General features: G+C 37.4%; 56 protein-coding genes (2 of these 56 only partly in view). 31 read left to right on the top strand and 25 right to left on the bottom strand.

Going from position 1 to position 57,671, the window contains the following annotated elements; genetic code table 11:
- Together RMA95_RS13665 and RMA95_RS13660 are read left to right on the top strand one after the other, a co-directional pair.
- On the top strand, positions 1 to 1,107 hold the 3' portion of the coding sequence (locus RMA95_RS13665; protein ID WP_311071300.1) for an ABC transporter ATP-binding protein. Its footprint begins 624 nt before the window's first position; 1,107 of the gene's 1,731 nt are visible here — the last part of the coding sequence; its start codon lies beyond the left edge, outside the window; it ends in the stop codon at positions 1,105 to 1,107.
- Positions 1,108 to 1,214: 107 nt separating this feature from the next.
- Positions 1,215 to 1,874 (top strand): SOS response-associated peptidase family protein, encoded by a 660-nt coding sequence (locus tag RMA95_RS13660; protein WP_311072281.1) that lies wholly within the window; start codon positions 1,215 to 1,217, stop codon positions 1,872 to 1,874.
- 53 nt (positions 1,875 to 1,927) lie between these two features.
- Here RMA95_RS13660 and RMA95_RS13655 read toward each other — a convergent pair whose 3' ends face one another.
- A complete protein-coding gene (locus tag RMA95_RS13655) occupies positions 1,928 to 2,296 on the bottom strand; it encodes a hypothetical protein (RefSeq protein ID WP_039251368.1) in 369 nt (122 codons plus the stop codon).
- A 305-nt stretch (positions 2,297 to 2,601) separates the two neighbouring features.
- On the opposite strand from RMA95_RS13655, the gene RMA95_RS13650 reads away from it, so the two are divergent.
- Both RMA95_RS13650 and RMA95_RS13645 read left to right on the top strand, forming a co-directional pair.
- A complete protein-coding gene (locus RMA95_RS13650) occupies positions 2,602 to 3,459 on the top strand; it encodes a 3'(2'),5'-bisphosphate nucleotidase CysQ (protein ID WP_107973248.1) in 858 nt (285 codons plus the stop codon).
- Between the two features lie 57 nt (positions 3,460 to 3,516).
- Complete coding sequence (locus RMA95_RS13645; RefSeq protein ID WP_311071295.1) at positions 3,517 to 4,251, top strand: phosphoglycerate mutase family protein; 735 nt, start codon at positions 3,517 to 3,519, stop codon at positions 4,249 to 4,251.
- 57 nt (positions 4,252 to 4,308) lie between these two features.
- Here the strand turns inward: RMA95_RS13645 and rpsT are convergent, their stop codons facing one another.
- Entirely contained in the window at positions 4,309 to 4,575 is a 267-nt protein-coding gene (rpsT, locus tag RMA95_RS13640) for a 30S ribosomal protein S20 (RefSeq protein ID WP_002117906.1), read from the bottom strand.
- A 212-nt stretch (positions 4,576 to 4,787) separates the two neighbouring features.
- Between rpsT and RMA95_RS13635 the strand changes: the two genes are divergently transcribed.
- The 8 genes from RMA95_RS13635 (at position 4,788) to RMA95_RS13600 (ending at position 14,045) form a co-directional block, all read left to right on the top strand.
- Entirely contained in the window at positions 4,788 to 5,453 is a 666-nt protein-coding gene (locus tag RMA95_RS13635) for an NAD(P)H-binding protein (RefSeq protein ID WP_311071292.1), read from the top strand.
- Positions 5,454 to 5,465: 12 nt separating this feature from the next.
- Positions 5,466 to 5,972, top strand: a complete 507-nt coding sequence (rraA, locus tag RMA95_RS13630) for a ribonuclease E activity regulator RraA (RefSeq protein WP_311071290.1) — start codon at positions 5,466 to 5,468, stop codon at positions 5,970 to 5,972.
- 24 nt (positions 5,973 to 5,996) lie between these two features.
- The gene (locus tag RMA95_RS13625; RefSeq protein ID WP_311071289.1) at positions 5,997 to 6,776 is read left to right on the top strand and encodes a glutathione S-transferase N-terminal domain-containing protein; all 780 of its coding nucleotides are present in this window, start codon (positions 5,997 to 5,999) and stop codon (positions 6,774 to 6,776) included.
- Between the two features lie 143 nt (positions 6,777 to 6,919).
- Positions 6,920 to 7,852 (top strand): Dyp-type peroxidase, encoded by a 933-nt coding sequence (locus RMA95_RS13620; protein ID WP_311071287.1) that lies wholly within the window; start codon positions 6,920 to 6,922, stop codon positions 7,850 to 7,852.
- An 82-nt stretch (positions 7,853 to 7,934) separates the two neighbouring features.
- Positions 7,935 to 8,291, top strand: coding sequence for a hypothetical protein (locus tag RMA95_RS13615; RefSeq protein WP_311071285.1), 357 nt, complete (start codon positions 7,935 to 7,937; stop codon positions 8,289 to 8,291).
- Between the two features lie 134 nt (positions 8,292 to 8,425).
- Positions 8,426 to 11,887 (top strand): transcription-repair coupling factor, encoded by a 3,462-nt coding sequence (gene mfd / locus RMA95_RS13610; protein WP_311071282.1) that lies wholly within the window; start codon positions 8,426 to 8,428, stop codon positions 11,885 to 11,887.
- Positions 11,888 to 12,088: 201 nt separating this feature from the next.
- Positions 12,089 to 12,523, top strand: coding sequence for an HIT domain-containing protein (locus RMA95_RS13605; protein WP_004701924.1), 435 nt, complete (start codon positions 12,089 to 12,091; stop codon positions 12,521 to 12,523).
- Between the two features lie 52 nt (positions 12,524 to 12,575).
- Positions 12,576 to 14,045 carry an adenylate/guanylate cyclase domain-containing protein gene (locus RMA95_RS13600; RefSeq protein WP_263613619.1) on the top strand — a complete coding sequence of 490 codons (1,470 nt, stop codon included), beginning with the start codon at positions 12,576 to 12,578 and terminating at the stop codon, positions 14,043 to 14,045.
- Positions 14,046 to 14,096: 51 nt separating this feature from the next.
- Here the strand turns inward: RMA95_RS13600 and fdx are convergent, their stop codons facing one another.
- The 8 genes from fdx to RMA95_RS13560 form a co-directional block, all read right to left on the bottom strand.
- On the bottom strand, positions 14,097 to 14,435 hold the full coding sequence (gene fdx / locus RMA95_RS13595; protein WP_002049779.1) for an ISC system 2Fe-2S type ferredoxin: 339 nt from the start codon (positions 14,433 to 14,435) through the stop codon (positions 14,097 to 14,099).
- A gap of 18 nt (positions 14,436 to 14,453) precedes the next feature.
- Complete coding sequence (hscA, locus tag RMA95_RS13590; RefSeq protein WP_263613620.1) at positions 14,454 to 16,313, bottom strand: Fe-S protein assembly chaperone HscA; 1,860 nt, start codon at positions 16,311 to 16,313, stop codon at positions 14,454 to 14,456.
- A gap of 38 nt (positions 16,314 to 16,351) precedes the next feature.
- Positions 16,352 to 16,870 (bottom strand): Fe-S protein assembly co-chaperone HscB, encoded by a 519-nt coding sequence (gene hscB / locus RMA95_RS13585; protein ID WP_218666342.1) that lies wholly within the window; start codon positions 16,868 to 16,870, stop codon positions 16,352 to 16,354.
- Between the two features lie 85 nt (positions 16,871 to 16,955).
- Positions 16,956 to 17,276, bottom strand: a complete 321-nt coding sequence (iscA, locus tag RMA95_RS13580; protein WP_002050042.1) for an iron-sulfur cluster assembly protein IscA — start codon at positions 17,274 to 17,276, stop codon at positions 16,956 to 16,958.
- A gap of 30 nt (positions 17,277 to 17,306) precedes the next feature.
- The gene (gene iscU / locus RMA95_RS13575) at positions 17,307 to 17,693 is read right to left on the bottom strand and encodes a Fe-S cluster assembly scaffold IscU (RefSeq protein WP_002049835.1); all 387 of its coding nucleotides are present in this window, start codon (positions 17,691 to 17,693) and stop codon (positions 17,307 to 17,309) included.
- Positions 17,694 to 17,759: 66 nt separating this feature from the next.
- Entirely contained in the window at positions 17,760 to 18,977 is a 1,218-nt protein-coding gene (locus RMA95_RS13570; RefSeq protein WP_002050229.1) for an IscS subfamily cysteine desulfurase, read from the bottom strand.
- A 1-nt stretch (position 18,978) separates the two neighbouring features.
- Positions 18,979 to 19,452, bottom strand: a complete 474-nt coding sequence (locus tag RMA95_RS13565; RefSeq protein WP_004701912.1) for an Rrf2 family transcriptional regulator — start codon at positions 19,450 to 19,452, stop codon at positions 18,979 to 18,981.
- 110 nt (positions 19,453 to 19,562) lie between these two features.
- A complete protein-coding gene (locus RMA95_RS13560) occupies positions 19,563 to 20,210 on the bottom strand; it encodes a hypothetical protein (RefSeq protein WP_263613621.1) in 648 nt (215 codons plus the stop codon).
- Positions 20,211 to 20,420: 210 nt separating this feature from the next.
- Here RMA95_RS13560 and RMA95_RS13555 point away from each other — a divergent pair, with 210 nt between their 5' ends.
- From RMA95_RS13555 to RMA95_RS13545, 3 genes are all read left to right on the top strand, one after another.
- Positions 20,421 to 20,876 (top strand): phasin family protein, encoded by a 456-nt coding sequence (locus tag RMA95_RS13555; protein ID WP_263613622.1) that lies wholly within the window; start codon positions 20,421 to 20,423, stop codon positions 20,874 to 20,876.
- A gap of 169 nt (positions 20,877 to 21,045) precedes the next feature.
- Positions 21,046 to 21,318 (top strand): HU family DNA-binding protein, encoded by a 273-nt coding sequence (locus RMA95_RS13550; RefSeq protein WP_001043034.1) that lies wholly within the window; start codon positions 21,046 to 21,048, stop codon positions 21,316 to 21,318.
- 131 nt (positions 21,319 to 21,449) lie between these two features.
- Positions 21,450 to 23,315: a SurA N-terminal domain-containing protein gene (locus tag RMA95_RS13545; RefSeq protein ID WP_263613623.1), complete on the top strand. Its 1,866-nt coding sequence runs from the start codon at positions 21,450 to 21,452 to the stop codon at positions 23,313 to 23,315.
- Positions 23,316 to 23,354: 39 nt separating this feature from the next.
- Here the strand turns inward: RMA95_RS13545 and RMA95_RS13540 are convergent, their stop codons facing one another.
- Positions 23,355 to 24,320 (bottom strand): AraC family transcriptional regulator, encoded by a 966-nt coding sequence (locus RMA95_RS13540; RefSeq protein ID WP_263613624.1) that lies wholly within the window; start codon positions 24,318 to 24,320, stop codon positions 23,355 to 23,357.
- 171 nt (positions 24,321 to 24,491) lie between these two features.
- On the opposite strand from RMA95_RS13540, the gene RMA95_RS13535 reads away from it, so the two are divergent.
- Positions 24,492 to 25,715: an alkane 1-monooxygenase gene (locus tag RMA95_RS13535; protein WP_151761450.1), complete on the top strand. Its 1,224-nt coding sequence runs from the start codon at positions 24,492 to 24,494 to the stop codon at positions 25,713 to 25,715.
- A gap of 115 nt (positions 25,716 to 25,830) precedes the next feature.
- Here RMA95_RS13535 and RMA95_RS13530 read toward each other — a convergent pair whose 3' ends face one another.
- The 4 genes from RMA95_RS13530 to RMA95_RS13515 all read right to left on the bottom strand — a co-directional run bounded on the left by RMA95_RS13530 (position 25,831) and on the right by RMA95_RS13515 (position 30,480).
- A complete protein-coding gene (locus RMA95_RS13530) occupies positions 25,831 to 27,036 on the bottom strand; it encodes an acyl-CoA dehydrogenase family protein (protein WP_311071269.1) in 1,206 nt (401 codons plus the stop codon).
- Positions 27,037 to 27,057: 21 nt separating this feature from the next.
- Positions 27,058 to 28,341, bottom strand: coding sequence for an acyl-CoA dehydrogenase family protein (locus RMA95_RS13525; protein WP_199999918.1), 1,284 nt, complete (start codon positions 28,339 to 28,341; stop codon positions 27,058 to 27,060).
- Between the two features lie 229 nt (positions 28,342 to 28,570).
- Positions 28,571 to 29,944: an AarF/ABC1/UbiB kinase family protein gene (locus RMA95_RS13520; protein ID WP_174736296.1), complete on the bottom strand. Its 1,374-nt coding sequence runs from the start codon at positions 29,942 to 29,944 to the stop codon at positions 28,571 to 28,573.
- Between the two features lie 233 nt (positions 29,945 to 30,177).
- Positions 30,178 to 30,480, bottom strand: a complete 303-nt coding sequence (locus RMA95_RS13515; RefSeq protein WP_004701894.1) for a hypothetical protein — start codon at positions 30,478 to 30,480, stop codon at positions 30,178 to 30,180.
- Positions 30,481 to 30,671: 191 nt separating this feature from the next.
- Here RMA95_RS13515 and ybaK point away from each other — a divergent pair, with 191 nt between their 5' ends.
- The 8 genes from ybaK to RMA95_RS13475 all read left to right on the top strand — a co-directional run bounded on the left by ybaK (position 30,672) and on the right by RMA95_RS13475 (position 39,148).
- On the top strand, positions 30,672 to 31,136 hold the full coding sequence (gene ybaK / locus RMA95_RS13510; RefSeq protein ID WP_004701891.1) for a Cys-tRNA(Pro) deacylase: 465 nt from the start codon (positions 30,672 to 30,674) through the stop codon (positions 31,134 to 31,136).
- Between the two features lie 431 nt (positions 31,137 to 31,567).
- On the top strand, positions 31,568 to 33,715 hold the full coding sequence (gene mtlD, locus RMA95_RS13505; protein ID WP_311071266.1) for a bifunctional mannitol-1-phosphate dehydrogenase/phosphatase: 2,148 nt from the start codon (positions 31,568 to 31,570) through the stop codon (positions 33,713 to 33,715).
- A 105-nt stretch (positions 33,716 to 33,820) separates the two neighbouring features.
- On the top strand, positions 33,821 to 34,447 hold the full coding sequence (locus tag RMA95_RS13500; protein WP_311071265.1) for a 2'-5' RNA ligase family protein: 627 nt from the start codon (positions 33,821 to 33,823) through the stop codon (positions 34,445 to 34,447).
- Positions 34,435 to 34,953 (top strand): bifunctional adenosylcobinamide kinase/adenosylcobinamide-phosphate guanylyltransferase, encoded by a 519-nt coding sequence (gene cobU / locus RMA95_RS13495; RefSeq protein WP_311071263.1) that lies wholly within the window; start codon positions 34,435 to 34,437, stop codon positions 34,951 to 34,953. The genes RMA95_RS13500 and cobU overlap by 13 nt, the downstream gene beginning before the upstream one ends.
- Positions 34,954 to 34,955: 2 nt before the next feature.
- A complete protein-coding gene (gene cobT, locus RMA95_RS13490; protein ID WP_311071261.1) occupies positions 34,956 to 36,011 on the top strand; it encodes a nicotinate-nucleotide--dimethylbenzimidazole phosphoribosyltransferase in 1,056 nt (351 codons plus the stop codon).
- Positions 36,004 to 36,603 carry a histidine phosphatase family protein gene (locus RMA95_RS13485; RefSeq protein WP_106466096.1) on the top strand — a complete coding sequence of 200 codons (600 nt, stop codon included), beginning with the start codon at positions 36,004 to 36,006 and terminating at the stop codon, positions 36,601 to 36,603. The genes cobT and RMA95_RS13485 overlap by 8 nt, the downstream gene beginning before the upstream one ends.
- Positions 36,604 to 36,730: 127 nt before the next feature.
- Complete coding sequence (locus RMA95_RS13480) at positions 36,731 to 38,299, top strand: histidine-type phosphatase (protein ID WP_311071257.1); 1,569 nt, start codon at positions 36,731 to 36,733, stop codon at positions 38,297 to 38,299.
- A gap of 108 nt (positions 38,300 to 38,407) precedes the next feature.
- Positions 38,408 to 39,148, top strand: coding sequence for an adenosylcobinamide-GDP ribazoletransferase (locus RMA95_RS13475; RefSeq protein ID WP_311071255.1), 741 nt, complete (start codon positions 38,408 to 38,410; stop codon positions 39,146 to 39,148).
- 47 nt (positions 39,149 to 39,195) lie between these two features.
- On the opposite strand, the gene RMA95_RS13470 is transcribed toward RMA95_RS13475, so the two are convergent.
- From RMA95_RS13470 to RMA95_RS13435, 8 genes are all read right to left on the bottom strand, one after another.
- Positions 39,196 to 41,316, bottom strand: coding sequence for a TonB-dependent receptor (locus tag RMA95_RS13470; RefSeq protein WP_311071253.1), 2,121 nt, complete (start codon positions 41,314 to 41,316; stop codon positions 39,196 to 39,198).
- Between the two features lie 66 nt (positions 41,317 to 41,382).
- On the bottom strand, positions 41,383 to 41,874 hold the full coding sequence (locus tag RMA95_RS13465; RefSeq protein WP_311071251.1) for a hypothetical protein: 492 nt from the start codon (positions 41,872 to 41,874) through the stop codon (positions 41,383 to 41,385).
- A gap of 137 nt (positions 41,875 to 42,011) precedes the next feature.
- Positions 42,012 to 43,121 carry a 3-deoxy-7-phosphoheptulonate synthase gene (locus RMA95_RS13460; protein WP_009504867.1) on the bottom strand — a complete coding sequence of 370 codons (1,110 nt, stop codon included), beginning with the start codon at positions 43,119 to 43,121 and terminating at the stop codon, positions 42,012 to 42,014.
- A 96-nt stretch (positions 43,122 to 43,217) separates the two neighbouring features.
- Positions 43,218 to 44,102: a sulfite exporter TauE/SafE family protein gene (locus RMA95_RS13455; RefSeq protein ID WP_311071249.1), complete on the bottom strand. Its 885-nt coding sequence runs from the start codon at positions 44,100 to 44,102 to the stop codon at positions 43,218 to 43,220.
- Positions 44,103 to 44,240: 138 nt separating this feature from the next.
- A complete protein-coding gene (locus RMA95_RS13450; RefSeq protein ID WP_311071248.1) occupies positions 44,241 to 44,537 on the bottom strand; it encodes a DUF3325 family protein in 297 nt (98 codons plus the stop codon).
- Positions 44,534 to 46,090, bottom strand: a complete 1,557-nt coding sequence (locus RMA95_RS13445; protein ID WP_311071247.1) for a PepSY-associated TM helix domain-containing protein — start codon at positions 46,088 to 46,090, stop codon at positions 44,534 to 44,536. The genes RMA95_RS13450 and RMA95_RS13445 overlap by 4 nt, the downstream gene beginning before the upstream one ends.
- The gene (locus tag RMA95_RS13440; protein ID WP_004709000.1) at positions 46,083 to 46,382 is read right to left on the bottom strand and encodes a hypothetical protein; all 300 of its coding nucleotides are present in this window, start codon (positions 46,380 to 46,382) and stop codon (positions 46,083 to 46,085) included. Before RMA95_RS13440 ends, RMA95_RS13445 begins: the two co-directional genes overlap by 8 nt.
- 60 nt (positions 46,383 to 46,442) lie before the next feature.
- Positions 46,443 to 48,578, bottom strand: coding sequence for a TonB-dependent siderophore receptor (locus RMA95_RS13435; RefSeq protein WP_304456477.1), 2,136 nt, complete (start codon positions 48,576 to 48,578; stop codon positions 46,443 to 46,445).
- A gap of 220 nt (positions 48,579 to 48,798) precedes the next feature.
- Here RMA95_RS13435 and lpxB point away from each other — a divergent pair, with 220 nt between their 5' ends.
- The gene (gene lpxB, locus RMA95_RS13430; protein WP_311071245.1) at positions 48,799 to 49,974 is read left to right on the top strand and encodes a lipid-A-disaccharide synthase; all 1,176 of its coding nucleotides are present in this window, start codon (positions 48,799 to 48,801) and stop codon (positions 49,972 to 49,974) included.
- Here lpxB and RMA95_RS13425 read toward each other — a convergent pair.
- Entirely contained in the window at positions 49,971 to 50,618 is a 648-nt protein-coding gene (locus RMA95_RS13425) for a CerR family C-terminal domain-containing protein (RefSeq protein ID WP_311071243.1), read from the bottom strand. The genes lpxB and RMA95_RS13425 overlap by 4 nt on opposite strands.
- Before the next feature lie 118 nt (positions 50,619 to 50,736).
- Between RMA95_RS13425 and RMA95_RS13420 the strand changes: the two genes are divergently transcribed.
- From RMA95_RS13420 to RMA95_RS13405, 4 genes are read left to right on the top strand one after another with little or no spacing between them, the layout of a single operon-like run.
- Positions 50,737 to 51,756: an HlyD family efflux transporter periplasmic adaptor subunit gene (locus tag RMA95_RS13420; RefSeq protein ID WP_311071242.1), complete on the top strand. Its 1,020-nt coding sequence runs from the start codon at positions 50,737 to 50,739 to the stop codon at positions 51,754 to 51,756.
- The gene (locus RMA95_RS13415) at positions 51,749 to 53,512 is read left to right on the top strand and encodes an ATP-binding cassette domain-containing protein (protein WP_311071240.1); all 1,764 of its coding nucleotides are present in this window, start codon (positions 51,749 to 51,751) and stop codon (positions 53,510 to 53,512) included. The genes RMA95_RS13420 and RMA95_RS13415 overlap by 8 nt, the downstream gene beginning before the upstream one ends.
- A gap of 10 nt (positions 53,513 to 53,522) precedes the next feature.
- Positions 53,523 to 54,647 (top strand): ABC transporter permease, encoded by a 1,125-nt coding sequence (locus tag RMA95_RS13410; RefSeq protein WP_311071238.1) that lies wholly within the window; start codon positions 53,523 to 53,525, stop codon positions 54,645 to 54,647.
- A gap of 4 nt (positions 54,648 to 54,651) precedes the next feature.
- Positions 54,652 to 55,770, top strand: coding sequence for an ABC transporter permease (locus RMA95_RS13405; RefSeq protein ID WP_311071236.1), 1,119 nt, complete (start codon positions 54,652 to 54,654; stop codon positions 55,768 to 55,770).
- A 35-nt stretch (positions 55,771 to 55,805) separates the two neighbouring features.
- Here the strand turns inward: RMA95_RS13405 and RMA95_RS13400 are convergent, their stop codons facing one another.
- On the bottom strand, positions 55,806 to 56,675 hold the full coding sequence (locus tag RMA95_RS13400; RefSeq protein WP_311071234.1) for a DUF2797 domain-containing protein: 870 nt from the start codon (positions 56,673 to 56,675) through the stop codon (positions 55,806 to 55,808).
- A 39-nt stretch (positions 56,676 to 56,714) separates the two neighbouring features.
- Here RMA95_RS13400 and RMA95_RS13395 point away from each other — a divergent pair, with 39 nt between their 5' ends.
- Positions 56,715 to 57,176: a DUF6231 family protein gene (locus tag RMA95_RS13395; RefSeq protein WP_005304907.1), complete on the top strand. Its 462-nt coding sequence runs from the start codon at positions 56,715 to 56,717 to the stop codon at positions 57,174 to 57,176.
- 99 nt (positions 57,177 to 57,275) lie between these two features.
- A protein-coding gene (locus RMA95_RS13390; RefSeq protein ID WP_311071231.1) for a YidB family protein crosses the window boundary here: on the top strand, positions 57,276 to 57,671 show its 5' portion. The gene runs 195 nt beyond the window's last position; only the first 396 of its 591 coding nucleotides appear in the window; its start codon is at positions 57,276 to 57,278; the stop codon falls past the right edge of the window.

Genomic DNA, 57,671 nt, shown 5'->3' with positions numbered 1-57,671 from the left:
TTGCGCCAGCGTCGTCAAATGTCGATGCTCTTTATTACGCATGATTTGGCTTTAGTGGGTGAAATTGCAGATCAAGTCATTGTGATGCGTCATGGTGAAATTAGAGAGCAGGGACTTACAGAACAAGTTCTAGAGCAACCTGAAGATGTATATACCCGAGCGTTGCTTTACTGTCGTCCTCAAATGTCCCAGCGACCTTATCGTTTGCCTGTGACCAGCGATTTTATGCGTCAAGAAGACAATGTATTAGTCGAGCAAAGCTTTGATGTTTCAGAAATTCCACAGCGTAAACGCGGTTTAAATGGCGATGAGCAAATTATTTTAGAAGTAAAAGATCTGAAAAAAAGCTTTTATAGCCGTAAAGGGTTATTTGGCAAGGAAGAGTTTCAAGCAGTAAAAGGTGTTTCTTTCAAACTGGCAAAAGGTAAAACACTTGGTCTGGTGGGAGAGTCAGGCTCAGGTAAAACTACTGTGGGACTTTTGCTCATGCGTTTACATGAAGCAACAGGTGGTGAAGCTTTCATTGAGGGTAAAGATATTCTTTCATTAACTGAAAAAGAGTTTGCTAAATATCAGCGGAAGATTCAGATCATCTTTCAGAACCCATATGCTTCGCTTAACCCACGCTTTACCATCGGGCAGATTTTATTAGAGCCTATGCAAATTCATAACATTGGTAAAGATGATGCGGAGCGTAAACAAATTGCACTTGGGTTACTTGAACGAGTGAATTTACCTGAACAAGCTTACTATCGTTATCCACATGAGTTCTCGGGTGGGCAACGCCAACGTATTGCTATTGCACGCTGTTTAACGCTAAAGCCTGAAATTTTAATTTGTGATGAGTCTGTTTCGGCACTCGATGTTTCAGTTCAGGCACAAGTACTTAACTTATTACAGGACTTACAAGATGAGTTTGGACTAAGTTATATCTTTATTTCACATGACTTATCGGTTGTGAAATATATCTCGGATCAAGTCATGGTCATGAATCATGGTGAGGTTGTTGAAATTGCCAATTCGGATGAGCTCTACGCGCATCCTCAACATGACTACACTAAGCGACTATTGCAGGCGATTCCACAAGGTATTCAACACGTTTCATAAGCGTAAAGTTATGTCGTTAAGGGCACTTTCGAGTGCCTTTTCATTTGGTTTATGTGGTAAATGCTTATAAAATGAGAGAAGTAAAAGTACAGTGTTTTATTCTTGCTATGTGTGCCAACTTTAAACCTTTAACGCTTGCCCAATTACAGCAACTTCAGTTGCCTGTGGTCGGCTTTAGCTATGCCGATGAGGTTTATCCTGCTGGCACAACGCCGCTATTATTCAAATCACCGCAAGGTCTTGAATGGCGTGAAGTCATGTTTGGATTAGTTCCCAAATGGGCGGAAGATACAAACATAGCAAAACATACTTATAATGCGCGTCACGAAACAATTTTCCAAAAACCGAGTTTTCAAGAAGCAGCACTTAAATGTAAGTTCGGCGTAATTCCCGTGACGGAGTTTTATGAAAGTAAATATATAAATGATAAACCTGAGCGATGGGCTGTACGCCGTAAAGATGGAGAGGCATTTTTCATTGCAGCAATCTATGAAATTTGCAAAATGAATGAAACCATTGTTCGTTCTGCAAGTATGTTAACCATGGACGCGATTGACCATCCTATGATGAAAGACTTTCACGAACCGGGCGATGTCAAAAGATCAGTCATTGTGATTCCACATGACCGTTTAGATGAATGGTTAAGTTTAGAAACACCAGATATTTCGAGTTTTGTTGAAGGTTTTCCTGTTGAGGAGTTTGAATGTTTACATGTTCCCAAAGAGAAAATTATAAAACCAACACCTCAATTAAGTATATTTGAATAGCAATAGTGGGGCTAGGTTATTGGCTTAATTGTTAAGTCAACAACCCTTTATACTTAGTCAATATTCTTACTTAAAGTTTGTACCTGATCATCATGTGCTAGATAAGCCAATTCAATTGGTGAAATTACAAAAGTTGAGTTATCTGAGGTTTGTTTAAATACAAAGCCATATTCAAACGATTGAGTATTTTTACTTGGTAACCAAAATAAATAAGGGCAACCTGTATAGCTACCGTCCCAACCCATTTCTTTAGCCAAAGCCAAAGCGGTATCTGACTTAGCAATAATTTCTTTAAGTGATTCTTTGTCTCTTTGAGACACATCACCATCATCGTCTGCAAATGTTTGTAAAAACTCGTTTAATGGGGTTAAGTCTTCCCAGTTATTTTCAATTGTTGAGAAATGATATCCATATAGCATCATATTTTAGTCTTCCGTTTTGTTATTGTACTATTGAACATAACAAGAAATGCTTGAAAATGAAATGTTTGAATTTATGTTAAGTTGTTTATTTTTCATAAGTTAGAATAGAATTTATATACAAAAATTAATGTTATTTTCTTTTGAATATAAGTACTTTACTGATTCAAAATTTAAAGCAAAGCTTATGAAAAAATTGTAATGATTCAATTAAAAAGAATGTATTTTTAAGGATACTAGACTCTTGTTGAATACTGAATTTGTCATAATTCACTTATAATGAAAAGGAAAGTAAATAGAGCTTATTTATGTTTATAACAACAACTCGTCCCAATGATGCCTTAATTGAACAGCTGCTACCAATCTTGGAAGAGGCTAGTCAGATTTTATTACAAGAATATCAAAACTATTCAGCAGGATATGAGTTTAATATTCAAGAAAAACATGATGATTCACCTGTAACTCAGGCAGATTTAAAGGTAAATCAATTTTTATTAAAACATCTTGCAGAAATTACACCAGAGTTACCTGTCTTATCAGAAGAAAGTGACTATAGCGCTCGCCATGACTGGTTTTCTTGCTGGATGCTAGATCCGCTTGATGGCACCAAAGAGTTTATACATGAACGGGATGAGTTCACGATAAACTTGAGTTTGATTGAAGGGCGCGAAACTATCTTCTCTGTAATCGTTGTACCTTGTGAACAGGTTGTTTATTTGGGTTATTTAAAAGAGTTGCCTTTTAAATATAGCTTTAGCCAACAACAATGGTACCAATATCAAAAAGAGCCTTATTCAACACAAGCACCTGTACAAATTGGTTTAAGCCACAGTAGTAAAAATCCGAAATATCATAAATTTATTGAACCGATTGAAAAAAACCGTACCGTAATTCGACGTGAAGCGGGCAGTGCTTATAAGTTTTGCATGATGTTAGAGGGTGAGATTGATATTTACCCTAGATTTCATCCTACCTCTGAATGGGATACCAGCTCAGGTCAGGGATTATTAGAGAGTATAGGTGGGGGGTTACTCACCTTAAAAGGTAAACCCTTTGAATATAACCAGCGTGATACTGTATTAAACGGGGGCTTTATCGCATTTCGTGATCAACAAAGCAAAAAAATAGCATTTGAAGCTTTGGCTCAATCGGGTGTTTTGGATTGAGAGTTATGCCAGACATGTTATAGTGACAAAGTATTGAAAAAAAGATGACACGATAAAATGGCACTCGATTTATTGCCTAAAAGCATGTTTGAAGCAATTGATTTATTGCCAGATGCTTCAACCCCTGTAACCCTTTTTACACGGCACTCGCTGAGAGAGTTGGTCGATGGGCAAGGCTTGGCAGGATACGATTTGCAACTTACTCCTCAAGGGCGTGAGCTAGCGCAGGCATGGGGAAGCTATTTAATTAAAAATACGGACCGTGTGATTCAACACTGTATATCTAGTCCAATCCAACGTTGTGTAGATACTGCTGCGCTTATGATTGAGGGTGCAGACGGTGTAAGTCCTGAGCCTAATACGCATACGATTGAAATTGTTGAGCAAGGCTTATTGGTAGAGCCGGGAAGTTTTGTACTCGATATTCAACAGGCTGCTCCTTATTTTCGTAAACAAGGAGCACTCGGGTTTATTAATAGTTTTGTGAATAATGCTTTGCCAGGCATGAAACATCCAATTACTGGTGTTTTAGATGTGTTAGAACTGATTTATCGAACTCATCCTAAAACAAAAAGTGGGCTAAGTTTAGCTGTAAGTCATGACACGATTATTGCAGCCATAGTTGCCGTAATTTCAGGTAATAATCAAATACAAAAGGCAGATTGGCCAGAAATGATGGAAGGTCTATTTGTATGGTTTGAAGGGGATGAATTTCCAAATTGTAAATTGAAATGGATTTGGAGAGGCGAAGCTTACGAGTTAGATGTATCTAAATTTCATAAAGTAGAGTAATTATAAAATTATAGGCAATAAAAAAAGCCCTTTTGGGCTTTTTTTACATACTTCAAATTAGTTAGCTAACGCTTTAACTTGAGCATTTAAACGGCTCTTATGACGAGCAGCTTTATTTTTGTGGATGATGCCTTTATCAGCCATGCGGTCGATTACAGGAACAGCTTTTTTATAAGCTTCTGTAGCAACTGCATAATCACCACCAGCGATTGCACTTAAAGTACGCTTGATGTAAGTACGAACCATAGAACGCAAGCTTGCGTTGTGTTTACGCGCTGTTACGTTTTGGCGCGCACGTTTTTTAGCTTGAGCAGAGTTTGCCACTCTTGCACTCCTTGAAAATAAGTTGGTCTGGGCGGGCTGTGGTCAATCCAGTAAACTGGTGTAACCATCACCAGCCCGTAAACAAGTGCCATATTGTGATGAATCAATACCGTGAAGTCAAGCCTTGCGAGCATTTTAAGCCGTTTTAGGGGCTGCTAAAACCGTAAGAAAAGGTTAAATTTGATACAAACTTAAAGAGGGTTGAATAAAAAATGACTATAAGCACGAAAAAAGCAATTGTAGTAGGTGCTACAGGACTCGTTGGATTAGCTCTAGTTGAAGAGCTTGAACAAACACCAGAATTTGAAGCAATTACGGTTGTTGTTAGAAAAGAATCACAACTACTTAATACATATAAAAAAGTTACTCAGTTGGTGATTGAGGATTTTTTATTGCTCAATGATGAAGACGTAAATGATCATACTCACGCATTTAGCTGCTTAGGTACAACTTTAAAAATAGCAGGTTCAAAACAAGGTTTCTATGCAGTGGACTACGAGATAAATGCCCACTTTGCAGACTTAGTTCAAGATAAACATATTCATTTTTTAATTGTGAGTGCACTTGGAGCAAATGCAAATTCACCAATTTTCTACAATAAGGTCAAAGGGCAGTTAGAAGACTATATTGAGAGTTTAGGTATCGAAAAACTATCTATTTTCAGACCATCTTTATTGATTGGTAAGCGTAGCGATGTGCGTTTTATGGAAGATTTGGGGCAAAGTCTTTTTAAATTTATTGAAAATAAATGGAATAAACCGTTCAAATATAAACCTGTTACAGCTGAGCAATTGGCTCATACGATGGTCGTAGCGGCGCTAACGCAAATTGAAGCATTTAAACGATATGATAATCTCAGCATACAACAAATTCGATAAGGGAGAATAAAAGTGTCTACAGTACCATTTGTGACATGTGATTTATTGGATGATAACCCAGAAAAAGATTTACAAGTGGTCATACCATCAATGGATGGTAAGTTCTTTAAAAGTTATGGTGCGCGTCAAACCTTTGGCGGACAGGTTGTAACTGTAAAGTGCTTTGAAGATAACTCACGTGTAAAAGAGTTATTAGCAACAGATGGTACAGGGAAGGTGTTGGTTGTGGATGGTGGTGCTTCGATGCGCTGCGCACTGATGGGAGATATGATTGCTGAATCGGCAGTTAAAAATAACTGGAATGGTGTGGTTATTTATGGCTGTGTACGCGATGTTGATGCACTTGCAACTTTAGATTTGGGTGTACATGCATTGGCTGCAATTCCACAAAAAAGTAATCGTAAGGGCATTGGTGAAGTTGATATTCCTTTGTATTTTGGTGGAGTCACAATTCAATCTGGTGATTTTATTTATGCAGATAATAATGGAATTGTGATTGCTAAGGAAAAATTAGTTTAGATCCACAATATAAAGGAACGTGTAATGGTGAATCATCAAATTAAGGTGCTACAAGCAGTAGCATCCGCAATTGCTCAAGGTGGTAGAGGGGTTACAGGTACAGCATTTCCTAATCAGCCTGTTAAAGCTCTAAAACTTTATGAATTTGAAGGTTCGCCATTTTGTCGACGTGTTCGTGAAGTGATTACACTATTAAATTTGGATGTCGAAATTTATCCATGTCCGAAAGGTGGAACGAAATACCGTTCTATTGTCAAAGAAATGGGTGGCAAGTTACAATTTCCTTTTTTTATTGATGAAAATACAGGCGATAAGCTATACGAATCACAAGATATTATTCATCACTTATTTAAACACTATGGTAATACAGGACAAACGCCTCAGAAGTTTTCAAATTATCCAAAAAGACCATATCTGGCATTTGCTGGAACGTTGTTAAACGGTGCTCGTGGAGTATGGATTAATAAAAAAATAGTAAATAGAGCTGCGCCTGAGCAAAAACTTGAACTATGGAGTTTTGAAGCAAGCCCATATTCGAGAGTAGTAAGAAGTCTACTATGTGAGCTTGAAATTCCTTATATTTTGCACAATGTGGCAAAAGAACGATGGCAAGATATGGGACCTGCTATTCTTCGCTTAAAACCGGGTAAATATATACCCTTAAAAGATGGAAAAAGAGAAAAGTTGTTGCCGATTATGCAAGGTAAAATGCAAGTACCTTATCTAGTCGACCCAAATACGGGAGTGAAGATGTTTGAATCTGCTCAAATTGTAAAATATTTAAAAAAGCAGTATGGCAGCTAAGATCATTTAGAAAACTTAAAAGGGATTGAGCAAATTCAGTCTCTTTTTAAGACATGAGTACAATAAGAAATCGTACGATAAAAACATGAATATGCTAAATTACTACAGTAAATTACCAAAATAAGGCCTGTTTTATGGAATGTATGAGAATTCAGCCTGTAACGAGTCATCCTGGAGAAAATGCATTATTTATTGTATTGGGATTAGCTCAAGGTGATTCTGTTGTAGAAAAAGTAAAAGATTTTGCTGCCAATTTTTCAGCGTTAACTCGAAGTTTGTCTAATCGTTATCCAGAAAGTAAATTTAATGCCACATTCGGTTTTAGCTCAAATGCATGGGATGTTTTATTCCCAGAGCAAGCAAAGCCTCAAGAATTAGAAACATTTCAAGAAATCAAAGGCCCAAAGTACACAGCTGTTTCAACACCTGGTGATTTATTCTTTCATATTCGTGCTGATCGACAAGCTCTTTGCTATGAATTGGGAAGTATAATCAATGAACAGTTGGGTAAAGTGACTTACCCAATTGATGAAGTACACGGTTTTCGTTATTTCGATGGTCGAGCGATTATTGGTTTTGTTGATGGAACAGAAAACCCTGAACCTGTAATTGCTGCACAATGGGCGCTAGTAGGTAGTGAAGATCCCGAATTCATTGGGGGAAGTTACGCATTTATTCAAAAATATACCCATGACATGGAAAAATGGCGTGCTTTAAACGATGAAGAACAAGAAAAAGTGATAGGTCGCAAAAAGTTTAATGATATTGAACTTGGTGATGATGAAAAGCCTTTAACAGCCCATAATGTGGTAAGTAAAGCGCATGATGCTGAAGGCAATGAGCTAAAAATTATGCGTGCCAATATGCCTTTCTCGAACCCTTCAAAAAATGAATATGGTACTTTTTTTATTGGTTATTCCCGTAAATTTAGTACAACACGTCAAATGCTTGAAAATATGTTCCTAGGAAATGAGCAAGGCCATCTTGACCGTTTACTTGACTTTAGTACTGCGCAAACAGGTACTTTATTTTTCGTACCGACTGTAGATTTTCTCGATGATTTGGGTGACGAATAGTCGCGAGAATAATTAGATATAAGTGGTGGAGGCGAGTAGGTTGCCTCCATTATTTATATTAAAACTAATACGATGTGATGAAATGTTCAAAAAGTTAACACAGCTCTTTCAAGGCTCGAAAGAGTCACCAGAGCAGCTATATTTACAAGAGAATCAACTTAATTTTGATTCTGAACGTGGACCCGTAATTAAAAATGTTGTGATTAATGAAAAATGGTCAGAGCATATTGAGTATTTTTCAAATCGAAAATTACAGAACTTTGATGATTTACGTAAGTTATTTCAAATTACGCCACAAATTAATGAAAAAATTGACTTAGAGATTGCAAATCAGCGTTATGTCGAAAGGTTGGGTAATACTCAAGAAAAGTTACTTGAACTTAAAGCAATCATACAAATATTGAACCAATATTATGTGATGTTTCTACGTGATAAATAAGTTCAAACATTTGTTTAAGAACTATAAAAAAGTATCGTAAAGTAGTAGCTTGATTTCAGAAAAATAACTCAATTCAATAAAAACATCATGCTACTATTAACCTCATATCTTTTTAGTTCATAAAAGCCATATACATGTTTCAACAAGAAATCTCTCAATTGAATTTGCAACAGCTCAAGGCCGGTGAAAAGCGTTGGGTGGGGTCATTATTAGGTTCATCAGCCGCTTTATTGCTTAAAGAAATTGCGACTCAGCATTCTTCTTTATTAGTTTTAGTCGCTCGAAATAACCAGCATGTTGCACAATTAGAAAGTGAACTTGAGTTTTATGGAATAAAACCGACAATTTTCCCCGATTGGGAAATCTTGCCTTATGATCGGTTATCTCCCCATCAGGATATTGTCTCAGAGCGTCTTGCAATTTTATCGAATATGTCGCAACAAGGCGTATTACTCATTTCAGCAAGTACTTTGGCTCAACGAGTTGCACCTTATTCATGGGTTTTAGGTAAGCACTTTGATATAAGAGTGGGGCAAAAATTTGATTTAGAACAGCAAAAGTTAAGACTGGTTCAGGCTGGCTACCACTTGGTAGACACAGTGTATGATCATGGAGAATTTGCGGTACGCGGTAGTATTATGGATATTTTTGCATCTGGGCAAGAAGCTCCTATCCGCATAGACCTATTTGATGATGAAATTGATTCTTTAAAATTCTTTGACCCTGAAACCCAAAGAACAACCACAACGCTAAAAAGTTTTACTGTTCTACCAGCTAAAGAGTTTCCATTAAAAGAAGCACGGTCAGTTTTTAGAGATCGTTATTCTGAGTTTTTCCCGACAGCAAATCCTAAGAAAAATCCAATTTATCAAGATGTCTTAGATGGCATAGCATCTCCAGGGATTGAGTTTTATTTACCGTTATTTTTTGATAAAGAACAAATGCAATCGCAAAGTATGTTTACAACGTACTTACCAAAGAATTGCATTGTAATTACAACTAATGATGTTGATACCGATTTAACTAACTTCTGGAAAGAAGTTATGCGTCGTTATGAAGATCGACGTCATAATATTGATCAACCTCTTCTTGCACCTGAAGAGCTATTTATTTCTCCAAATAATTTGCTGAGTGCTTTAAATCAGTTTCCACGAATGCTTGTGAGTGCAGAAACGATTGAAGAAAAAGCTGGTGCACTTAATCTTAAAACTGAGCAACCACCTAAATTACCGGTCGATCCAAAAAAAGAAAAACCATTTGCAGCTGTAAAAAAATATATTGATGAAGCAAACCATCCTGTTCTACTAGTTGCGGAAAGTGCAGGACGCCGAGAAAGTTTAAAAGATGCATTGCGTTCAAGTTTGGGTGAAATTCCGAATGTAGAGAATTTTGAGCAATTCAAAACCAGTCAATTTGCAATTGCGATTACCAATGCACCTTTAGACCGTGGTTTACTTATAACTGATCAATTAACAGTTATTTCAGAAAATCAGCTTTACGAACACCGAGTTGTACAGCGTCGTCGTAAGCGTCAACAAGAAGTTTCGGAAGAGTTTCTAATTCGAAGCTTAACTGAACTAAGTATTGGTGCTCCTGTTGTACATATTGATCATGGTGTGGGGCGTTATGCTGGCTTAATTACACTGGCTATCGAAGGGCAAGACTATGAGTTCTTGCAACTGGATTATGCTGAAGATGCAAAAGTGTATGTCCCAGTAACCAACTTGCATCTGATTAGCCGTTATAGTGGCGGCGATCCAGATTTAGCACCGTTACATAAAATTGGTACAGATGCTTGGAGTAAAGCAAAGCGTAAGGCATTGGAGCAAATTCATGATGTTGCAGCCGAGCTTTTACATATTCAGGCACGTCGTCAGTCAAAACCCGGCTTTGCTTTTGAATTGGATCAGTCGCTTTATATGCAATTTGCGAGCGGCTTTGCCTATGAAGAGACACTTGATCAGGCCAATGCAATTGAAGCCACGCTGTATGATATGCAGCAAGCAAAACCAATGGATAGATTGGTGTGTGGTGATGTAGGTTTTGGTAAAACCGAAGTGGCCATGCGTGCAGCGTTTGTTGCAGTGCAAAATGGTAAACAAGTTGCAGTTTTAGTTCCTACCACATTACTTGCTCAACAGCATTATGAGTCTTTTAAAGACCGTTTTGCTGATTGGCCAGTACGTATTGAAGTGTTATCACGTTTCGGTTCAAACAAAACTCATGTAAAAAATATTGAAGACTTGGCAGATGGTAAAGTCGATATTGTGGTAGGTACACATAAACTATTACAAGAAAATGTTCAGTTTAAAGATTTAGGCTTAATGGTTGTAGACGAAGAACATCGCTTTGGCGTGCGTGACAAAGAGCGAATTAAAGCTTTGCGTGCCGATGTCGATATGTTGACTCTTACCGCAACCCCAATTCCTCGTACGCTTAATATGGCTTTTTCGGGAATGCGTGATTTGTCGATTATTGCCACTCCGCCAGCACGTCGTTTAGCAGTAAAAACCTTTGTACAAGAACATACAGACGCTTCAATTAAAGAGGCGATTTTGCGTGAGTTATTACGTGGTGGACAAGTTTACTTCTTACATAATGAAGTAGATACCATTGAGCGAGCGGCTGAAAATATTCGCATGCTTGTTCCTGAAGCACGCGTGGCAGTAGCACATGGACAAATGCGCGAACGTGAACTTGAGCAAGTTATGCAGCAGTTCTACCACAAAGAATATAATGTGCTGGTGTGTTCAACCATTATTGAAACGGGTATTGATGTTCCAAATGCCAATACAATTTTAATTGAGCGTGCAGATAAGCTTGGCTTAGCGCAATTGCACCAGTTGCGTGGACGTGTAGGTCGTTCACATCACCAAGCTTATGCTTACTTATTAGTGCCTTCAATCAAACACTTGAAAGGTGATGCTGAAAAACGTCTCGATGCAATTCAACGCGCTTCCACATTAGGCGCAGGTTTTATGCTCGCTACGGAAGATTTAGAAATTCGTGGTGCTGGTGAATTGTTAGGTGAGCAACAAAGCGGTTCAATGCAGGCGATCGGATATAGCTTGTATATGGAAATGCTTGAGAAAGCGACCAAAGCAATTCAGCAAGGTAAAACACCGAATTTCGATGCACCATTGTCATTAACTGCCGAAATTAATTTACATATTCCAGCACTTATTCCAGATGATTACTTAGGTGATGTACATCAACGTTTATTATTCTATAAGCGTATTAGTAATACAGATACTCAAGAAAAACTGGATAATATCCGCATGGAGCTTATTGACCGCTTTGGTGTTCCACCGCAATCAGTTAAGCACTTATTTAGCGTGCATCAGATCCGCTTAAAAGCGGAGCATTTGGGTATTACAAAAATTGATATTAATACTCAAGGCGGCAACATTGAATTTTCACCAGATACTCCTGTTCAGGCTATTAGTATTATTCAACTCATGCAAAAGAACCCGACCTATTATCGTATGGAAGGTGGACAGCGCTTAAAAGTGATGGTGCAGCTTGAAGATTATGAAAAACGAATTCAATTTATCAATGATTTACTACAAAAATTGATGAGTGAATTACATGCTTGAGTTCTGTTTTTTTAATAAGCGGTAGCTGATCGGAACATTTGTTTTGTTGTGATTGGATTTTATGCACTTTTTTATACCTTGAGATATGAATAAGTGCATAAAATCATTGTTATTTGTAAGCAAACGGGCTACTAATAATATTCACATCAAAACTGATGTGATAGTATTAGCCATTATTGTTTATTGTCATTTATAAAAGATATGTTTAGTTTGCATCCACAACTTGCTCAAGATACTTTTTTTGTAGGCGATTTTCCGCTTTCAACATGTCGTTTAATGAATGATATGCAATTTCCTTGGTTGATTTTAGTACCACGCGTACCAGGGATCACGGAATTATACGAATTAAGTCAAGCTGACCAAGAACAGTTTTTACGTGAATCAAGTTGGTTATCTAGCCAGTTAGCTCGCGTTTTTCGTGCTGACAAAATGAATGTTGCAGCTTTAGGTAATATGGTTCCTCAATTACATTTTCACCATGTTGTCCGTTATCAAAATGACGTAGCTTGGCCTAAACCAGTGTGGGGGACACCAGCTGTGCCATACACAAGTGATGTTTTAGCTCACATGCGTCAGACCCTTATGCTTGCTTTACGTGGTCAAGGTGATATGCCTTTTGATTGGCGTATGGATTAAATCAATGTCATGCCACATGTGAGTGTGGCAACATTGAAATGTGGAGGATAGGGTGCAATTAGAGAGGTTTATAGATCGGGAACCTAAGCAGTTTGCATATTTTCATCGTTTGATGGGGTATTCAATTCTGTCATTGATTTTAGTGATCTATGCTTTTACCTCACCAGATACTAATTATCAAATCTATATTCCTCCTTTCTTTCTCTTTTTACTTTTTGTTAGTTCTAAATTAGAGCACTGGTTACAGTACCAGTTTGATAAGAAAACCCAAAAAAGTGTTTTCTTTGCGATAGATGCAATTGTAGTAGCAGTTACTCTAGCGGGTGTACACCTCAATCTTGTTCCTACATTTATTGCGCTTTTTGCATTATTTTACTCAGCAATTAATAGTCGTATTTCGTTTGCAGTGATTTGTTTAACGAGTTTACTTGGTGCGATTATTTTTTATTTAAGTACTTTTTTTCTATTTGGTTTTCATCCATATTTTGAAGCAACAAGCCAAGAATTAACGGTAATTACCTTACTTGGCTTAGTGATGTTTATAACCATTGGAAATTATTACCAACATCGCTGGGTTAAAAAAATTAGTCAGCAACGTCAGCATTATTATGACCAAATGACGCGTTATATCGCTTTTGCTAATCAGTTAAGCCGCTATGCACCATTACAGCTATGGCAGTCGATTATGCGTGGTGAAGCTGAAGCAAAAATCGAATATAAACGTAAAAAAATGACCGTATTCTTTTCTGATATTCAGGGTTTTACTGAATTGTCGGAAACCTTAATTCCAGATGACTTAGCTTTCTTGCTTAATGACTATTTAAGTCATATGACTGAAATTGCGAAGCAATACGAGGCAACTGTCGATAAATTTATGGGAGATGCCATTCTCATATTTTTTGGAGATCCAAATTCGCAAGGTGTCGAACAAGATGCTAAATCTTGCGTAGAAATGGCAATTGCGATGCGTCAGCAAATGAAGCTGCTGCGCGAACGTTGGAAAAAAATGGGATATTCAGCCTTACATATTCGTATGGGGATTAGTACAGGTTATTGCCACGTTGGGAACTATGGGGCAACGCATCGTATGGCCTATACGATTGTAGGTCGTGATGTAAATTTGGCAGCACGTTTACAGTATGCTGCTGAAATCGATGAAATACTTATTTCTGATGATACTTATCAACTCATTAAAAGTGATTTCCTGTGTGCGCCTAAAACACCAATTTATTTAAAAGGTATTCAAGGTGCAGTGAAAACATGGCAAGTCATGGAAAAATATACAGGGAACAAGTCAGATCATCAGCAATGGTTTGATTATGAATATAAAGGTTTCCATTTAGTATTAAACTTAGAAGAAGTACAAAACTACGAATATCCAGAATTGGTTGAAGTGCTTGAAAAAATGATTCAACGCATTAAAGTTCAACAAACTTTAATTAATACTCAAGGTGTTGCTCAGCTTAGACTCGAAGATGAGGTTAAGCCAATAAATATTGATCAAGAGCAAGATTCGATATAAATCATATAAATAAAAAAAGCTGCTTTAAGCAGCTTTTTTTAACATTAAATCTTAATGATTTTCTGAAGCATGGTTAATTGTATATTTCGGAATCTCGATTTCAAGATCTTCATCTACAATTTTAACCTGACATGAAAGACGAGAGTCAGGTTCTAATCCCCAAGCACGGTCTAAAAGATCAGCTTCAACATCATTCATTTCTTCTAAGCTATCAAAACCTTTGCGAACAATCACGTGGCAAGTTGTACATGCACAAGACATATCACACGCGTGCTCAATTTTGATACCTTTATTGAGCAGACTTTGGCAAAGATTGGCATTTTGTTCAACCTCAAATTCTGCGCCTTCAGGGCAAATCTGAGCATGAGGAAGTACTTTAATACGTGGCATATTGATCACCTATACCTTTTAGTTTGATTTTGACCAATCGTCGAGCTTCGTGCCCTTTAAGGCATGGTCAATATGTCGATTCATTCGTAATGCTGCAAAAGCGTCACTATATACTTTAAGCTGTTGAACAGCTTGCTCAATCGCTTGGATATCACTACCTTCAAGTTGAGCTTTTAATGATTCTTTTGCAGAATTGAGTTCTGCGAGCTGCGTTTCATCAAGTAAATCTGCATCTACTTTTAATGCTTGCTCTAGAGCTTCAAGTTCACGTTCTGCTTCAACTTTAGTTTCCTTTAAATGACGAAGATTTTTGTCTTCTTCAGCATGTTGGAAACCTTCAATTAATAAGCGTTCTGTATCTGCTTCAGATAAACCATAAGATGGTTTGATATCGATATGAGCTTGTACACCAGAAGTTGCTTCACGAGCAGAAACGGTGAGTAAGCCATCGGCATCAACTTGGAAAGTGACTTCAATACGTGCTTGACCTGCAGTCATTGGCGGAATGCCATGGAGTACAAATCTACCTAACGAGCGGCAATGTTCAACTAAATCACGTTCACCTTGAACCACATGAATTAACATGGCAGTTTGGCCATCTTGATAGGTTGTGAACTCTTGACGACGTGCAACAGGAATAGCTGTATTACGAGAGATGAGACGTTCAACCAGACCACCCATTGTCTCTAAACCAAGAGAAAGAGGAGTTACGTCTAGAAGAAGTGAGCCATCTTGGCTATTACCAATTAACTGGTTTGCTGTAATGGAAGCACCGATTGCCACAACTTCATCTGGGTTGATTGTGCAGAGAGGCTCTTGGTCAAAAACTTCACGTACAGCTTTTTGAACTGCATAAGAGCGGGTAGAACCACCCACTAAAACTACATTTTGAATGTCACTTAACTCGAGCTTTGCATCACGCAGTACACGCTTACAAACACTGATCGTTTTATCTAACGCAACTTGAATAATGCTTTCAAATGTAGGTCGGTCTAGAGTAAGAGTTGCATCAAGCAGTTTTAATTCAACAGCATCTTGAGTCGATAATTGCTCTTTAGCTTGACGTGCTGCAACTATAAATACGGCATAGTCTTCATTACTTAATGCATCAATATTAAGCTGTTTTTTTGCCCATTTTACAATTAGACGGTCTAAGTCATCACCACCTAAAGCTGTATGGCCGCCGGTCGCTAAAACTTCAAATACGCCTTGTGAAAAACGTAGGATTGATACATCAAAAGTACCACCGCCCAAATCGTAAATTACATAATTACGGTCGGTCTCTAAATTACTTTCTTGATCTAATCCATAAGCGACTGCAGCAGCTGTCGGCTCATTTAATAAACGTAATACGTTTAAACCAGCAAGTTGAGCTGCATCGCGAGTTGCTTGACGCTGAGCTTCATCAAAATAAGCAGGAACGGTAATTACAGCACCATTAACAGGATTTTGTAAGCTGTCTTCAGCACGATCTTTTAATTGTTTTAAAATTTCAGCTGAAATTTCTACTGGTGTTTTGCGTCCAGCACGTGTTTCAAAAGCAGGCATTTCATTTTCTGAGCCTACTAATTCATAAGGATGCTGAAACTTAATATCTGCTTTTGAGCGACCCATAAATCGTTTAACAGATACAATTGTATTTTTGGGATCTGCAATAATAAATGGTTTAGCTTCTTCACCATAATGAGTTGTATTTTCCCCATAATGAACGATAGAAGGAAGTAATCTTCTATTTTGGACATCATTGAGTACTTTAGGTTTGCCTGATAACACTGTCGCAACTAATGAGTGTGTTGTTCCTAGGTCAATACCAATCGCAATGCGATGTTGGTGTGGGGCACTGGATTGACCCGGTTCAGCAATTTGCAAAAGTGCCATGAGTTAAATCCCTTGAAAATAAAGTAGAGAAAGCAAAATTAAAAATCATCGTCTAAATCAAAGCTGTCTTCTTCATCTAACAGTTGATCTTCTGCTTTATCAATATCGTTTAAAACACGTTGAAAGAAACGCAACTTACGTACGGTATCACGTGCTTCAGCCCAATCTTCTTCGCTGTAATCAATTTTGAATTCACGAACTAAGCCATCAATCCATTGTTGTACTTCTAATCTTAAAGTACGTAAATGTTCAGGTGATGTGGCTTCATCAAGTTGTTCACGAAGCTCTAATGCAGATTGTAGAAATTCAAAATCACTAATAGATTGGTCAAGATGATGATCTTGCTTTTTAAGTGCTAAAAGGTAGGCAGCACGGCTATCAACTTGTGAAAGCGTTTTAAAAGCTTGATTGATTTCACTTGATTTGATCAATGCTTGATCTTTATCTGCGGCTTTATCTGGATGATATTGTTGTTGCAAACTCAAGAAATTTGATTTTAAGCTTGCCAAATCGATATCGAGTGCCACAGGTAAATTGAACAACTCAAAATGATTCATTAGAAATGGGATCCACGTTAATTAAATACATTAAAACAGTGCTATTGAAAGACACTGTTTTAATGAGAAAAAGGAAAGGAGAGGATTAAACAGTGAAAGACTCACCACAACCACATTCACCCTTTTTATTAGGATTGTTAAATTCGAACCCTTCATTAAGGCCATTTTTAACATAGTCCATTTCTAAGCCTTCTAAGTAAACTAAGCTTTTAGGATCTACAAAAACCTTAACGCCGAATTGTTCGAAAACTTGATCATGCTCATCGATATCGTCTACAAATTCGAGAACATAAGCCAACCCAGAACAACCAGAAGTTTTCACACCAACGCGAATGCCTTCACCCTTACCTCGGTTTTTAAGGTAATTGCTAATATGAGTCGCAGCATTTTCAGTTAAATGAATCATGAAAACTCCAACGTTTATAATGGTAACAAATTAAGCTTTTGACTTTTTACTACGATAATCTTCAATCGCAGCTTTAATTGCATCTTCAGCTAAAACAGAACAGTGAACTTTTACTGGTGGAAGAGCTAACTCAGTTGCAATATCAATGTTTTTGATTGCTTGAGCTTCATCAAGAGTTTTGCCTTTTAACCATTCAGTTACAAGGGAACTTGATGCGATTGCAGAACCACAACCGTAAGTTTTAAAACGTGCTTCTTCGATTACGCCACTGTCATTTACTTGAATCTGTAAACGCATCACGTCGCCACATGCAGGTGCACCCACCATACCTGTACCAACATTTTCAGAGTTTTTATCTAAAACACCAACATTACGTGGATTTTCGTAATGATCAATTACCTTTTCGCTATAAGCCATTTCGCTTCTCCAAACCTCGGGGTCAGCCTAATATTAATATGAGGGTTAAAACACTAATTTCAATAATTAGTGTTCTGCCCATTCAACTGTAGAAAGATCGATACCTTCTTTGTACATGTCCCAAAGCGGAGAAAGTTCACGTAATTTCTCAACAGCGGCTTTGGTAATTGTAAGCACGTGGTCAATGTCTTCTTCAGTGGTGTATTTACCAAAACTAAAGCGAATTGAGCTATGTGCTAGCTCATCAGATAAACCTAATGCGCGAAGAACATATGAAGGCTCTAAAGTTGCAGAAGTACAAGCTGAACCACTTGATACAGCAGCATCTTTAAGCGACATCATTAAAGATTCACCTTCAACAAAGTTAAAGCTGACATTTAAATAGTTAGCAACGTTTTGAGTAGGGTGGCCATTTAGGAACACTTGTTCAAGGTCTTGTAAACCGTTCCAAAGTTTGTCACGAAGTTTACGAATACGCTCTTGTTCTGCATGCATTGTTTTGCCTGCAATTTCAAAAGCTTCACCCATACCAACGATTTGGTGAGTTGCCAAAGTACCAGAACGCATACCGCGCTCATGACCACCACCATGAATTTGTGCTTTTAAGCGAACACGTGGACTACGACGTACATATAATGCGCCGATACCTTTTGGACCATAAATTTTATGAGCAGAGAAACTCATAAGATCAATTTTCATAGTAGATAAGTCGATATCAACTTTACCAGCTGCTTGCGCTGCATCTACATGGAAAAATGTTTTGTTGGCACGTGTTAATTCACCAATCGCCGCTACATCTGTAACTGTACCAATTTCATTGTTTACCATCATAAGGGAAACAAGAATAGTATCTGGACGAAGGGCAGCCTTAACCATCTCAGGAGTAATTAAACCTGTTTGTGGCTCTGGCTCTAGGTAAGTAATTTCAAAACCTTGTTCTTCTAATTCACGACAAGGATCTAGAACAGCTTTATGTTCAATTTTACTTGTAATGATGTGTTTGCCTTTAGATGCATAGAATTGAGCTACACCTTTAAGAGCAAGGTTGTCTGATTCAGTTGCACCAGAAGTCCAAACAATTTCACGTGGATCGGCTTTAATTAAATTTGCGACTTGCTCACGTGCATATTCAACTTTTTCTTCTGCCTGCCAGCCGTAAGCGTGGGAACGAGATGCAGCATTACCAAAGGTACCGTCGAAAGTTAAACACTCCATCATACGTTCTGCAACTTGCGGATCTACTGGAGTGGTTGCTGCGTAATCAAGATAAATTGGACGTTTCATATCAAATACCTGTACCCGATAAAAGAGCTGAATCTATGCCAGTCACATTTTGGCGTAGTGCAACAGTTTGAACGTTGTCTCGGCTAATGAGGTCGGCAAGTGTGATTTTGGCTAAATAGTCGGCAATATGATGAGAGAGTTCTTGCCATAAATCGTGAGTAAGACACATTGCACCATTTTGGCAGTTGCCTTTGTGGTCACAACGTGTTGCGTCAACAGTTTCATTTACGGCTTCAATGATTTCTAACACAGTAATTTCATCAGCGTTTCGAGCCAAATGGTAACCACCATTTGCACCGCGAACACTAGAAACTAACCCATGACGCTTAAGTTTTGCGAACAACTGCTCTAAATAAGCAACTGAAATAGATTGACGTGCGGCAATTTCGGCGAGCGTGATCGTTTGTTCAGTTGGCTGCAAAGCTAAATCAAGTAGAGCAGTCACTGCGTAGCGACCGCGAGTTGTAAGGCGCATGATTCGATACACATGTTAAGACTAGATAATAGGATTTTATGAATCCCGACTAAAATAGTCAAGTTTTTTTATTTTTAATTCAAGTGCAGGATCAAGATAGAAAAAATAAGTTAGGCCACCCACAAATTATATATGAAATAAGCAATAAATATTAGGCTAATTATACCAAAGCACAAGTTAATATTGCGTTGGCGCTGTTGTAAGCGTGCAATTCGATTTTGATATTGTTTAATTTCGACATGCAACGAATTTATCTCTGAACGTTGTTGATCGATTTTTTCAAGTAAAGGTGCAATTCTTTTGCGTGAAGCTAGGGCTTCGGCTTCATCATCTGGTGTGTTGAACCATTGTTTCCAATCTGCAAGAAGCTTAGGTAAAGTAAGATGTGAGATTAAATCGATAAGTTCTTTTTTAGTTTCTGCATCACCATCAATTCGCATGTTGTTTAAACTGCGTTGGTTTGAGAAAGCAAAAATTTTGATAAGATCGATGAGTGTACTATTGATTTCTAGATCAATACGACGGTCATATGAATAAATATCAAATAACAGTCCTTTTTCCGTAAATTGCACATAAAAGTCAAAAAATGGCAAATAGCTATTAATACGGATTGTTATTTTGTTGGCGATAAACTTTTTCGCTTGCAAGCGAAGAACACCATCGTGGGTGAGAATAAATGAGAAAAAAGTTTCTAAAATAATTAGAACAATATTCAGCAACAGACGTGGATGTTTTTGTCTTTGTTGCGTTTCACTCATAAAAGTTTATCCTTAAATATTAGAGATTAATTGAGAGAATGAGACATCCTATCTCAAACTTAACACAATGTCCTGTTAAATATATTTACATGACATGATTGTTTTGTAGAACAGTTTCATAAATGTATCAAGTCTTGACTTTGTTATTATAAGAATATTTTGTGGTTAAATAAGACTTCGTCTGTCTCATCCGATCAGGAGCTTAGATCAATGGATAATGGAAATATAGAAACACAAGCAGAAGATCAAGGAGAAAAAAATAAATTAAAATCAAAAAGTTCTAGGAAGTCTGCATTAGATTTTAGGAAGTATACCAAACAAATCTGGTTAGCGGGTTTAGGTGCTTTTTCTCGTGCAGAAGAAGAAGGCAATAAACTATTTGACTCTCTAGTCAAAGTAGGTGAAGAGCTCGAGTCTAAAACTGGTGATTTAGCCGATACAACTGTTGGTAAAGTAACCGAAAAAGCGAAAGAGTCAGTGTCTGATACAAAAGACAAGGTCGAAAAAATTTTAGATACCAGTGTAAATCACTCTTTAAATCGAATTGGTTTGGTTACTCCGAAGGATTTACAGCACATTGAACAACTCCTAGTTCAACTGCATATAAAGGTAGATGCTTTAATTGAAGAAAATCAGAAATTGAAGGCAAAATTGAATGAAAAGTAAAAAAATGTAGGGATTTAGCAAATATATAACAGTTTTTTAGCATTTATTTTTGCTAAAAGCTCTGCTCTAGTATTGCGTTTTCCCCCAAAGCATTGCTATAAAGGCGTCATGGCCTTTTAAACTATAGCCTTGGACCTTAAACAAACGATATTAAGAGGATGTTTTATTCATGAATAAATCAGAATTAATCGATGCAATTGCTGAAAAAGGGGGAGTATCTAAGACTGATGCAGGCAAGGCACTCGATGCGACAATTGCGTCAATTACTGAAGCACTTAAAAAAGGTGACACAGTAACTTTAGTTGGTTTTGGTACTTTCAGTGTTAAAGAACGTGCTGCACGTACTGGTCGCAACCCTAAAACTGGCGAAGAGCTTCAAATTAAAGCAACAAAAGTACCTAGCTTTAAAGCTGGTAAAGGTCTTAAAGATTCAGTTGCTTAATCTTTTAAGATGATTAAACGCGCCGATATAGGCGCGTTTTTTATTAAATATCTGAATTGACCAATATTGCTCATTCATTCATTGTGGTTTTTCAGTTAAAATTCTCCTCGAAATAAAATATTGGAATACTTATGGAATCGTTTCGTACAGTCATTAAGGGTTGGCTCGGCAAAGTCCTTTTAATTTTGTTTTTGACCCCTTTAGCGCTTGTAGGTATTAATGGATATTTTAATAGGGGAAACAAGGCAGATGTCGCAAAAACTGTAAATGGACAGGACATATCAAAAAAAGACCTTGAAACTTTAACGCAAAGGTATAAAGAACAATATTTAGCTGCTGTAAAGGGTGATGAAAGTTTATTGAATTTACCGGTAATTCAAGCAAAAGCGCTTGATATATTGGTATCTCGTAATTTACTTATTCAGCAAGCTGAAAAACTGGGTATTTCTTTGAGCGATGCTCAAATCGAGCAAATGTTAGCTCAGCAGCCAAGTTTGCAAGAAAATGGCCAGTTTTCACAAAAATTATATGAAAATTATTTGCGTTCGATTGGTATGACAAGCCAAGCTTTAATTGCGAGCTTGCGTCAAGATCACGCTTTAAAAATGTTAACTTCAACTTTTTCAGATTATTCTTTAGTAAGTAAAGTTGATTTAATGCAAATTGCGAATTTGCAAACTGAACAACGTACATTACATTTGGCTAGCATTAAGTTAGACAGTTATAAAACTGGCTTAACAGCATCTAATCAAGAAGCTACTGACTACTACAACAAACATCAAAATGAGTTTAAACAGCCTGCTTCTGTTGATGTAGATTATGTTGTTTTATCTCCGTCTTTAATGGCGAAACCTGCACCAGCAACAGATGCTGAGCTTAAACAAGCTTATGCGAAGTTTGTAGAAACTCAGCAAAAAGATGCTAAACGTGTAGTGAAACATATCCTTATTACGACAGATGCTCGTGATGATGCAGCAGCTCAAAAGCTCGCTAAAGATGTATACGCAAAAATTCAAGGCGGTCTCTCATTTGCTCAAGCAGCAGCTCAGTTCTCAGAAGATCCAACTTCAAAAGCGAAAGGTGGTTTAGTTGAGGCTTATGCACCTGGCGTTTTCTCTGATGCATTTGATAAAACTGTTTCAAGTTTGAAAAATGGTCAAGTTTCACAGCCAGTAAAAACACAATATGGCTATCATATTATTGAAGCAGAAACTCCAGCGACCCAAATTCCCTCATTTGAAGCTGAGAAGGCGCGTTTAACTGCTGAAGTTGAAAAGAATAAAGTTGCTACTGTTTATTCTGATACTGTAAATAGTTTGAATGAAACAATTGTTGGTAATGACTCTTTAGATGCAGTTGTACAGCAAGTTAAAGGTACTAAAATTGAATCATTAAATGGCGTAACTTTAGCGACTCAAAATCCACAACTAAGTGATCCAAACGTAAAAATTAAATTGTTTAATGATGATGTGAAAAATGGCGATCGTAATGCTTCATCAAATATTCAATTAGCGAATGGTGATACAGTTTGGATTAAAGTACGTGATTATCATGCTGCTGGTGTTAAACCAATTGCTCAAGCCATGAATGAAGCGAAAGCTAAAGTGATTGATGAAAAAGCACGTAAAGCAGCTCAAGCTAAAATTGCAACAATGTTGACTGAATTCAAAACTCAGCCAGCTGAACAAGTTGTTGCGAAAAATAATGTACCTTTTGAATCTGCTGGTGTCTTTACTCGTTCACAAGGTTTGAAACGTGCAATTGAGCGTGCAGCATTTAGTGTTCCTACGCCAAAACCTGGTATGTGGTCTGTTACAACAGCGAACTTACCAAATGAGTTAGTCGTTGTTGCTGTTTCTAATGTAAATTCAGCTGCCGTAAACGCTATGCCGGCCGATCAGTTAAAGCAATTACAACAGCTTTATCGCCAATCTCGCGGTCAGCAAATACTTGAAGATTACAGCGAATACTTAAAGTCACACGCTAAAATCAAATAAAACTTATGTAATAAAAAAAGCGCTTCGGCGCTTTTTTTATTACTGATCTAGACTACTGCCAATATAGTTTTGTCTATATTGTTTAGGTGATAAATCAAATACTCTTTTAAATGCCTGACTAAATGCTGTTTCTGACGAATAGCCCACTTTATTTGAAATTTGTTGAATTGATAAATTACTTGTACGAAGATATTGGCTTGCTAAACGAAAGCGATAATGCTGTAAATAAGTAAGGGGAGGTTCCCCAATAATACTATTAAAAAGATTGGCAAACTTAGAACGTGACATGCAGCATTGTTCAGCTAATGATTCAACAGTCCAGCTTGCTTCAGGTTGGCTATGAATTGCAGATAGAGCATTACTTAACTCAGGATGAGTTAATGCTCCTAACCAGTTTTGTTGGTCAGACATTTGTTGAATATGATCTCGAATACATTCAATTAAAAGAATACTAACTAAATGATCGATAATTTTGTCATGACCGGGTTGAATTTTTTGTGTTTCGACCGCTAGAAAATAAAGTCCTATTTGCAACCATTCAGGTGGAGTCGTTTGGTTCTCATGCTGAATATGCATAATAGAGGGTAATGCATTAATAAGTGGCCCAGCCATATACGTATCAACTTGACAGCGTAGGCAGAGCAATAATGTATTTTCAGATGCTGATGAACCTAGTTCAATTGGATCATGACGATGCCCATTAAATAACGGAGTAATATCGACAGGATCTACAAGTTTACTCGCAGTAGCTTTTGAGTCTGTAGCATGGTGAGCTTTTCCAGAGGGTATTAAAATAATATCTCCAGCTGTTGCTGTTATTTTTTCTGAAGCATTTATGTGAATATATACAGAACCCGTTAAAACGATATAAGCAAGTAAAGCAGATTGATCTTGTGTTTTAAAGGCCCATTCACCTTGTGCTTTTATATAGATATATTCAGACTTATTTAAGTGGATATCATCAAAAAATTTACTTAGTGCATCCATATTTACGTGATCAATCATTATTTTAATAAAATTATAGTGAGCTATAAGAATAGATCAACATGTGTTTTTAGGACAAAAAAGTGGAAGAAAATGCCAAAGACTTTGAAATAGGTTTTTTGGACGGTTACAACTGTTAAGCAAATGGTATTTCTTTAACTATATAGATATATAGAAAAAGGAAATATGACTATGAATGCACCAGTAAATGTTCAGCAAGAACTTATGCCAGTGCCAGCGTCTATGCGTGAGATAGATCGTAAGCGCTATTTATGGATGATTAGTCCGGCTCTACCTGTAATTGGTTTAGGTATTTTAGCTGGTTACCATTTTGGTCCACGCCCATTAAAGAAAGTATTTGCTTTAGGTGGCCCACTTTTATTACACGTTGTGATTCCTGCAATTGATACGATTATTGGTAAAGATGCACGTAATCCAACCGATGAAGAAATTAAACTTCTTGAAAAAGACCCGTATTATTCACGTTTGGTGAAGAGCTTTATCCCATTACAATATGCAGCAAATGTTTATGCATGTTATTTAACAAGCCGTAAAACTACTTCATTTATTGATAAAATTTTGCTTGGTATTTCAATGGGTGCAATTAATGGTATTGCAATTAATACAGCCCATGAACTAAGCCATAAACATGATCGTATCGACCATATTTTATCTCATCTTGCTTTAGTACCTACAGGTTACAACCATTTCCGTATTGAGCATCCATACGGCCATCATAAACGTGCGGCAACGCCTGAAGACCCTGCATCTTCACGGATGGGTGAAACATTCTATGAATTCTGGCCGCGTACAGTTATTGGTTCTTTCAAGTCAGCAATTGAAATTGAGAAAAACCGATTAAAACGTAAAGGTAAAGAGTTCTGGTCACTCGATAATGAATTATTGCAAGGCTGGGGTATGACTGCTGCTTTTCATAGTTCGATGATTGGACTTTTTGGTAAAGGTACGATTCCGTATTTAGCGACGCAAGCATTTTACGGTATTAGTCTTTTTGAAATTATTAACTATATTGAGCATTATGGTTTGCTACGCCAGAAAAAAGAAAACGGCCAATATGAGCGTACAATGCCAGAGCATAGCTGGAATAATAACAACGTAGTGACAAACTTGTTCTTATATCAGTTACAGCGTCACTCAGATCACCATGCTTATCCGACTCGTCCATTTCAAGCGCTTCGCCATTTTGATGAAGCACCTGAGTTACCAAGTGGTTACGCAAGTATGTTGCTACCAGCATTGATTCCTTCATTGTGGTTTAAAATGATGGACAAGCGTGTATTTGATCACTACAAAGGTGATTTAAATAAAGCAAATATTTCACCAAAACGTCGTGCAAAAATCTTTAAAAAATTCGGTGTAGTTGATAAGTCATTAGAAGTTACGTCAGTTAAATAAATAAAAAATATATACCTGAAATACCTAATCCTCTAATCATATGATTAGAGGGTTTTTATTTTGTAGATAGAGTAGTACTAAGCAGCAAGGAAGTTTTAACTTACTTGCAACGCTCTTATTTTAATTCGCTTGACGATTTACCAAGCTCACGTCGAGCAATAATAAGCTGCTGAATTTGTTGAGTTCCTTCAAAAATATCAAGAATTTTTGAATCACGTGCCCATTTCTCAAGTAATTCATCTTCGTTATAGCCAACACTTGCTGCTAACTCGACACACTTCAAAGTAATTTCATTACCTACACGGCCTGCTTTTGCTTTGGCGATGGAAGCTTCTTTTGAGTTTGGTTTCTTGTTGTCAGCCATCCATGTTGCTTTCAACATGAGTAACCGTGCTGCTTCCCATTCGGCCTCCATACGGTAAATTTGTGCCGCAAGATTGGATGTTTGCAAATATGGCGTTGAGTAACTTGGGTCCAACTGATCTTTAAAAATTTCTTTAATACGTTCTAATGAAGCTTTAGCACAGCCAATGGCCATAGCAGCGACTAACGGGCGTGTATTATCAAAAGTTTCCATTACACCTGCGAAACCTTTAGCAACGTCCACTTCGGCATTACCTAAAAGATTTTCGGCTGGCACACGGCAGTCAGTAAAACTAATAACTGCCGTATCAGAAGCTTTAATTCCCAATTTATGTTCAAGGCGCTCCACCTTCATTCCAGGTGTGCCTTTAGGTACAACAAATGACTTGATTGCCGCACGTCCAAGTTTTCGGTCGAGGGTAGCCCACACGACCACAGAGTCTGCACGTTCACCAGAGGTTACGAAAATCTTTTCACCATTTAAAATATAGTCATTGCCATCTTTAGTTGCTGTAGTACGGATCGCAGCAGAGTCAGAACCACAGCCTGGTTCAGTAATCGCCATAGCTGCCCAAGTACCTTTAAAACGTTCTAGTTGCTCATCATTTGCAACTGCAGCAATTGCAGAATTTCCTAAACCTTGGCGTGGCATACTGAGTAATAGCCCAGTATCGCCATAACACATTTCAATGATGCCTAGTGCTGTCGACATGTTGGTGCCATTACGGACACCTTCATTATCAGTTTCACCACGTTTTCCTGCACCAGCTGCACCTGCATTAATTCCTTCGCCACCTTCATTCATGCCATCAATGAGTGAAGCGAGCATATCGAGCTCTTTTGGATAAGCATGTTCTGCTTTATCATATTTTCGGGAAATAGGGCGTAATACATTGATCGCAACATCATGTGCTTGATCAATCATCATTTTGAATTTTTTTGGATTTTGTAAATTCATGAAAATGTCCTCAGATTGATCTTAAGCATGTAAGCCAGAATGTAAAATTGCGGTCGCACGTAAATCACGGTACCAACGTTCAACTGGGTGTTCTTTTGTGAAGCCATGACCACCCAAAATTTGTACGCCATCTGTTCCTATTTTCATGGATTTTTCTGCACAAAGAAGACGAGCTAAATATGCTTCACGATGGAAAGGTTTACCTGCTTCAGCAAGACTTGCGGCATTTAGAATCAGCATACGCATAGCATCAATTTCAATTGCCATATCTGCAATCATGAATGCGACACTTTGGCGATGTGAAATCGGTTCTCCAAAAGCAGTTCGCTCATTGGCATATTTAATACAATAGGCTTTAATAGCTTCACAGGTTCCTACAGCCATTGCACACCACATAAGATTGCCTAAATCTAAAAAGGCGGTGTAATCAAAATCTGTTGCACCTAGTCGTAGAGCAGGAGTGTGGCTGAATTTTAAAGTAGCTGTCTCTGTTGCTTTGAGGCCCATTGCCGGAGTGTTCTTAATGGAAATAGTGTCACCCACTTGCACTACAAATACATCTGGCTTGCCATTAAAGTCAGCACTCACCAATAACACATCAGCCAAATCACCTAAAATGACTAAGGTTTTTTCACCATCAATGTAAAATTGATCATTTTCAAGAGAAGCTTTTGTTTTTAAAACATAAGGGTTAAATGCTGGAGTTGCTTCTTGTACTGCAAAGGTTGCTGTAATGTCTGAGTCTTCAGCAAAACATGGCAGATACATTGACTGAACCTCGGCAGATCCCCAACGTGTGATTGCATTAATAACGCTAAAGGTACTGAGTAATCCCGCTGTAAGACTAAAATCACCTTCAGCTAGTTTTTCAGCAATTAGTAAGTTGCTTACAATATTTTGTTCAGCAGCAACACCACCTAGTGCTTCTGGTAGGGCGTAATAATTTAGCCCTAAATCTTCAACATATTGCCAAAGACTTTCTGGAAATTGTGCTGCTTGATCGGCATCATGAGCTAATGCTAGTAAAACTTCTTTAGCAAATTGAGACATTGCTTCAGAAGTCATTTGTTGTTCTTCAGTTAGGCTTAAATCAAATAGGTTTTTCTTTTGCTGAGGTAGGCGTTGCTGTGGAATTTGTTTAGGTTTAAATGCTTTTTGAGTTTGGCTTAGTGCTCTAAAGCCAGCTTTTGAACCTTGATAAAGAGACTTTTCAAGAAATTTACGTAGTTTGAGTTGATCAAGTACATCGCTTCCAGCTAATTTTGTGATCAGCGATAAACCCAACCCTTGGGCTTTATTGATCATATTTGTCATGATTATGGTGTCCTAACACATTGTTATTGTTTTATGCTGACACGCAGTATAAGAAAAAACTATGTCGTTACTGACATTCAAAAAAAGAGTAGATAAATGGTAAAAATAAAATAGACTTGATTTTATGTTTTTGATTTTATAAATAAAAATTAGTTCTTAAAAATAATAATTTTGTTTGTATTGACTAGAATGACATTGAGCCATTCTAGTCGTGATCAAATTATGCAAAGTTACGAATCATACGACGTACATTTGTTTTGGCATCAATTACAGTCATGAATGTATATGCGCCAATAAATTTACGGCTAATAAACATAAATTCTTTTGGAGGGACTGAGAAATATCGGGATGCCATTGATTTACTTGCCTGTTGCATAACACGACTATGTAACTGGCTTTTTTTCCAGTCATAACGTTCATGTTCATCCATCAGGCCAGCTGGCATATCTGGATTATTTGCAGGGGTGCTGAATGCTTCGGTCGCAAGTAAAAAGACATCTGCCATACCCGGTTTAATACTTTCAGGCATCGCATCGAAAAACTCATATCCAGTCATTGCTTGGACCATTGCATGTTTATCATGCTGATAACCCGCTTGTATGAGATTACGCGCAACTGATAGTAAATGTTCATCGAACTGACGGATCGCACCAAAATCTAATAGTACGATTTTGTCCTGAACATCTTGGCCATTACCTAAACGAACAAGGTAGTTACCAAAGTTAGGGTCAGTTTGCATTTCGCCCCATTCAAATATCTCACGAACTGCAATCTCTAATGATGCTTCACCAAGTTGATTACGACGTTCTTGTGGAAGAGAGAGCATTACTGGGCTATTAATAGGTACGCCGCGTTCAAACGTCATACACAGGACTTGATCTGTGCAGTAGTCATCTATAATTGTAGGGACAATATAGCGTTCATCATCTTTTAAGCGCTCACCAAAGCGGCGAGTGGTTGCTGCTTCTACATCATAATTGACTTCACGATGCATCATTTCACGTACTTCATCAAACCACTGATCAAACTCACGGGTTTGTGGCACCATACGTGTAAGCTTAAGCATGTTTTTAAATAGACTCATGTCTGAGTCAATTGCACTCGCTACACCAGGGTATTGAATTTTTAAAACTAACTCTAATCCATCTGATTTGCGGATTGCGCGATGAACTTGTGCAAGAGAAGCTGTACCAATAGGTTCATGATCAATGGTTAAATCGTTTAACTTAGAACCAAGTTGTTCTTGTAAATGTGGCTTAATCGCAGGCCAGTCTAAAGCAACCGTTTGGTTGTTTAAAGTATTTAACGCCTGAGTAATTTCTTCTGGTAAAAAATGTTCACCATAAAGCGCCATCATTTGGCCAATCTTAACAATAGAACCTTTAAGTTTGCCAATTTCAGAAACAAGATAATTAGCTTGTTCGCTCATTGCCTTTTTACGCTTCTTCTCTTTTTCTTCTTCACTAGAGAAGAGGGTAGAGGCACTTGCAGTAGCCCAACGTGTTCCTGCCAGTAAAGAAGCTTTCGCGATTGATAAGCGTCGATCCATGGAAGAAGTTTTTAAACTCTTAAGCTTATCGTTCTGATTTGACATGAAAATAGAATCCTATGCGCATCATGCAGCCAAACGCTGGTGATCTAAAATTGTAACGAATATTACATGTTTTGAACGTATTAAAATAGTTCCCTCAGACTGAATGGTGAGTTGAAAGTATCATTTTATATCTTAATTTTCTAAAATAGCCTAAGCAATATAATGAAAATTAAAATACAATCTCTCCAGAAAGAGGAACTAGATTAAAAAGCCATTAAATATTAATCATTAACTTACATTTTAAACTGAATTTTTAATTCAGCTTTTTGCATTAAGTGGATACGATTAGCTTGAATATGTTGAATAACCATTTGCTTGACAGAATCATGCATAAAACCAAGTGCATGGGCCTTTACAATAACGATGCTCGGTAGTGTATAGAAAAAATACTTAACATCCTCAAAAGTGGCATTATTAAAAATGCCTTGTTCGATTAAGGTCTGCTGTAAAAATTGCTTTTCATTTAATACATGATCTGAAGATTCATCCCAAAAACGGTGACGCATTGCCATCAGATTATTGTGTTTGTAACTCATAAATTTGCCAGTTCAGACTTTAAATCTCAATTAAATATATTGGAGTCATCCACTCAATATCAAGTTCAGATTGTTTTTTGTTCAATGTCTGTTTGATTTTTCATGTAAATGATGTAAATAGCCTAAGCAAATTTTAAACTTTTCTCTAAAATAAATATAATCAATATCATTTCATTAAAATCTAAAATCCTATGACACCTGCATGTAGACTATTAAAAAGTAATAAAATCGAATTTTCTATTCATGAATATGAGCATGATGCAAATGCTAAAAGTTTCGGTTTAGAAGCTGCCGAAAAATTAAATCTTGATGTAAATGAAGTTTTTAAAACACTACTTGTAACTGATGAAAAAAATTATTTTGTCGCAATTATACCTGTTAATCATCAACTCAATTTAAAAAAGGTGGCTACGGCGGTTGGCTGTAAAAAGCTACAAATGGCAAATCCAAAAGATGCAGAACGTTTAACAGGGTACTTAGTGGGTGGAATTAGTCCATTAGGACAAAAGAAACGTTTGAAAACTGTGATAGATGCTTCTGCGCAAGAACTTGGCAAAATTTATGTAAGTGGTGGAAAAAGAGGATTAGATATTGGTCTAAATCCGAATGATCTGGCGCAAATATTGACGGCGCAATTTGTAGATATCCTTGATTGATTAAAATAAGAGCAATATCAAATTGACTTATTAAATGAAAATGATTATCATTATTGTGTGGAGTTTGGTTCTACCAGAAGATAACAAGAGTTAGATAAATTTCTGGTATTGGTAGACCTGCAAGACATGATAAAAACAATGCAGGTTTGTTTAGCAGTAAATGGACCTAAGAAAAATAAACATTATCAGCGCAATAAAAAGAACAAGTAAAGATAGCAAGCAAGGATAGCTTGCTATCTTTGCATTAGAACTCGGTTTCAGAATTATTTTCATTATTCAACCTTTTAGAGTTTTTAAGTTCTCTCAGTAACAGATTACTTATATTTTTGATTAAAAAATAACCAGTAATGTTTCATTTATTATCATCCTGCCTTTTTAATCAATTTTTTGTATACCCTGAATAAAACATGATCAAAAAAAGAGGTAAAAACGTGCTTATTTTTCATGGAAAACCTGTTCATGGAGCTATCTTTGATATGGATGGGACAATGTTTGACACTGAGCGCTTACGGTTTCAAACATTGCAACAAGCATCTCAAGAGCTGATTGGGCAGGAGTTTTCACACGAATATTTAATGCAATGTTTGGGTTTAAGTGCAACAACGGCGGAAAAACTTGCACAACGTTTATATGGAATAGATGTGCCATATAAAGAAATACGAAAAAGAGCCGATGAGATGGAGCTTGAACATATTCGTAAACATGGTGTGCCTATTAAAAAGGGATTAGTTCAAGTTTTAGAACGTTTACGAAAATCGGGTTTAAGAATGGCTGTTGCGACTTCAAGCCGTAGAGCAATTGCCGAAGAATATTTAATTAATGCGAATGTTTATAAGTTTTTTGATGTGATTACTTGTGGAGATGAAGTTGAACAAGGAAAGCCGCATCCAGAAATCTTTTTAAAAGCAGCTAGTCAACTTCACTTGGACGCTAACCAGTGTCTTATGTTTGAAGATTCTGAAAATGGTTTAACTTCAGCGCATACATCGAAAGGCCTAACGATTTTATTAAAAGATATTAAAGAACCAAATGATGAAATGTTAGATAAAGCGCATTTTTATTATGATCAGATGTATGACTTCTTAACAGATCTTGACCAATTTATTCCTGTTATGGTTATGCCAGAGATGCTGGAACCTTTTCCGCAAAGCCTAAATCAACTGACGGTTGGGATACATGGTTTTGGAGCAATTGGCGGTGGTTATGTAGCACAAATCTTGTCGCATTGGGATGGTTATACGAAACCAAAACGTATTATTGCGTCAACAAGAAATAGTCTTTTCCGCGAAGCTGTAAATGCGTTTGGAGCTTACAGTATTCGCTATGGGCAATTTTCTTATGATGAGCGTATTGAGAATATGACCATTGTTGATTCTGACAATGAACAACAAATGTTAGAAATGTATACTCATTCAAGCTTAATTGCACTTTGTTTACCCGAAAAAGCTATCGAAGCTGAAGCAAAAATAATTGCAAAAGGATTATATGCACGTTTTAACTCACCACTTGAAACATGTATAGAACCGCTAACCTTTCTAATTATTTTAAATAAAGTCGGTGCGAAATATTTAGTGATGAAGCATCTGAGAGAAGCTCTACTAGAGTTAACCAACGATGAAGATGTAACGGAGCATATTTTAAAAGAGCATTACTTTTGCGACACCGTAGTTAATCGTATGGTTTCAAAACTTTCTAATCAGAGTTTATATCGTCAGCTCCGTATTAAGCATAATTTTCTTGAACAGCATTTAGAAGATGTGGAGCAAGAAGAACAAACCGAAATTGAAGACTGCAATAAACTGACTCAAGATCAGCAAAATCAGGCTTCTATCTATGTTGATAACATGCGTCGTAATTTCCAGCCGGGGCATATATTACAAAGCATGGATTTAATTCTGTTCCATAGTGAAACCGATATGCCAATATATGTAGAGAAAGGTAGTCCTTTACTTGAAAAGTTGCGTCAGGTGGTATTGGTTGACCAAATTACAGATATTCAACTCATTAAAAACCGTCTATGGAACGGCGTACATGCGATGCTTGCTTGGTACGCATCTTTAATGGGTTATGAATCTATCGGTGTTGCCATGGGCGATCATTCCGTTAAAGCATTTGCAGAGAACTTAATTGCAGAAGTGAAGCAGGGACTTGCAATTGCATTACCTAACTATGCAAAAGATCTGAATCGAATGGCACAAAGTTTTCTAGACTCATGTGAATATGCATTTAAAGATCCTTGCCAACGCGTAGCTAGAGATCCATTACGCAAACTCAATCATAATGAACGTGTTATGGCATCAATTGAAGTGAATATTCGTCATGATTTGCCTTATAAAAATTTATTAAAAGGTGCTGCTTTAGGTTATGCCTATGCAATTCAATTTTTAGAAATTGAAGAGACTAAAGCGGTTGAACATTTGCAACAGCAAATTCAGACCTTAGACCTGAGTACATCTCAAAGAAGACAACTTGAAGTTGAGTTGGTTCAACTTATTCAATATTTGTTTTCTGAACAAGACAAACAACCCTTGAACATGAGTATTACCAACGCCAAAACTACAGGTACTCAATATGTTTAAATTCGCTTAATAAATTAAGGCTCTACAATTGAAAGGCAAACATGTTTTAATACGAAATTTGAATGATTTTGAATTAAAACTGTGCTGTTAAAACCCTCCACACTCATGGTGCCGACGTCTATGCGGGATTATCCTGAATGGCACCTTGGGCGTCAAAATTACGCTTTATGGTATCTAGAAATTAATGATCAGAAATTAGTTCATTATCTAGATCAATTGCGTGCGCATTTTTCAGAATTTCTAGTAGAGCCTAATCACCGTCAATATCATGTCACGCTGTTTATATGCGGTTTCTTGACTCATGAGACTAAAGTTCATGATGATGACTTTTGTTTTAGTGAATTTGTGCAGCAAAGGGAAATTTTAAGAAAAGAAAATATTGCACCATTTCAATTAAAAATTGGTTCGGTTGATAGCTTTAGTAGTGCTTTATTTGTAGAAATTCAGGATAAAGAAAATATCTTATCTTTCATACGTCAAAAATTAGGCTCAATTTCTAATGAAATTGCCGCTTTAGATTACTATCCGCACATTACATTGGGTTTGTATAAAAAAGACTATAGTAGTGATTTGATTTTACAAAAAATTTCTCAATTACCTGTACAATACGATCAGGCTGAATTTGATCTTAAAGTTGAGCATTTAACCTTTGGTTATTATGAGGCTCAAATTTTACAAGGGCAGCTGTATCCGTATCAGCATTTGTTTTTAGGTGAGCCATGTTGCAATTGATTTTAGGTGGTGCTCGTTCTGGCAAAAGCCGACTGGCTGAACAAACAGCAATAAATACGCAATTAGCTGTGACTTATGTTGCTACGGCGCAAGCACTTGACTCTGAAATGCAAAGCCGGATTGCCCATCATCAAAATCATCGTCCTGCTCACTGGTCTTTGGTTGAAGAACCATTATTTTTAGCAAAAACTCTGCAAGAAATTGATAGACCTAACCAAATTATTCTGGTGGATTGTTTAACACTTTGGCTAACCAATTTGTTACTTTTAGAAGATAAAAACGTTCAACAATTTGAGTGTGAACAGCTGTTAAAAGTTTTACCCACACTCCAGTCAGAAATCATTTTAGTAAGTAATGAAACGGGTTTAGGCGTTGTGCCACTCGGTGAGATAAGCCGCCGTTTTGTCGACGAAGCAGGAAGGCTACATCAAGCCTTAGGGCAAATTGCAGATAAGGTTGTGTTTTGTGTGGCGGGTTTTCCAATGATTTTAAAAGGTGAGAAATAAAAATGAACTGGTGGTTAGAATCTGTACAAGAACCTAATTTAGATGCAAAACAACAAGCTGAGCAACATCAACTCCAACTTACCAAACCTACAGGTGCCTTAGGTGATTTAGAGCAGATTGCAATTACACTTGCCAGTTTACAGTCAAATGCACATCCACAAGTTAACCATCCATGGATTACAATTTTTGCAGGTGATCATGGTGTAGTTGAAGAAAATATCTCTGCATATCCCCAAGCTGTTACCCGTCAAATGCTGCAAAATTTCACAACTGGCGGTGCGGCAATCAGTGTGATTGCTAAATATCATCAAGCCCATTTACAAGTCATTGACTGTGGCACAGTAGGCGAACCATACCAATATGCAGGCGTTGAACGTCACTGTATTCGTGCCGGCACAGCAAATTTTGCCAAACAAGCTGCAATGAATGCTGATGAGTGCCGTGCTGCCTTAGAGTTAGGGAAAAAAAGTGTAGATACTGCTAAAGCGAATGGTGCAGATATTTATATTGCGGGTGAAATGGGTATTGGAAATACCTGTTCAGCTTCTGCGTTAGCCTGTCTTTTACTAAATGATACGGCTGAGCAATTAACGGGATTTGGTACAGGAATTGGTGCCGATCAGTTAAGACATAAAATTGAAGTAATTGAAAAGGCAATTGAACTTCACCATAAACATGTCATTGGTGATGTCTTTAAAACACTATGTGCTGTAGGTGGTTTGGAAATTGCGGCAATTACAGGTGCTTATATTCGCTGTGCGCAAGTGGGTTTACCTGTGATTGTGGATGGTTTTATTAGTTCTGTAGCCGCCTTATGTGCGGTACGAATGAACCCTAAAGTACGTGACTGGATGTTATTTGGTCATCAATCGGCTGAGTATGGACACCTACGTATTTTACAAGAACTTAATGCTGACCCGATTTTAAAGATGAACTTGCGTTTAGGCGAAGGTAGTGGGGCTGGTACTGCCTTGGCATTAGTTAAAATGGCATGTGTCTTACATAACCAAATGGCTACCTTTGCTCAAGCTGCTGTAAGCGGGGATAAAATTGGGTAAATTTAGAATCGATTTGCTCAGACATGGTGAAAGTCAGTATAGCCATACTTTACGTGGGCATTTAGATGATGAGTTAACAGCAAAAGGTTGGCAGCAAATGCAGTCAACCATTGAGCAAGTCACAGACCAGTCATGGGATATTATTGTAAGTTCCTCATTAAAACGATGTGCTTGTTTTGCTGAGGAACTTGCCAAAACAGCAGAACTCCCTTTACTTATAAATCATGACTTAAAAGAAATGTATTTTGGGGAGTGGGAAGGTATCTCAACTCAGCAAATTTATGAAACTTCACCTGAATTACTTGCAAACTTTTGGCAAAAACCAAGTCAATATTGTCCACCTCGCGCTGAAACATTAAACCAGTTTCAAAAAAGGGTTCTGAAAGGGTTTCAGGATTTGGTTACGCATATGCAAAAACATAATTTACAGCATGCGTTAGTTGTTACTCATGGGGGGGTGATTAAACTATTGGCTTGTTTAGCCGAGCAGCAACCTTTAGATGACTTACTTAAAATATCGGCAGAGCTTGGGAAATTATATTCTTTTGAATTTTCTGAAGCAGATGGTCAATTAACTTTTATGTTGAGATAGATGAATTTTATATTTTTATACACTTGTAAGTTATTATTTTTATAAAGATATTTTAAACTATGTAATAGAACTGTCATTACTAAAAATTAAGCTATTGGCATTTATTAATTAATTACTTATTTGGCTTATGAATATTTTATTTAAAACTAGTGTGCTTGCAGCTTCATTATTGCTCGTGGCTTGTAATAATAATGATGATCAAGAAGTTCAAACTCCACCATCTACAAATTCATCAAAATATTATCAAACCAAAACACCTTATCAACCACAGCAAGACCTAAAAAATTATGAACAAGCTCCAAATGGGTTCCAGCCAGTTTTTACAGAGTTGGTTGCGCGACACGGTTCGAGAGGACTATCAAGTCTTAAATATGATTTAGCACTTTATAATTTATGGAAACAGGCGAAAACAGAAAATGCTTTAACGCCTTTGGGTGAGCAATTAGGTGCTGACTTGGAAACCATGATGAAAGCCAATATTTTATTAGGCTATGGGGTTGAAGGTATTCGCCAATATGGTTATGGGAATGAAACCATGACCGGTATTTTAGAACACCGCGGGATTGCCGATCGCCTATTACAGCGCTTGCCAACACTTGTAAACTCTCAAGCATCTATATTGGTACAAAGTTCTGGGGTAGATCGTGCGGTGGATAGTGCTAAATTCTTCACTGCTGAACTGATAAAACAACAGCCCCAGCTGAAAGATAAAATTGTTCCTGTGTCTTATACCAATTTATCGAGTTCAAGTGTTCCTAGTCTTGTAGACGGGGGGGTTGATCGTTTTAAACTTTATTTTCATAGTCTAAATGCGACTGAAGATTTAACTCAACCACTTAGTGCTAGCCAACAAAAAATTTATGATGCTAGTCAGGCCTATCAAGATTTCGAAGCAAACAATAAAGATTTAGCCCAAAAGTTGAGTGAGTTATCGAAGAATACTCAAGCAGAAAAAATTGCCCAGTCCGTACTCACTCCGATTTTTAAAGCAGACTTTATTAAAAAACTTGGTACGACAGGTTATAGTTTTAGCAATAATGGGTCTTTTACAGTAACTTCACCAAAAGGTGAGCAAATTACAGAAAAAGGTAAGGGTAAAAATACCATTGCTAGTGCAGTAGATGCTGCGGCTTATGTTTATGAGCTTTATTCAATTTCTGGTGGTATGAAAGATGAGTTAAAAGGTGTTGATTTTGATAAATATATGCCTTTGGAAGCCGCAAAATTTTATGCTGAATTTAATGATGCCAATGATTTTTATGAAAAAGGTCCAAGTTTCACAGAGTCGAACCAAGTTACAAGTGAAATTGCTCAAGGACTTAAACAAGATCTGTTCCAACAAGTTGATGCTGTTGTAAATAAAGCTCAACCATATAAAGCAGTTTTACGTTTTGCCCATGCTGAAATTATTATTCCTCTGGCAACTAGCTTGGATTTGCATAATATGATGCAGCCTTTACCACTACGCCAGACTTATAACTATTCAACAAGTACATGGCGTGGTGAAGTAGTTTCACCTATGGCAGCCAACATACAGTGGGATGTTTATCAAAATAGTCAAGGCTCGACTTTAGTGAAGATGCTTTATAACGAAAAAGAGACTTTATTTAAATCTGCGTGTAACTATGCGCGTTACACACCAACTAGTTTTTACTACGACTACATCAAATTAAAGCAGTGCTATCAAATACAGTAGTTTTTCACAGTTTTTGAAGTGTTTAATGGGAATAGGGATTGCTATTCCCATTTTTATTTCCTCATAATTCAGTTTGTTTTTATATATAGATCAGTTAGAGAGTGGGATATGACACCTTTTTGGATTGCATTGCAATTTTTAACTGTTCTACCTATTGAGTTAAAGACTACACCAACGGCGCAACAAAATGGTCGGGCTATTTTGTTTTATCCACTGGTTGGGATGATTATTGGTGGCATACTTTTTCTTGTTGCCTGTCTTTTAGCCAAATTACCCGTTGTTTTACTTGCCGCAATTATACTTACTTTATGGATTTGGCTGACTGGGGGATTGCATCTAGATGGACTGGCCGACACAGCTGACGCTTGGGTAGGTGGCTTTGGAGATAAACAACGTACTTTACAAATCATGAAAGATCCGAGCTGCGGCCCAATTGGAGTGCTGAGCTTAGTTATCATTTGTTTGCTCAAGTTTGCTTTGGTCTTTATATTGATTGAACAACATCAAACGCTATTCTTAGTATTTGTTCCTGCACTTGGACGTGTGGTGCCATCTATTTTGTTTTTAACTACACCATATGTTCGCGAAAAAGGCTTAGGTCGTTCTTTGACAGACCATTTGCCTAAAACTGTTTCATGGATAGTAGCTGCATTAATTTTACTGTTACCTTTGTATTGGGAATGGCAAGGGCTGATAGCGGTAATTGGTTTTTTAATAAGCCTGATTTATTTAAGATATCTGTTTATAAAACGAATTGATGGCATTACGGGAGATACCGTGGGCGCTACGATTGAAATTAGTGAAACCGTTCTGCTTTTTACTTTTGTCTTAAGTTGTTTTTATTTATAGTTAAATTAAGCGTTTGTGGCCAGTTGTGACCACAAACTTAAATTTACTTAATTACCAAAATGATAGCGTAGACCTATTAAATATGTACGTGGAGCTGCCGGTGTATAGCTCACTTCATTATTACTAAAAGAAGTGCTTTCAGCATAATGTGTATCTGCCACATTTAAAATCTGACCATATATTTCATAGGCCTTTTTACGATAGTTTGCACGCAGGTTGAGTACCGTATGACCATCATATTTTTGAGTATTGGCGTCATTAATCCAATATGAACCTACATATACACCTTCTGCTGAGAGTAATAATTCGGGGATTGGCTTAATTTGATATTCAAGCGTACCAAAAGTTTTTGGTGCGCTCGGCATATCATTTCCACTGTAATCAATAGTAGCTGACGGCTGGAATTGTTCATAATGATGACGAGCCCAGCTACCTGAAATTTTCAATTTTTGGTCAAGCTGATCGGAAATTTGCCAAGTTCCACCGACTTCAATACCTTCATGAAGAGTTTTACCTGCATTACGTGGTTCACGGGTATTATCGGGTTTAGTATAACTAATTACTTCATCTTCACCATTTAAACGATAAAGCGTAATTTCACCATCTAATCGGTCATTGAATGTTTTAAAACGGACACCTGCATCAATATTGGTAAAAGTTGCTTCAGTTAAATTCGGAGTAACTAAATTTGCGCCGTAAAGGCTACTGACCTCTGGTGGAACAAAGCCTTGTGACCAGTTTGTATAGAAGTCGATTTGAGGAGTAATATTCCAAATTGCTCCTAATTTTGGACTAGCCTTGTGAAAATTTCTTGTTTCATCCGGAGCGCCAGTAACATTAGAAGGGGTTAGATTATTCTGATAGTCATAACGAATCCAGTCATAACGTGTGCCGCCGACTAAGTTTAAGTTAGGCAAAGCTTGCCAATTCACTTGAGCATAGATCGCTTCATTATCAACGTCGACATCAAAATCACGTAAAAGCTTTCGCTGTTTAAAACTCGTATAAATACGTGTAACAGGATCTCGAAAAACTTCAATATCATTAGTTCTGCCCTGAGTCGGTGAGTGCTCAGCCATACTACCCACGACTAACTTGAATTGGCCTAAAGTTGCTGAGTGTTGTAGGTTGACTCCATAGGACTGAAAACTATTATAAGTGGTTTGTCCGCTGTAAGTTCCTGTTGCAACTCCATCTTTCTTGTCAGTTTTTATGTTATAGCTTGGATTTTGCTCGGTTGTATTATCCCGATAATATAAAGTGATTTGACTTTGCTGTTGATCATTCCAGTCATGACTTAGTTGGGAGGATATACGTGTTGCATCTACTTCCCGGTAAGTAAATGTCTGATAGCTATAACCAGGCCGTTGACTATAATCTTCAGTATTTAAGCTACCCGTCATATCTGCATATAAGTGGTTATAGGTAAATATATTTTTCAGTTTAGTTGTGTCTGAAATCTGCCAATCATGACGTAAGGTAACGCTTTGTTTATCTGATTCGGCATGATCTTGCCAGCTATCACCGCGATCACTGGCATAGGCAGAAATTCTTAACCCATGGGCGCCAGTACGAGTATCAAAGGTATCAGAAGTTCCCACGTCAACACGGCGATAACCTTCACTACTTGCACTCAGACCAATATCCGCTGTTGGTGTGGCACTCGGCGCCTTGGTTAAAAAGTTGAGGGTTCCGCCAATTGCATTACTTCCATAAACACTACTTGCTGGTCCACGTAAAATTTCAATATTGTCTACACTCGCCATATTCATCTCATACAGGGCATTATGGTTAAACACACCTACAGGTCGAATTGAAAGGCCATCTTCTAGATATTGATAAACAGCAGCAGTAGTCATGGGTTGGCGTATAGACATCATGTGCTGCTCATTACCAAGGTCATTCATTAAAACCCCTGGTGTCTGGTTCACAAGTTGTCCAATAAACGTGGCATTTTTATTTTCAATTTGCTCGTTATTAATTTGGCTAATAGCTGCTGGAGTTTTATTGAGTGTTTCACCTTCACGGCTTGCTGTGACTACAATCGTTGCTAAGGTTTTTGTGTCACTATTTGCTGGTGTTAAATCGTCAGCAAAAATAATAGGACTGGCTGACGCAGATAAGCACGCCGCACTTAAAACAGATAAGCGGAATTTGAGGGATAACATATTTTGACCCTATAAAAAGCAATAAGTTTTGAGTCCTTGAAAATCAAGGGTAATAAAAGTTGCGTTTTACAGAGCAGTTGGTGGGGCGTGTTTAAGCGGTAAAATATAGAAGGCAGGGGGAAGTTCTAGCTGTATTGTCCATGTATGACACAGACATCGTACACGGGTAAACCAACGTAAAATTAAAACAAAAATCAAAGCAATTAAAGGAATTAAAATTGCTGCATCTAGACCATGCGTACATAGTGGACAATGCTTCATGATTTGAGTAGCTAGAGCAAAGACTTCTTGAGCATGCGAACTATGAAATTTATCTTGAACAGATTCCATATGATGATGAGCATGTGAAGGGTGATACTGCTCCATATTAAAATTTTGTTGGTGGGCCGAATGCTCTAATACAACTGGTTGGCAGTGACTAGGCATAGTATACAATTCAGGTACGATGCCAATTTGCACAAGAGTAGGCAAAAAAATGTGCCATAGTAAACACAGCAAAGTGATAGCACTTAAAAGCGTGCGCCACTTCAGCAAATGTTGACGGAAACTCAGCACCATATTTTAGGCGGTCGTAGTGGAAAAACTCGTCGAAGTATAATCAAAAACGAATAGCTGTCATAGCTGAATTCCGACCAAACAAAATAAAAAAAACCCTCAAAAAATGAGGGTTTAATCTTCAATCTTTAAAAGATGAATTAACGGTTTGGTAAAACTTCTTTTAATGCTTCATGCATTTCAAGCAATGTCTTTTCGGTAGTTTCCCAATCAATACAACCATCAGTGACTGATTTACCATATTCAAGGTCGCAAAGATTTTCAGGAATATCTTGGCGGCCGCCTTTTAAATGGCTTTCGACCATAATACCTACGATAGACTTATTACCATCTAAAATTTGTTCAGTAATATTTTTAAGAACAAGCGGTTGTAAGTATGGGTCTTTATTTGAGTTTGCGTGGCTCGCATCAATCATGATTTTGTTGCTAACTTTTGCTTTTGCTAAAGCATTTTCTGCTTCTGCAACAGAGCCAGCATCGTAGTTTGGCTTACCATTACCGCCACGTAATACTACGTGTGCATAAGGATTACCATTTGTATTAATAATTGAAACCTGACCGTCTTCATTTAAGCCTAAGAAACTATGGCCATATTTAACAGACTGCATGGCATTGGTTGCGACAGTTAAACCGCCGTCTGTACCATTTTTAAAACCTACTGGTGATGATAAGCCAGAAGACATTTCACGGTGAGTTTGGCTCTCGGTTGTACGTGCACCAATAGCAGACCATGAAATTAAATCTTGGTAGTACTGTGGAGAGTTAGGGTCAAGTGCTTCAGTTGCACAAGGTAAACCTTTTTCATTTAACTCAAGCAAAAGTTTACGACCAATACGTAGACCTTTCTCAATGTTAAATGAGTCATTCATATCTGGGTCATTGATTAGACCTTTCCAACCAATTGTTGTACGTGGTTTTTCAAAATAAACACGCATAACTAGATATAGAGTATCTTTAACCTTTTCGCTTAATGCTTTTAAGCGGTCAGCATATTCGTGAGCAGCTTTTGGATCATGGATAGAGCAAGGACCAATAACGACAAATAAACGTTTATCTGAGCCATCTAAAATATTACGAATAGTTTCGCGGCCTTTTAGAACAGTTTGGGAAGCAACATCAGATAATGGAAGTTCTGACTTAAGCTCAGCGGGTGTTACAAGAGTTTGGATACTTTTAATGTTAACGTCGTCGATATCTGGCTTTGAAACGGAATTTGAATGTGTAGTCATTGCTGTCACTGGTTCGATCATACTAAAGGTTGTTTTGTGTACTGAATATACCATGAAATAATTATGAAAATACTACATCTCATGGCAATTCAGTTTGGAAAAATCCTATTGATTTTACTATCTTTCAGTCGAGTTGCCTATTTTTTCAGCAACTACTGCTTGTTGTACCACAGCTGCTTTTGGTTTGGCTTTGACTGGGTGGACCATAAAGTTAACACCAAGAGCAAATAATGTAATGCCCAAAATTTTACGGATTAAACGTTCCGGCATACGTGAGCTAATTAATGTGCCAATAATAATTGCCGGAATAGAACCTACCAACAACCACATAAGTAGCATAAAGTCGACGTTACCGGCACTCATATGTCCAAGACCGGCAACTAAGGTTAGTAATACTGCATGTACGACATCTGACCCAATAATTCGAATCATTGGTAAGTTCGGAAACATAATTACGAGTGCCATAATTCCAAAGGCACCAGCACCAACAGACGATAACGTTACGAATACACCTAAAATGATGCCCATAATGACAATATAGGTACGCTTGTTTTGAACAGCTAATTGCTCATTTTCAGTATGAGTAATTTCTTTATTTCGGAATTTACTGAAGAACTTTTCAATCCGAGAACGGAAAATAATAGAAACACCAGTCAAGGTCAGCATAAAGCCTAAAACCATTGTTAAAACGGCTTTATAGTGTGTTGACTGACTTAAATAATGTTCCAATACCCAAGCAGTACCGAAAGATGCAGGAATACTACCGACTGCGAGCCATAAAACGATAGGCCACACAATATTGAGTTTTTTTGCGTGAACCATTGATCCACAGAACTTTGAAATTGCGGCATAAAGTAAATCGGTACCAATTGCGATATGAGGTTCAATTCTAAAAAGACCAATTAAAATTGGTGTCATTAATGACCCACCACCAACTCCTGTAATACCTACACAGAAGCCAACTAACATACCCGCTAAGATAAATTCAAAAGCACCAGACATCTTTATCGCCACTTATCACGAAACGCAGATATCTTATTCCTTTTAGAGATAAACAGTTGTCATGAATAATGATTTACTTATGCAAAAAAAAGCTAAGCAATCAAAAAAATATCTATTTTGATGAAATTTTATTCAGATTTATGACTTAGATGATGATCGTGAAGCTCGCAATCGGTTAAGCCATAATATGAGTAAAAATGTCAAAGGCGTTGCAAAGATCCACCAGCTGACAAAACCAATTGAAAAACCATACTTTTTGATGAGTAAAAATCCGCTTAAAGCAAATAATAGAAAAGCCGATATCCTGAACAATGGATAATATTTTTGAGCCAACGATTTGAAATGACCCGTTGATTTCGGTGATCGATGTTTCTCGCTAGATATGAATAGTAAATACATACCCAGCAAAGTCAGGACAAAAACAAAGATCATCATGAATTCACCTCAATATTTAACTTATTCAGCTTTTTTTGAATTTTTTCTACAGCTTTATACTGAATAGGTCTAATTTTGCAGAATATGAAGAGTGCTAAAGCTGCAAATAACCAGAAAAATACGTCTACACGAGCAAAGTTCCAATAGTCGCTGAGGCTTCGAATATAATCGTATTTGAGTAAATAGCTTAGATTTAAGATTGGAAGTGCAATACAAAGCAGAATAAAAATACTCAGTTGAGTTCGCCACAAAAGCTGCTTTTTAGTGATTAAGGCAATAACTAAGCTCATCAGCCAGACTAAAAAGAAGCTATAAATTTCATAATTTATTGTAGTCGGGGTGACGGTAAATAATCGATTTGCGTATAAATAAGCAATGGTTGCACAAGGCAAGCCTACAAATGTGGCAACATTTAAACGATCAACTAAATAGTGCCCGAAATGAAACTTAGTATTTCTATTTTGAAGTTGACGTTTAAGGCTCCAAAGTAACAAGCCAGATGCAATCATCACACAACCTAAAATGCCAGAAAAAAATAATCCTAAGCGAAGTAAAGGTTGAGCAAAAGTTGCCATATGCAAACCATATACTCCCGCATAAAGTGTGGCAACGGCACTATGATTACGCGTATCACTTAAGACTTTAGCATTTGTAGCATCTAGGGTAATTTGTGCTTGATTACGGGTAATAGAGCGGTCTTCTTGCTGAATAAATGTAATTTGAGCCTGATTCGTATTTGGGTTTTTAACACTCATAGTTGCTAAAGTTTGATTTCCCCAACGTTGCTGAACTTGACTCAATAACTTCTCAATCGCTAAGTTTTGAGCAGGTTGAATCGATTGGTTCTCAGAAACAGTCTTTGTGCGAATTTCGGTAAAATATTGATATGGATTATCTGGATAGAGTTTTTGCATTCCCCAAGGAAGATATAAATAGAAGAAAATAGCCAAGCCTGTAAAAGTAATAGTCAAAAAGAAGGGTAGTGCAATAACAGATGAAACATTATGAAAATCTAACCATGAGCGCTGAGACTTAAAGGTCCGTAAAGTAAAAAAGTCGCTAAAAATTTTTTTATGGGTAATAATGCCTGAGATTAAGGCAATTAACATAATAAAAGCCGCTAAAGATACAACGAGCCGTCCAATTAATATCGGAATACCAAAAAGTTGATAGTGGAAACGATAGAAGAAGTCACCACCTTCAGTTGCTGAAAGTTTTAGTTCTTGACCAGTATTTGCATCAAGTGTTGCATTTCCATAACCACCGTCTGGTTTTTCCCAATACATGGTGTTAGCAGGACTTTCTGCGGTAGCAACAGTTAAATACCATGATTTAGCATCTGGAGCATTTTTTTGTAAGTACTGATATGCTGTTTTAATTGCTACATCTTGTTTTATTTCATACTGTGCAAGTGCTGGTTGCATCCACAAATTAACTTCATGACGGTAATACGACAAACTCCCCATTAAAAAAATAGCAAATATGAGCCATCCAAAAATTAATCCAGTCCATGAATGCAGCCATGCCATAGATTGGCGTATACCTTTATGCATAACTCACCATCCGTGTCACAATAAAGAAAAGGGTAAATAGCACGATTGATAGTCCAGTCACTTTCCATAATGATTGAATGCAAAAACCTACCATCACAAAAAATACATAAAACAAAATAGAGATAAATGCTGCCAAATAAATGGCTTCAGGTTTATCTAGAGTCAAATGAAAGATACCAGTAAGCCCAAGACTTAAATAAGCCATACAGGCATAACCCATACCGAAAACGACTAAAAATCGATAGAAAACTTTTATACGATATGACATAGGAAGATTTAATGTTTTGGACATCTTTACTGGCACATAAAAAATAAAAGAAAGCCAACACCTAAAGTGGAGTTGGCTACGCGTTTAATATTTAAACTTTACAGCAACCGTATAGTTGGCTGAGGGTCCATAAAAGCCTTGACCATTAGGGAAACTATACAAATATTTCTTATCGAAAATATTATTTCCATTGGCTTGGAGTGTAATGTGATCATTCACTTCATAGCTCGCCATTAAATTTACTAAGGCATAAGCATCTTGCTTGATGGTGCTGTTTGCTGTTGAGTCGTATAGCTTCACGGCATCTTGCCATTGTAGCCCTGCGCCAACTTTCAGTTTAGGTAAAACTGATGGTGTATAGGTAGTCAGCAAATTAAGGGTTTGGTTCGGATTATACGTTCTCGCTTCGCCACCATTTTTTATATCTTTAATACTAAATTGAGCATAGCCAAAAGCAAGATTGACGTTATCAGTGATTTGACCAGATAACCCGACTTCGACACCTTGTGATTCTAAATCACTGGTTGGCACTTTTCGATTAAGTGGATTTCCGTCCGAGTTACGTAGTGGGTAATTGTTTTGTTCGGTTTTGAATACTGAAAGCGTCCCAGTTAAACGGTCATCTAGCCATGAGCTTTTTACACCCATTTCATAGCTTTTACCTTCAATTGGTTTTAAAGCTTGATTGGTATCTTGATCAATACCAGTTTGTGGACGGAAAATTGAGGTATAGCTCATATAACCTGTATATTCAGGTGTAAAGTTATAAGTTAAGCCCGCATACGGTGAAACTTTACTTTCACTATATTCCATAGGCGAACCATAGCTTTCGCCTTTACTCTCGGCTTTCACATAGTTTGCGCCAAGCAAGAGTTTTAAATCTTCGTTGAGATGTAAGCGGGTAGCAGCATAAATTGAATCTATATTTTGCGTATAGTTCGCTGCTTCAGAGAAATCTGACCACGTTATAGATTGAGGTGTCCAACTTGCCCAGTTTGTAGTGGTCGAATTGATAACATTACTATCGTTAATTGTTCCCGTAGATTGTTTATCGTGTTGACGACTACGTACATAGTTATAACCTAACGTTGCTTCATGCTCTTGGTTAAAGAGCTTATAAGTTCCCTCAAGGTTAAAATCTACAGCATGTTGTTCTTGATGCTCTTGGCCACCCCATGGTGTCAAAGACACTCCTGAACCATCAGCTTTTGGGTAACCATAATAGTAAAGGAGGCGACTGTTATGCTTGTTATCAAGATAGTTATAAGTCAGCTTAGCTGCCCATTGATCATTAATTTTCTGTTTTAATTCAACAAAAGCATTCTGTGTTTCATTATCCCAATGCGCCCAGTCAGGGTTTGGGTTATAGGAGCGATCATAAGAAATTTGTTTGCCGTTGGCATCAAGCAAGGGTAGAGCACCCCAGTTGTTTGCATTCGGTTTATTTTTTTCTTGGCTATAACCTACGGTAAGTAATGTTGTATCTGTTAAATCAGCTTCAACAATACCAGCGAAACCATTTTTTTCTGAAGAATATCGGTCAAGGTATGAGTCACCAGTTTGCTCATAGCCCATAATGCGACCACGGACTTTTCCACTTGGTAGAATTGAGCCAGATACGTCAGCCTCATAACGCTGAGTATCCCAAGACCCGTAACTTATACCGCCGCTTGCTTGAAATTCTTGGGTTGGGCGTTTTCGAATATTATTGATGGTTGCACTTGGGTCACCAAATGCATTCGTTAAAGAGTCAGCACCTTTAACGACTTCTACACGATCATAAAAATAAGTATCAGGATTAGTATTGTTATAGTTATAACCTGAGAGGGGAAAACCTACGCCGTCAGTTAAAATATTTGAAATTTCAAAACCACGAGCCATATAAGTAGTTCGCTCGGTTTCCTGATTGGTTACTGTGACCCCAGGTGTATTGTTTAGAACATCTCGGGTGCTAGTAAGCCCAAAATCTTCAATTTGTTGACGAGTAACGACATTAATAGTTTGAGGCGTTTCTTTAGCCTCAATGTTAAGCTTAGTTGCACTGCTAGAGTTCTTAACATTATAGGCTTTGGTTTGTTCAGAAGACTGCTCTGTACTTGTAGCTTTAACTTGAATCGTCTGCAAAGCTTGTATATCTGCATCTTGAGCATAAGTGAGATTTGCATAACAAATCGCGCAGGCGATTACAGAAAGTTTAAATGGTCGAGGTGGGATGGTCATAATGGTAAAGATAATGTAAATAATTCTCATTTATTTTATTGTTTGTAAATGTAAGCTACAATTCAAATCACATTGTTAATTTTGATTAAAAGATAGTGCATGAGTGTAATTTTAGATTGTGGTGTGCTTCTGCTGGCTTTAGCCATATATATTTAGCAAGTTCAAGATTAATAAGCCTCTATGCTAGAATGCATTATTTCAAATTTTTGGGTAAATCGCCTTGGCAAATCGAAAACTTAAAATAGGCATTGTAGTTGGGGAAGTTTCTGGAGATACACTGGGTGTGAAACTTATGCGTAGTTTCCGTGAACAAGGAATCGATGCTGAGTTTGAAGGAATCGGTGGACCCCAAATGATTGCTGAGGGTTTTAACAGTTATTATCCAATGGAAACTTTGTCTGTAATGGGGATTGTTGAGGTATTAAAAGATCTAAAAAAACTATTTGCCGTGCGAGATGGTTTAATTAACCAATGGACTCAGCATCCGGTTGATATTTTTATTGGTATTGATGCACCCGATTTTAACCTCAGACTTTCTAAAAGTATTAAAGAAAAGAATCTTCCGATCAAAACAGTTCAATACGTGAGTCCATCTGTTTGGGCGTGGCGTCAAGGACGTGTTCATGGCATTAAACAGAGTATAGATTTAGTACTTTGCTTATTTCCTTTTGAAAAAGTTTTTTATGAACGATATGAAGTTCCAGCAGCATTTGTAGGCCACCCATTAGCTAAACAATTGCCACTTGAAAATCCAATCCAAATTGCCAAACAGCAATTAGGTCTTAATGAAAATCAAAAACATATTGCTTTATTACCAGGCAGCCGAAAAGGTGAGGTAGAACGACTTTTGCCTATGTTGCTTGGAACTGCCAATATTCTGCATAAGAAATATCCAGATATTCAATTTTTAATTCCCGCAATTAACGATGCACGCAAACAACAGATTGAGCAGGGTGTTGAACAATTAGCGCCTAATTTGAAAACTGTAATTCATATTTTAGAAAATACAGATAGTGAGTCTAAAGTTGGCCGTATGGTCATGAATGCAAGTGATATCATTGCTTTAGCTTCTGGAACTGCAACATTAGAAGCCATGTTAATGCATAGACCAATGGTCACTTTCTATAAATTGCATTGGTTGACCTATATAATTGCTAAGCTTTTGGTGAAAATTCCTTATTATTCTTTGCCTAATATTATTGCGGGTAAGAAAGTCATTGAAGAGCTGATTCAAGCTGATGCCACACCAGAACATTTAGCAAGTGAAATAGAAAAACTAATGAATGTTGAGACAGCTCAAATTCAAGTGATGCAACATTTAACCATGCATAAACAACTTATTTCTGGAAATACAGAAGATCCAGTACAGGCAATTCTGCAATGTCTCGCGAGTTAACTTTTAAGATTTGCTTGGCTAATTGCTTTTAAGCCAGCTAAAGAAAATTTCTTAAAATGTTCAACTAAACCGTGTAATGGCATCTGGGCAATATTTTTAAGCGGCTCAGGTGCTTGAGCATTAGGTCCAGCAATAATGAGCATCATGCAAGGTGTCATCACGCTTAAAATACAAGGCAAAACAGCTGGATCATTTTCATCTAAACCAGCAACTTGACTAATGAGCTTACGAATAAGAAAAAATTTTCTCATACCTGCAAATTCAATAAAATTTAATAAATGCTCAGAAGGTGAAAAGAGTTCACGAATAAAGACTTTGCCATGCCAAACTTCTTTTTCAGTTAATTTATGCAGCAAAGTCTCAAGTAATAAGCTTAGCTTTTCTTCTGGTGACTGAGTGCTTTCAACAAGTTCTAGTAAATATTTTTCATCTAGATAGTGAGCGTGGGCTTCCACTAACACAGCTTGGTATAATCCGTCTCGACCATCAAAGTGATAATTAATTGCAGCCAAATCTACATTCGCAGCGTTAGCAATTGTTTTGTTCGCTGTCTTTGCAAAACCATATTGGGCAATTAAAGGTCCTGCTGCCTCAATAATTTTAGACTTGGTTAAGTCACCATCACTTCGTCTAGATCTGGACATGTTTAACCCTAATTTTCACTCACCATAAAAGTATATCTTTTATTCAAAGATTGGAGTAATTTAAATTTAAATTGAATTTAAACTAAGAAAATTTGAATTTAATAAGAAGGCCAATAAGATGAATAAAAAAGTGATTGCCATCGTCTTGATTGTTATAGCTGTGGTTATCATCGGCTTTTGGGCGTGGAAATATAACAATAAAAATCAAAAAGATAATGTATTAACTTTATATGGAAATGTTGATATTCGCCAAGTTTCACTTGCATTTGAACAGTCTGGCCGTATAGAGAAGCTTTTAGTTCAAGAGGGCGACAAAGTTAAAGCAGGGCAAGTACTAGCGACTCTGAATACCAATGCACTACACATTCAGGCAAAGCAAGCTCAAGCACAACTTAAAGCTCAACAAGAGGCAATTGTTAAACAAGATGTGGGTGCTCGCCCAGAAGAAATCACTCAAGCAAAAGCACAACTTGCATCTGCCCAAGCTGAGCTTGATAAAACCAATAAAAACCTGCAACGCTTACAAATTTTGGTAAGTAGTACTGATGGTCGGGCAATTAGCCAACAGGAGCTCGACTATGCCAAAAGTAATAAAGATAGTGCCGAGGCAGCAGTCCGTGAAAAGCAGGCCAATTTAGAATTGATCATTAAAGGTGCTAGACAAGAAGATCGTGAAGCGACCAAAGCACAGTATGAAGTAACTAAGGCTAATTTAGATCTAATTAACTATAACCTTACTCAAGCTGAACTAAAGTCTCCTGTAAATGCAGTGGTAAGAGCTCGGTTACAAGAAGTTGGGGATATGACAACTGCGCAAAAGGCCGTTTATACATTGGCTTTGACCGATCCCAAATGGATTCGTGTGTATTTAAATGAACAAGATTTAAGTTCTATCAAGATGGGTGGCACGGCCCAAGTTATTCGTGATTCTGATCCTAATCAGCCCATTAATGGAAAAATTGGTTATATATCTTCAGTGGCAGAGTTCACCCCTAAAATAGTACAGACCGAAGAGATTAGAACAACACTGGTTTATGAGGTTCGAGTGTATGTAAATGATCCGAATGATCAATTAAAAATGGGCCAACCTGTGACTGTAAACGTGCCACTTGCTTCAGGTGAGAAAGCTCATGACTGATGAAAAAGTAGTGGTTCAAGTTAAAAATTTATTTATGACTTTTAAGGCTGAGAGTAAAAAGTCAGCCGATATTAGTGCAATTGTTGATTTGAATATGCAAATTAACCAAGGAGAGCTTACGGCTTTAGTTGGTCCAGATGGTTCGGGAAAAACAACTTTATTAAGATTAATTGCAGGACTATATAAAGCCACTTCTGGTTCATTAAATGTACTTGGAGTTGATGTGAGTAAAAATCCGCAAGCTGTACAAGACCGTATTAGTTATATGCCACAACGCTTTGGACTCTATGAAGACTTAAGTGTACAAGAGAATTTAGATTTATATGCCGACTTACATGGCGTTCCAAAGGATGTACGTAACCAAAGATTTAAACGTTTATTGGAAATAACGGATCTTACTCAATTCACTCAACGTCTAGCAGGCCAACTTTCTGGTGGGATGAAACAAAAACTAGGATTGGCATGTACGTTAGTTCGGTCCCCAGAATTGCTCTTACTTGACGAGCCTAGTGTTGGAGTGGACCCTTTATCAAGGCGGGATTTGTGGATCATTATTGAACAACTTGTTGAAGAAGAAAACTTAAGCGTAATTATAAGTACTGCTTATATGGATGAGGCAGAAAAATGCGCTTACGTGTATATCATGCACGAAGGCAAAATTTTAAAACAAGGTTCACCTGAACAATTAAAAGAAATAGCACTTGGACAAACATGGAATATAAAACCTTCAGAGCAGATTAAGGCTCGGACCTTACAAGCCCAATTACTTGATAACCATTTAGAGATTATTGATGCTGTTCCAAAGGGTGAACAAGTGAACTTTATTAGTCGTCAAAAAGAGCTATTAGCCGATACTTTACCTGAAGGGCTAAAAGCAAATACGCGACCACCTGAACTTGAAGATGCATTTATGATGCTGTTGCAGCAGACTCAAAAGCAACGAAAACTAGTATCTGTTCCTGAGCAGAATTTTCAATTAGAACAAAACAATCATTTGAAATCAGAACAACCCGTCATTGTGGTTAAAGATTTAGTCCGAACTTTTGGAGATTTTACTGCTGTTGCCAATACATCATTTACTGTACAACGTGGCGAAATATTTGGATTACTTGGACCAAATGGCGCGGGTAAAACGACAACATTTCGAATGTTGTGTGGATTGCTACCAGCAAGTAGCGGGTATTTGGAAGTTGCTGGTAAAAATTTACGGACAGCTCGTGCTGAGGCAAGAGCCAAAGTGGGGTATGTCTCTCAAAAATTTGCACTGTATAGCAATTTAACTGTCTTGGAAAACTTGAAGTTTTTTGGTGGAGCCTATGGGTTATCTGGCAAAAAACTAAATCAACAAATTGATAAAGCCTTACAGCAATACGATTTAAAACCTCATAGTAAAAGTGGTGATTTACCGGGTGGGTATAAACAACGACTATCTATGGCCGCTGCACTATTACATGAACCAGAAATTTTATTTTTAGACGAACCCACGAGCGGAATTGACCCGCTTGCACGGCGATCATTTTGGTACAGCATTGGTGAACTGGCAAATCAGGGCATTACCATCATTATTACGACGCATTTTATGGAGGAAGCAGAGTATTGCGACCGCATTGCCATACAAGATGCTGGAAAGTTATTGGCCTTAGGGTCTCCCCAACAAGTCCGTAAATTGGCAAGTAAAGATAAACATATTGGTGACATGAATGAGGCTTTTATAGCAATTGTGGAACAAGCACGCGCGTTAAGGCACGCTGGTTAGGAGGTCTACAATGAGCTTTGGATTTTGGAATCGGCTGACAGCATTAGTTCGTAAAGAAACTAAGCAGCTCATTCGTGATAAAAGCAGCCTCGGGATTGGACTCGTTTTGCCTGTTATTTTAATTCTACTGTTTGGTTATGGACTTTCCTTTGACTTAAATCAGGCCCGAGTCGGTGTTGTTGTCGATCAGTCTTCACCGCAGATCAATCAGGCTTTAGCTGGTTTAAATGGCTCACGATATTTAGCCAGTCGAGAGTTTAATAATTTGCCTGAAGCAGAGCAGGCCATTAGAGATGGCGAAATTGATGCCATTTTGCATTTTCATTCAGATTTTGCCAGTCAGGCACAGCAAGGTAATGCCAAGGTTCAACTATTATTAAATGGTACATCCACTACCATAGCAACAGCTCTAGAGGGATATGTTGCAGGTGCTTTAGCTACCGCGCCGTCTATACAGTTTGACCGTAGTCCAATATTAGCAACGTCAAGTGCCGTTAATATTGAACAACGAATATGGTTTAACGAATCTGGTAACAGTACTTGGTTTTTAGTCCCTGGCTTAATGGTACTCATTTTAACTTTAATTGGCGCATTTTTAACTGGTTTACTTATTGCTCGTGAAAGGGAACGGGGAACTCTAGAAGCTTTATTTGTCACACCTGTACGGCCATTTGAAATTGTATTAGCAAAACTCATTCCTTATGTGGTGATCGGCATGATTGATATCGTGATCTGTATTGTTGCTGCATATTTTATTTTTGAAGTGCCTATACGCGGTTCATTATTCTCAATTTTGTCGGCTTCATTTCTCTATTTAGTTGTTTCTTTATTACTTGGTTTAACTATATCAGGCTTTGCTCAAAGTCAGTTTCAGGCCAGTCAAATTGCCTTATTGGCAAGTTTTATGCCCGCGCTGATGCTTTCTGGGTTTGTTTTTGATACACGCAACTTGCCTTTGGTTGTGCAAATTATTAGCCAGTTATTACCGGCTACACATTTTATGGTTTTAATTAAAACCTTATTTATGGGAGGTGATGATTGGAAGCTATGGTTTAAAGAATGCGGTTTTCTGGTGGGATATATCGTTGTTTTGATATGTGCTGTGAACTTGTCACTCAAAAAACGGTTGAGATAAAGATATGTGGCAGCAACTAATCGCTTGGCTAAAACATTTAAGTTTTTTGGTCAAAAAAGAATTCTTAACCATTTTTAGTGACCCTGCAAATAGAGTTATTCTATTTGTACCAGCCCTCATGCAAGCGCTTTTGTTTGGTTATGCTGCAACTTATGATGTTAACCATGTCGATTATGCAATTTTAGATCAGAGCAATGGGCAGGTCTCACATGAACTCATCTCAAAACTAGATGGCTCTGGTATTTTTAAGCGTGTTGCAACACTTCAATATACCGGTCAAATCAAACAAGTTATTGATAGCCGTCAGGCACTGGTTGTAATTACGATACCGTCTGACTTTGAGAGTAAATTAAATAATAACCAAAGTTCATCTATACAAGTGATTGTTGATGGCAGGAACTCATCAACTGCTGTTGTAGCGGGTTCATATCTAAATAAAATTGTTGGTCAGTTTAATCAGCAAAAATTTAATTCAGCTTTGCCCATTAGCCTTGAAACAAGAACATGGTATAACCCAAATCAAGAGTCTCGTTGGAGCCTAATGCCTTCATTAATTGCAGCATTAAGTATGATGCAAACATTACTTTTATCTGCTTTATCAGTCGCGCGTGAACGTGAGCAGGGCACATTTGATCAGTTATTAGTGACACCCTATACACCATTACAAATCATGATTGGTAAGGCCTTACCGCCAATTTTTGTAGGGCTGATGCAGTCAACTATTATTTTATTGATTATTTTGTTCTGGTTTAAAATTCCTATGAATGGCTCTATTGGGCTGCTTTATTTTGGTTTATTGAGTTTTAACGTAGCTGTAGTCGGTGTGGGCTTGTCAATTTCAGCATTATCTTTAAATATGCAACAAGCCATGCTTTTTACGTTTTTATTGATTATGCCTTTAATGTTGCTTTCAGGTTTATTAACTCCTGTAGAAAACATGCCGGAAGCATTACAAATAGCAACGTATGCAAATCCTTTAAGGTTTGGAATTAACTTGGTACAACGAGTTTATTTAGAAGGTGCAGGCTTTGCACAAGTCAAATTCAACTTTATTCCAATGATCATACTTGCACTGGTCACTTTACCTTTGGCAGCTTGGCTATTTAGAAATAGATTATCTTAATTAAAAAGCCCCATTTTAGGGGCTTTAAAACTTACTTAGGCACGTACGATCAGCTCGTAACCCGTATATTTACGGATATTAATAACACCAATATCAAAGATTAAATATTGCCCTTTAATACCTTGTAATACACCACGAATTTTTGGTGTTTTATCTAGGTTTAGAGACTTAATTTTTTCAGGATATTGTTCAACTGGGTACACAAACTCACGTGGCAATTCATTTTCTAGTAGTTCAACCGTTTCGTTAAATTCAAGATTTTGACTAAATTCTTCACGAATAGATTGAATTTTAGGTGCAAACTCTTCGATTAATTGATCACGTTGTTCTGTCAGTTTCAGAGGTTCAGCTTCACCCTTAAGAAGTTTGCGCCAGTCAGTTTTGTCAGCAACTAAAGAACCAAACATAGTTTCAAGTTGACCAGATAAACGGCGCGATCCAACTTTTAAAATAGGTAAGGCTTGGGTTGCACCTTGATCTAACCAACGACCTGGCATATGGCTAACACGGGTAATACCCACTTTTAAAGCACTCGAATTTGCCAAATACACAATATGAGGTTGGAAACAAACATTATGGGCAAAGTCATCTTCACGACATGTACCTAAATGATAGTGGCATGTTTCAGGTTTCATAATGCATAGGTCACATTCTGCTTTAGTTTTAAAGCATTTAAAGCAGTGGCCTTGAGAATAAGATTTTGGTGTTTTAGTGCCACAAGAAGTGCAATAAATATTACCTGTCCATTCGATTTCTAGTTCTTGTCCTAAATTAAAAGGAAGATCAATTTCTGAACGGTCTAATACAAATTTGTATTCAACATTTGCCTTGGTTGTCTGTTGATCAGTTACACTATCATCTTTTAGGCCTGCATGCATTTTATGGCAAATGCCTTGTAGTTCCATAAAGTTTAAACTCACATCTTTCAATTAAGGGTTGCAGTTATGGCTGAACAAAATGTCATCACTTCTATGCTAGACGATTTATCAAACGAACAGCCCATTCATACTGCACTTTGTATTGGCCAGAAAATTGACCAGAATAACGCAATTCAATGGCACTATTTTACCGTAACTGAGCTTTTAAGTCTGCCTTTTACTCAGCGTTATGACTTGGGTTTTGTATTGTTTGATACAGATGAAATGCAGAATATAACTGAACTACAAAAGTCTCAATTATTAGTGAAGCTAAGAGATTTATTAGCAAAACGAATTGTTGTGGTAAGTAAACGCAGTGATGAACAGTTATTACGTTCTTTAGGTTTCACGCAACTCATTGATAAAACTTCACATGATAGTGATTTTGCTTTATGGCAATTTAATATTTTGACCTATAAACATGTTCCAGATTGGTTTAATTCAAAGTTCTGGGCAAACCCAGAGAACTGGAATAAATTCCGCTGGTAAAAGAGCACTAAATCTCTTTCAAAATTTAACAATTTGGCTTTTGCTGTCTTAACAAGAATCCGCGTATGCTCATGTATAAACCATACATAAGAGTTACACATGACAAATTTAAGCAACATTGTAGAAGTTTTGGCTCAACAAGCTTTAGGTGGGAACCAGCAAGCATCAGGTCAAGGTGGTTTAGGCGGTATTTTAGGTTCTGTATTAGGACAAATGGGTGGTAATACTTCTTCTGGTGCTCAAGGCGGTCTGGGTGGAGTATTAGGTTCTGTATTAGGACAAATGACTGGTAACAATAATGCGCCTCAAGCAGGTGGCGGCGTACAAAGTTTATTAATTGCAGTTGTACCTTTAATCTTAGGTTGGGTGCAGCAACAAGGTGGTTTACAGGCTGCTTTAGAAAAGTTAAAAGGAGCTGGTTTAGGCAGTCAAGTTCAAAGTTGGGTTGACCCAAATCAAAGTAATAGTGAAGTTCCAACTCAACAATTACAAAGC

This window comes from Acinetobacter sp. V110_1, assembly GCF_031798975.1.
GTDB lineage: Bacteria > Pseudomonadota > Gammaproteobacteria > Pseudomonadales > Moraxellaceae > Acinetobacter > Acinetobacter nosocomialis_A.
Note: the sequence above shows the minus strand (reverse complement) of the source record. Positions and strands in the feature narration are given on the sequence as shown.

What these genes read in the sequence shown, in the direction of transcription:
- RMA95_RS13405 (WP_311071236.1), top strand. Translation starts at nt 54,652, where the DNA reads ATGTGGCAGCAACTAATCGCTTGGCTAAAACATTTAAGTTTTTTGGTC.
- RMA95_RS13540 (WP_263613624.1), bottom strand. Translation starts at nt 24,320, where the DNA reads ATGATTGATCACGTAAATATGGATGCACTAAGTAAATTTTTTGATGAT.
- RMA95_RS13515 (WP_004701894.1), bottom strand. Translation starts at nt 30,480, where the DNA reads ATGAGTTACAAACACAATAATCTGATGGCAATGCGTCACCGTTTTTGG.
- RMA95_RS13480 (WP_311071257.1), top strand. Translation starts at nt 36,731, where the DNA reads ATGAATATTTTATTTAAAACTAGTGTGCTTGCAGCTTCATTATTGCTC.
- RMA95_RS13615 (WP_311071285.1), top strand. Translation starts at nt 7,935, where the DNA reads ATGTTCAAAAAGTTAACACAGCTCTTTCAAGGCTCGAAAGAGTCACCA.
- RMA95_RS13455 (WP_311071249.1), bottom strand. Translation starts at nt 44,102, where the DNA reads ATGTCTGGTGCTTTTGAATTTATCTTAGCGGGTATGTTAGTTGGCTTC.
- RMA95_RS13415 (WP_311071240.1), top strand. Translation starts at nt 51,749, where the DNA reads ATGACTGATGAAAAAGTAGTGGTTCAAGTTAAAAATTTATTTATGACT.
- RMA95_RS13460 (WP_009504867.1), bottom strand. Translation starts at nt 43,121, where the DNA reads ATGATCGAACCAGTGACAGCAATGACTACACATTCAAATTCCGTTTCA.
- fdx (WP_002049779.1), bottom strand. Translation starts at nt 14,435, where the DNA reads ATGCCACGTATTAAAGTACTTCCTCATGCTCAGATTTGCCCTGAAGGC.
- RMA95_RS13440 (WP_004709000.1), bottom strand. Translation starts at nt 46,382, where the DNA reads ATGTCCAAAACATTAAATCTTCCTATGTCATATCGTATAAAAGTTTTC.
- RMA95_RS13410 (WP_311071238.1), top strand. Translation starts at nt 53,523, where the DNA reads ATGAGCTTTGGATTTTGGAATCGGCTGACAGCATTAGTTCGTAAAGAA.
- RMA95_RS13635 (WP_311071292.1), top strand. Translation starts at nt 4,788, where the DNA reads ATGACTATAAGCACGAAAAAAGCAATTGTAGTAGGTGCTACAGGACTC.
- RMA95_RS13535 (WP_151761450.1), top strand. Translation starts at nt 24,492, where the DNA reads ATGAATGCACCAGTAAATGTTCAGCAAGAACTTATGCCAGTGCCAGCG.
- RMA95_RS13605 (WP_004701924.1), top strand. Translation starts at nt 12,089, where the DNA reads ATGTTTAGTTTGCATCCACAACTTGCTCAAGATACTTTTTTTGTAGGC.
- RMA95_RS13650 (WP_107973248.1), top strand. Translation starts at nt 2,602, where the DNA reads ATGTTTATAACAACAACTCGTCCCAATGATGCCTTAATTGAACAGCTG.
- RMA95_RS13400 (WP_311071234.1), bottom strand. Translation starts at nt 56,675, where the DNA reads ATGGAACTACAAGGCATTTGCCATAAAATGCATGCAGGCCTAAAAGAT.
- RMA95_RS13545 (WP_263613623.1), top strand. Translation starts at nt 21,450, where the DNA reads ATGGAATCGTTTCGTACAGTCATTAAGGGTTGGCTCGGCAAAGTCCTT.
- RMA95_RS13450 (WP_311071248.1), bottom strand. Translation starts at nt 44,537, where the DNA reads ATGATGATCTTTGTTTTTGTCCTGACTTTGCTGGGTATGTATTTACTA.
- RMA95_RS13500 (WP_311071265.1), top strand. Translation starts at nt 33,821, where the DNA reads ATGGTGCCGACGTCTATGCGGGATTATCCTGAATGGCACCTTGGGCGT.
- RMA95_RS13550 (WP_001043034.1), top strand. Translation starts at nt 21,046, where the DNA reads ATGAATAAATCAGAATTAATCGATGCAATTGCTGAAAAAGGGGGAGTA.
- RMA95_RS13645 (WP_311071295.1), top strand. Translation starts at nt 3,517, where the DNA reads ATGGCACTCGATTTATTGCCTAAAAGCATGTTTGAAGCAATTGATTTA.
- cobU (WP_311071263.1), top strand. Translation starts at nt 34,435, where the DNA reads ATGTTGCAATTGATTTTAGGTGGTGCTCGTTCTGGCAAAAGCCGACTG.
- RMA95_RS13520 (WP_174736296.1), bottom strand. Translation starts at nt 29,944, where the DNA reads ATGTCAAATCAGAACGATAAGCTTAAGAGTTTAAAAACTTCTTCCATG.
- RMA95_RS13555 (WP_263613622.1), top strand. Translation starts at nt 20,421, where the DNA reads ATGGATAATGGAAATATAGAAACACAAGCAGAAGATCAAGGAGAAAAA.
- RMA95_RS13655 (WP_039251368.1), bottom strand. Translation starts at nt 2,296, where the DNA reads ATGATGCTATATGGATATCATTTCTCAACAATTGAAAATAACTGGGAA.
- RMA95_RS13435 (WP_304456477.1), bottom strand. Translation starts at nt 48,578, where the DNA reads ATGACCATCCCACCTCGACCATTTAAACTTTCTGTAATCGCCTGCGCG.
- cobT (WP_311071261.1), top strand. Translation starts at nt 34,956, where the DNA reads ATGAACTGGTGGTTAGAATCTGTACAAGAACCTAATTTAGATGCAAAA.
- ybaK (WP_004701891.1), top strand. Translation starts at nt 30,672, where the DNA reads ATGACACCTGCATGTAGACTATTAAAAAGTAATAAAATCGAATTTTCT.
- RMA95_RS13565 (WP_004701912.1), bottom strand. Translation starts at nt 19,452, where the DNA reads ATGCGCCTTACAACTCGCGGTCGCTACGCAGTGACTGCTCTACTTGAT.
- RMA95_RS13560 (WP_263613621.1), bottom strand. Translation starts at nt 20,210, where the DNA reads ATGAGTGAAACGCAACAAAGACAAAAACATCCACGTCTGTTGCTGAAT.
- RMA95_RS13445 (WP_311071247.1), bottom strand. Translation starts at nt 46,090, where the DNA reads ATGCATAAAGGTATACGCCAATCTATGGCATGGCTGCATTCATGGACT.
- RMA95_RS13660 (WP_311072281.1), top strand. Translation starts at nt 1,215, where the DNA reads ATGTGTGCCAACTTTAAACCTTTAACGCTTGCCCAATTACAGCAACTT.
- mfd (WP_311071282.1), top strand. Translation starts at nt 8,426, where the DNA reads ATGTTTCAACAAGAAATCTCTCAATTGAATTTGCAACAGCTCAAGGCC.
- RMA95_RS13570 (WP_002050229.1), bottom strand. Translation starts at nt 18,977, where the DNA reads ATGAAACGTCCAATTTATCTTGATTACGCAGCAACCACTCCAGTAGAT.
- RMA95_RS13530 (WP_311071269.1), bottom strand. Translation starts at nt 27,036, where the DNA reads ATGAATTTACAAAATCCAAAAAAATTCAAAATGATGATTGATCAAGCA.
- RMA95_RS13425 (WP_311071243.1), bottom strand. Translation starts at nt 50,618, where the DNA reads ATGTCCAGATCTAGACGAAGTGATGGTGACTTAACCAAGTCTAAAATT.
- hscB (WP_218666342.1), bottom strand. Translation starts at nt 16,870, where the DNA reads ATGAATCATTTTGAGTTGTTCAATTTACCTGTGGCACTCGATATCGAT.
- RMA95_RS13475 (WP_311071255.1), top strand. Translation starts at nt 38,408, where the DNA reads ATGACACCTTTTTGGATTGCATTGCAATTTTTAACTGTTCTACCTATT.
- RMA95_RS13395 (WP_005304907.1), top strand. Translation starts at nt 56,715, where the DNA reads ATGGCTGAACAAAATGTCATCACTTCTATGCTAGACGATTTATCAAAC.
- iscA (WP_002050042.1), bottom strand. Translation starts at nt 17,276, where the DNA reads ATGATTCATTTAACTGAAAATGCTGCGACTCATATTAGCAATTACCTT.
- RMA95_RS13470 (WP_311071253.1), bottom strand. Translation starts at nt 41,316, where the DNA reads ATGTTATCCCTCAAATTCCGCTTATCTGTTTTAAGTGCGGCGTGCTTA.
- hscA (WP_263613620.1), bottom strand. Translation starts at nt 16,313, where the DNA reads ATGGCACTTTTGCAAATTGCTGAACCGGGTCAATCCAGTGCCCCACAC.
- RMA95_RS13625 (WP_311071289.1), top strand. Translation starts at nt 5,997, where the DNA reads ATGGTGAATCATCAAATTAAGGTGCTACAAGCAGTAGCATCCGCAATT.
- iscU (WP_002049835.1), bottom strand. Translation starts at nt 17,693, where the DNA reads ATGGCTTATAGCGAAAAGGTAATTGATCATTACGAAAATCCACGTAAT.
- RMA95_RS13525 (WP_199999918.1), bottom strand. Translation starts at nt 28,341, where the DNA reads ATGATCAATAAAGCCCAAGGGTTGGGTTTATCGCTGATCACAAAATTA.
- RMA95_RS13465 (WP_311071251.1), bottom strand. Translation starts at nt 41,874, where the DNA reads ATGGTGCTGAGTTTCCGTCAACATTTGCTGAAGTGGCGCACGCTTTTA.
- RMA95_RS13420 (WP_311071242.1), top strand. Translation starts at nt 50,737, where the DNA reads ATGAATAAAAAAGTGATTGCCATCGTCTTGATTGTTATAGCTGTGGTT.
- RMA95_RS13620 (WP_311071287.1), top strand. Translation starts at nt 6,920, where the DNA reads ATGAGAATTCAGCCTGTAACGAGTCATCCTGGAGAAAATGCATTATTT.